Raw genomic sequence first — 55,767 nt, 5'->3', positions numbered from 1 at the left:
CGTGAGGCGACGGAAGCCAGCGCCGATGCCCTGTTCGTGTCCTGCACGGCGCTGCGCGCTGCAATCGCGGTCACGGGCATCGAAAAGGCGATTGGCCGCCCCGTAGTGACCAGCAACCAGGCGACAGCCTGGAATTGTTTGCGGCTTTGTGGAGATGACGCGCAGCGTCCTGAATTCGGCCGTCTGATGACACTGCCACTGCCGCGTGATTGATGATCATGACACGGGTAACCCTTGAGCACATTCGCGCCGCGCGTGAGCGTATTGCAGGCAAGGTCGAGCGTACCCCGACCGTGCTATCCCCGAGTCTTTCCGAACGGCTGGGCGCGCAAATTTACCTCAAGCTCGAACATCGCCAAATCACCGGCAGCTTCAAGCTGCGTGGCGCCTCCAATGCGGTCGCTTCGCTGAGCACTAATGAGAAGGCGCGGGGCGTGGTCGCGGCCTCGACCGGCAATCATGGTCGGGCGCTGGCGCACGCGGCAAAGCTCGAAGGCCTGCGCGCCGTGATCTGCATGTCGCGGCTGGTGCCGGGAAATAAGCTCGACGAAATCCGCCGGCTTGGCGCGGAGGTCCGCATCGTCGGCAACAGCCAGGACGATGCCCAGCAGGAGGTCGAGCGACTGGTCGCGCAGGAAGGGCTGGTGATGCTGCCGCCCTTCGATCATCCTTCCATCATCGCCGGGCAAGGCACGCTTGGGCTGGAGATGATCGAGCAGGTTCCGGATGCTGCTCTCGTTCTGGTCCAGCTCTCCGGCGGCGGGCTCGCCTCCGGCGTTGCCGCAGCCATCAAAGGCGTCAGCCCCGGGACAAAAATCATCGGTGTCTCGATGGCGCGTGGTGCGGCGATGAAGGCCAGTCTCGATGCCGGCCACCCGGTGCTGGTGGAAGAATTGCCAACGCTGGCGGATTCGCTCGGCGGCGGCATCGGCCTCGACAACCGGCTGACCTTCGCCATGTGCCGCGACCTGCTCGACGATGTCATCCTGCTAAGCGAGGACGAGATCGCCGCCGGCATCCGCCACGCCTATGCGCAGGAGCGCGAGATCGTCGAGGGCGCCGGCGCGGTCGGGATCGCCGCGCTGCTCGCCGGCAAGGTCGGGGCGAATGGGCCGGTGGTCGTGCTTCTCTCCGGCCGCAACATCGACATGAATGCGCACCGCAGGATCGTTTGCGAGGCGCCATCGTTGAAGGAGGATGCCATATGAGCCGGATGACGATCCTTACCGAAGCCGAATTGCGCTCGATCGTGACGCTGGATCTCGATGCGGTCGCCTGCGTCGAAAATGCCTTCCTCGCGCTCGCCACTCTGCCGGTGGCGATGCCGCCGATCCTGCGGCTCGACATTCCCGAGCATCGTGGCGAGGTCGACGTGAAGACCGCCTATGTGCCAGGCATTGACGGCTTCGCCATCAAGATCAGCCCCGGCTTCTTCGACAACCCCAAGCTTGGCCTGCCCAGCGTCAACGGCATGATGGTGCTGCTGTCGTCGAAAACCGGTTTGGTCGAAGCGCTGCTGCTCGACAATGGCTATCTCACCGATGTCCGCACGGCTGCCGCCGGCGCGGTCGCGGCCAAACATCTGTCGCGGTCGGACTCCTCAGTGGCAGCGATCTTCGGCGCCGGTGTGCAGGCGGGCTTGCAGCTCGAAGCACTCATGCTGGTGCGGCCGATCGCCGAGGCACGCATCTGGGCGCGTGATGCCGTCAAGGCTGAGACGACTGCTGGCGCATTGCGCGAAAAGCTCGGCATCGCCGTGCGCGTCGAACCCGATCCCGCAAACGCGGTTGCCGGCGCCGATATAATCGTCACCACCACGCCGTCGACCGAGCCGCTGCTCAAGGCGGGGTTTGTTTCCGCGGGCCAGCACGTCACCGCGATGGGCTCCGATGCCGAGCACAAGAACGAGATTGCGCCGGCAATCCTGCGCATGGCCGATCTCTATGTCGCCGACAGCGCCATCCAGACAAGGCGGCTGGGTGAACTGCATCATGCCATTGCGGCGGGTGTAATGGCCGCCGAGGAAGAGGTGACCGAACTCGGCCAGGTCATCGCCGGCGAACGGCATGGCCGGCGCTCGGCCAGCGACATCACCATTGCCGATCTGACCGGCACCGGGGTGCAGGACACGGCGATCGCCACGCTCGCCCGCGACCGCGCGCGGGCGGCAAATTCCGGAACCATTTTCGAAAGCTGATGCTGGCCGCAAGGCCCAACAAACGAGGACCAAGAACAATGCAGCCGAACCTGAAATTCTCGCGAGGCGAATACGCGGATCGCCTGGCCAAGACGCGGAAAGCCATGGAAGCGAAGGGCGTCGATCTCCTGATCGTCAGCGATCCCTCCAACATGGCCTGGCTGACCGGCTATGATGGCTGGTCGTTTTATGTACACCAGGCCGTCATCGTGCCGCCCTCGGGCGAGCCCGTGTGGTACGGCCGCGGCCAGGACGCCAACGGCGCCAAGCGCACCGCCTATCTCGCGCATGACAACATCGTCGGCTATGCCGATCACTATGTGCAGTCGACAGAGCGCCACCCGATGGACTTTCTGTCCAGCGTGCTTGCCGATCGCGGCTGGGGCCAACTCACCATCGGCGTCGAGATGGACAATTACTGGTTTTCGGCCGCCGCCTTCGCATCGCTGCAGAAGCATCTGCCTAACGCCCGCTTCGTCGATGCCACCGCGCTGGTCAACTGGCAGCGCGCGGTCAAGAGCCCGACCGAGATCGACTATATGCGCAAGGCTGCCTGCATCGTCGAAGCGATGCACCAGCGCATCTTCGACAAGATCGAGGTCGGCATGCGCAAATGCGATCTCGTTGCCGAGATCTATGATGCCGGCACGCGCGGCGTCGATGGTATCGGCGGGGACTATCCGGCGATCGTCCCATTGCTGCCGTCGGGCGCCGACGCTTCGGCGCCGCACCTGACCTGGGATGACAAGCCGATGCGGCGCGGCGAGGGCACCTTCTTCGAGATAGCCGGCTGCTACAACAGGTATCACTGTCCGCTGTCGCGCACCGTCTTCCTCGGCAAGCCGACGCAGGAATTCCTCGATGCCGAGAAGGCGACGCTGGAGGGCATGGAAGCGGGCCTGGCCGCAGCGAAACCCGGCAACACCTGCGAGGATATCGCCAATGGCTTCTTCGGCGTGCTGAAGAAATACGGCATCGTCAAGGACAACCGCACCGGCTACCCGATCGGTCTGTCCTATCCGCCGGACTGGGGCGAACGCACGATGAGTCTGCGTCCCGGCGACCGCACCGAGCTCAAGCCCGGCATGACCTTCCATTTCATGACCGGCCTGTGGTTGGAAACGATGGGACTGGAGATCACCGAGTCCATCCTGATCACCGAAACCGGTGTAGAGTGCCTGGCCAACGTGCCGCGCAAACTCGTGGTGAAGGATTGAACCCGATGTCGAGTCTACGCCCATCACCGATCGCGCCGACGGTGGATTTTGACCGTGACGGCGTCCAGCACGGTTTCCTGCGCCTGCCCTACAGTCGAGACGACTCGGCCTGGGGCTCGGTGATGATCCCGATCTGCGTCATCCGCAACGGCAAGGGGCCGGCGGCACTGCTGACCGGCGGCAACCATGGCGATGAGTATGAGGGGCCGCTGGCGCTTTACGACCTCGCCCGCACGCTCGATCCCAAGCATGTCAGCGGCACCGTGATCATCGTGCCGGCGATGAATTATCCGGCCTTCCGCGCCGGCACGCGTACCTCGCCGATCGACAAGGGCAATATGAACCGCAGTTTCCCCGGCCGGCCGGACGGCACGGTGACCGAGAAGATCGCCGACTATTTTCAACGTGAGTTGCTGCCTCGCGCCGACATCGTGTTCGATTTCCATTCCGGCGGCAGGACGCTGGACTTCGTGCCGTTCTGCGCCGCGCATACTTTGCCGGACAAGGCACTGGAGCAGAAAGCCTTCGAGGCGGTTGCGGCATTTTCCGCGCCGTTTTCGATGCGCATGATCGAGATTGATTCAGTCGGCATGTACGACACGGCAGCCGAAGAGATGGGCAAGGTTTTTGTCAGCACCGAACTTGGTGGCGGCGGGACCTCGCGTGCGCAAACCGTACGGATCGCGCGGCGCGGTATTCTCAATGTGCTGCGTCATACCGGCATCGTTGCCGGAGCGGTCGAGAAGAGCCCGACGCAGTGGCTCGACATGCCGTCGGGCGATTGTTTTTCGTTCGCCGAGGAAGACGGCATGATCGAAACCATGGTCGATCTTGGCGAGCCGGTCGAAGAAGGCGCGGTGCTTGCCCGCATCCATTCCACCGGTCGCACCGGCGCAGCCCCCCAGGAAATCCTGGCAAAAATGTCGGGCATGCTGGCGGCGCGGCATTTCCCCGGCCTGGTCAAGGCCGGCGACTGCGCGGCGGTCGTGGCTGTGCACGTCTGAAGCTTGAACCTGCGGCAAGCTTGTCCATCCTTGGCTTGTTTCCGCCCCTCGGCGCGGCGGAAAGAAGCAGGATGGCGAGCGGAGTCGACATTGCCTGAGGATGCCACTATATAGCGGCGGCTTCGACCCGCGCGCCTGAGGGCAGCGACCTCGAAGCGACTGTAAATGTGTTGTGAGTTGCGCCATCTATTGTGACGAAAATCGGCTCGAAAACCGGAAAAAAGCAAATAGAAACAGTGGCGCGACGCTGGGCGTAACCCAGCCTACGGTACCGACCCTCCAGAATCAGAAAATGCTCTTGACCCCTCGATTTCCTATGGCTCTGTGGACGTTGGACGGCATTGGCTTGCCGACTGCCCGCGACTCGGCTGGAATGGGGACATGCATCCTTTGCGGGGTGCCGACGTTTATGATTACCAACCGGCTTTGCCGCAAGGGAACAGCAGTATGAGTGAACATGCGATCGAGTTCTTGCAGGAATGGATCGGTGAGAAGGTCCACTGCCAGCCTTCCGAGGCCCGGATCGAGAAGCAGGCCGAGACACTGGCCAAGGAATGCGCCGCCAAGGCGGCCGAAGTCGGCATACCCCTGGAAGATATCCAGGAGGAAGTCGGCGACATCAAGGAACTCATCGCATCCAGGCTCGAGGAAGCAGCCGAGGCCGACGAGCGCCAGCAGGCGACCAGCAAAGCAGCGGAATGATCAAATAGGGGCGACCCCGTATGAAACACGCGGGCTTGCTTGGCCCGCGTTTTCGTTTCAACGATCAATTTCAGCCAAATTTTTCTTTCAGCCACGCCTTCGGCAGCGCCGGCACGAAATTGCCGTCGCGTCCGCTCATGTCGTCATTGGCGACCAGCGCGTTGAGGATCGCTTCCTCCACGGCCTGGATCACCGCGTCGAAAAACGGATCGATGTCTGTGTCAGGGATGAACTCGGCACTGGCGATGGTGCCTGACGGTACCAGAGCCGCTGCGGGATTAGCGGTCGAGAAGGCGAGAAAAATGTCGCCGGAGCTGTGGTAGCCGAAGCCGCCGGTCATGGAGACGCCGAGCGGCACCCGGCGTGCCAGCCGCTTCATCTGGTGCGGCAGGAACGGCGCATCGGTGGCGATGACGGCTATGATCGAGCCCTTTTCGGCGCGCGGCGCCCCTTCGCGGATCGCCGGTTCGACGAGTTCCAGCCCGGCACGCAGACCACGAATGGTAAAATTGTGTCGCTTGCCGAAATTCGACTGCACGAAGGCGGCCGACGGCGTAGCCATGGCCTTGCCATTCGACGAAGCGCGACGCGGTCCCTGAACCTGCCTTGAAGCCGAAGGTGATCATGCCGGTGCCGCCGCCGACGCTGCCTTCCTCGATCGGTCCGCCGGTCGCACCGTCAAGAGCATGGGCGACGTGCTCAAAAGTCAAATGGTGGCCGTTGATATCGTTGAGGAAGCCGTCATAGGTCTCCGCCGCTACCGGTAGGCCCCAGGCGCTGTCGAGCGCCGTCGGCAGCACGCTTTGCATCCAGCGCAGCGTGCCGTCGCGTGAGACACCGCAGGAATGCGTGTTGGTGATGGTGATCGGGAAGTTGAAAGCGCCGGTTTCCTCGACGATGTGCGAGCCGGTCAGTTCGCCATTGCCGTTCTGGCTGAAGATGCCGGCGAAGACCGGCGTGGCAAGATCGGCGCGCGGCCTGGGCAGGATCGCGGTCACGCCGGTGCGCACCGGTCCCTGGCCGACGACGAGCGCGCCGTCGCCGGAAATCAGCGTCGCGTAACCGACCGCCACTCCGGGCACATCGGTGATCGCGTTGCACGGCCCGGGCGTCCCGTCGAAGACGATGCCAAAACTTCGCGCGCGCGGTTTGCCTGAAGGCGTTGCCAGATGGTTCGGATTGTCGGTCATGGCATCAGAACAGCGATCCCTGATTGCCTGGTACTTTGGCCTTGGCTGCTGGTTTGGCCAGCGCTTTCGGTTTTGCCGTGCCGCTGGTTGCAATCGCATCGGCGATGCCGTCCGCGAACTCAAGCGAAAGCGCCATTCCCGACGCCACCTCAGATGCTTGCTTGATCACCGCTCCGTCGGCGTCCTTCACCAAGGCGAAGCCGCGTGCAAGCACCGCCTTATGCGACAGCGTCGCCATCAGCCTTTCGGCTTGTACGATGCGGCCGCGCAGGCGCTCCAGCCTGAGCCCCACGGCTTGCGTGCCGCGTCTTGTTAAAGCTGTCAGCAAATCCCTCTGCACGCGTTGCCGCCGCGCTGTGGGCTCGATCGTGATGCGGCCTTGCAGCAAAGCCAATTGCTGCCTGTGCCGCTGCAGCGATGCCCTGGCGCATTTCGGCAACTGGTCCGCCGCACGATTTAATTCCGCCCGCCGGGCTCTTGCCAACGCGCGTAGCGCCACTTGTGCCCTTAAAAGATTGCGCTCATTGGAGCGCCGCACCTCGGCAATGCGCTGGGACAGCATCGCCGGTGTCAGCTTTACAGCGAAGAATCGTGCCCGCTTTCGTTCGGTGGAGACCATCAGGCCGCGGCCGAGCCTAGATGTCGCATCATCGAGGCGCCGCCGCGGCAGCGCCAGCAATTGATCGGGCGAGGGGAGAGCACGGGCGGCCGCACGGGCGGCCTGCCGCTTGCGTTCGAAATTGCGCAGGGCCGCCGCCTTGAGCCGCGCGCCGAGGCTGGCAAGCGTGGCTTCAAGGTCCGCCTTCACCGGCACTGCAATCTCGGCCGCACCGGTCGGGGTCGGTGCCCGCACATCCGCGACGAGATCGACTAGCGTCCAGTCCGTCTCGTGGCCGACAGCCGAAATCACCGGAATCGCGGAGGCGGCAACGGCACGGGCGAGCGCCTCGTCGTTAAACCCCCAGAGGTCTTCGAGACTGCCGCCGCCGCGCGCCACGATCAGCAGATCGGGGCGCTGGATGGCACCGTCCCAGGCCAGCGCGTTGAAGCCGTTGACCGCCGCAGTCACTTCCGCGCCAGACGTTTCGCCCTGCACGCGCACCGGCCAGACCAGGATATGCAGCGGAAACCGGTCCTTGATGCGGTGGATGATGTCGCGGATGACGGATCCGGTCGGCGAGGTGACGACGCCGATGACGCGCGGCATGAACGGCAGCAACCACTTGCGGCTGGTGTCGAACAGGCCCTCGGCCTGCAGCCGCCGTTTGCGCTCTTCCAGCAGCGCCATCAGCGCGCCCGCGCCGGCTGGCTCCAGATTGTCGATGACGATCTGGTAATTGGACTTGCCGGGATAGGTGGTGAGCTTGCCGGTGGCGATCACCTCCATCCCCTCTTCGGGGCGGAACTTCAGCCGGCTCATCGTGCCCTTCCACACCACGGCGTCGAGCCGGGCACGGTCGTCCTTCAGCGCGAAATAGGCATGACCGGAGGAATGCGGCCCGCGATAGCCCGAGATTTCGCCGCGCACCCGCACATTGCCGAACACGTCCTCGACCGTGCGCTTCAGCGCGCCGGAAATCTCGCTCACCGTGTATTCGGTGGCGTTGGTGCGTGATTCGGATGATGCGTCGCTCATCGGCCGATTGGGGGACGGTTGGGCGCCCGCGTCAAGGTGGCCGCTCTCGGCCAGGCATTCATAACCCGCATGCCTGACCCGCCTACCAGCCGGGCAGGATCTGGTTCGGCTTGCTTCTCCGCAGCTTCGTGAAGGCGAGCGCTGCGAAATCGAATGTCCCGGTGTCCTCGCTGAGCGGCACGGAAATATTGTCGAGGCTTTCCGAAATATGGCGGGCGAGCGCGTCGACGATCTCGGGTCGCGACGTCTGGCCGCGCATGATGCCGATACGGCAATCGGGCAGGGCGCCGAAGCCGTCGGCCTCACCCAGCACCCGCATGCCTGGCCGCAGCGCGCATTCCGGCAGCACCGAGATCGCCAGGCCGGAAAGCACCGCGGCGGTGATGACAGTGGCCGAGAAGCTGGTGAACAGGATGCGATAATCGCGGTTCTGCTGGTCGAGCACATCGACTGCAGCGCGCCGCCAGATGCAGTTCGGCCGGCCAAAGGCCATCGGCAGCGTTTCCTGTTCATGCGTTGCATGGTTGGCCGAGGTGACCCACAGCAGCGGTTCGCGCCGCACCACCTCCGACTGGCCGCGAACGTCGTTGTGCGTCACCAGCGCCAGGTCGAGATTGCCGCGCTTGATATGCTCGACAAGCCCCGGTGTCGGCTCGCAGATGACAGTCAGTTCGACGCGCGGATTGGAGCGCGTGAACCGCGCCATGATTTCCGGAAGGAAACGGTCGGCATAATCGTCCGGCGTGCCGATGCGGATCGTGCCTTCGAGCCGCCGATCATCAAAAGCGGCGAGCGTCTCGCGGTTGAGATAGAGCAGCCGGCGCGCGTAGGACAGCAGCTTGTCGCCTTCCTCGGTCAGTCTGTTGGTGCGCCCGTCTTTCTCGAACAGCGGCTTGCCGATCCGCTCTTCCAGCCGGCGCATCTGCATCGACACCGCCGACTGCGTCCGGTGCACCTCTTCGGCCGCTCTGGTGAAGCTGCCGGTGTCGGCAATCGAGATGAAGGTCTGCAACTGATCGAGATCGAGAGGCGATTTCATCGATATGATCCATCACTAGTGTTGATGCCTAAGATTAGAAACATTCGTTGGATTAATCAATCGCATCATGTCAAATTCGCATTGTCCACATGAAAGCATGTGAATTGGGACCGGAACCGCCGCTGTTGTCAGCGCCGATTGCTGGCCTTGCTCGTTCGAGTCTGAAGGAGACCGACATGACCACGTTTGATTTCGCCACCGAGACCTCGCGCATCACCTCGCGTCCGGCCGTTGCGACGCGCGTGGCAAACACCATTTCCAACGTCTACCGCGCCTGGAAAAACCGCCGCGCCTTCTATCGCCTGGGAGAGATGTCGGACGCCGAACTCGCCGATATCGGCCTGACGCGCGCCGACCTGCATGTCGCCATCGACGTGCCGTTTGGCCGCGACCCGACGGCGATGTTGCGCGAAATCGCCAGCGATCGCATCGAGACGATCGAGGATTTCGCCCGCAAGGTCGCTTGATCGACAGCTTGTTGTTCAGGTTGCTTTGAACCTCTTAGAGGTTCGGCGCGACTGAAAAGTATGCAGGCCCCACTCCCTGCCGGATCCCCGCCGGCCGCCTGCACTCTGCCCGGTCCTCCCAGGACCGGGCTTTTCTTTTGGCAGTCAGGCGAATGCCAGCTTTCGCGATGGCCTTGGTATCGATCTGCCGAGCTCGTGCGCGGCCTCTATCCAAGATGCTATGGCGTCCTGGACATTCGCGATGGCCTCTTCAGGGGTGTCGCCGTCACTCACGCAGCCTGGCAGATCAGGCACCAAAGCCGAAAACCCCCCTCCGTCCTCTGCAGAAAGTGGCGCAATGACGACGGGATATTCAAGTCTGTCCATCATGTCTCTTTGCCTCGTCGATAAATGCCACGAGCTTTCGAATATATACGGGTTTGATCGGCCGTTTGAAAGGCACGGTCAAAATATCGGTTATTGCCGAATGATAGACCTTGTAGTGTGAGCCGCCTGACCTTGGCGGCACGCATTGGACACCAGCCTCGTCACAAACCGCCTTTACATCGGCTATCGACCAGTCGCCGCGCGGGTTGCGGCGCATCTGCTCCAGTCTCTTACCCACGGATGTCGACTACCGCCGGTCCATGTCGCGCTTGAACTGGTCGAAGATCGTTTCCACGCCCTTCTGGTAGTCGTCACGCTGCTGGGCGCCGGTCTCGAACATCTTGCCGAACAGGTCGTCGAACGGATTCTTCGGCCGACCGCTCGGATTGGTCTGAGGTGCCTGACGTTGCTGTGGGGGCGCTTGAGGCTGTTGCGGCGCCGGCTGGCCGCCCGGGACGCCGAAGCCGCCACCGCCGCCTTGCCGCAACATCTCCTCGAAGATCTTTCCCAACGGATTATCGCCATAGGGGCTCTGCGTCTGCTGTGGCTGCGCCCGGCCTTGCGACTGCGGCTGAGGCGTACCGCCGCCGAACATGTCCTGCAGCACCTTGCCAAGCGGGTTGTCGCCATAGGGATTGGGTGCCGGCTGCGGCTGGCTTTGCGGTTGGGGCGTTCCGCCCCCGAACATGTCCTGCAAGACCTTGCCGAGCGGGTTGTCCATCGGGTTCTGGGGCTGCGGCGTCTGACGTGGCTGCGGCGCCGGGGCCTGCATGCCACCACCTTGCCGCATCATCTGCTCGATGATCTCGCCGAGCGGATTGTTGCCGCCACCGCCAAAGCCGCCGGCGGCTTGCATCTGATTTGTCGTTTGCTTGAACAGCCCGCCCATGACCATCGAGGCGATCGCCGGTAGCATCTGCTGCAGGATCTGCTGGTTGACACCGCTCGCTTGCGCCGCCTGGCTGGCCACCGCGCGCGACAGATCCTTCGAGCCGAACAGGTGCCCGAGAATGCCGTTGCCCTCATCGACGCCCTGCGGCGAGAAGGCCCGGGTTGCGTCCTCGAAATACTTGGCGTGCTGGCCGCTGGCCATCGCCGTCATGAAGGCGCCGAGCCCATAGGGGTCGGCGGTGTTGCGTTGCAGCCCCTGCGAAAAGGCCGGCAGCAATGCGGCAACCGCCGCCTGGGTCTGCTGCATCGAAAGCCCGTATTGCTGGGCAAGGGCCTGCATGCCGTTGCCGTTCTGGGCCTGCGTCAGCATGTCGAACAAGGTAGGCATCGGCGTCTCCTCCGGAAATCCTCGCCGAAGAAGCCTAGTTTGTTTCGACTTCCGATTGAAGCGGCTTTTGCCGATCGATCGGCTGCGTCAAATCCGAGGGCTAATAGGCATATTCCATAAAGACCGGCTCGATCGAGCCGCCCCAGCGCGTGTGATAGGCTGACAGCATCTCCTCGGCGCTGGTTGTGCCGCGGGCGACGACCTCGTCCAAAGTGTTGAGGAAGGAGGTCTCGTCATAGCCGTCGCGGTTCTTCTTGCCGCGGTTCTTCAGCCCCATGCGCGAGATGACCAGCACGTCGCGCGCGATTTCGCGCAGCGTGGCGTTGCGGAAGGGCGCGGAAATGCCTTGTTCCGGCACCGCGTTGCGCATCGCCAGCGTTTCTTCATACGTCCAGCTCGAGGTCAGCGCCTCGGCGGCGTCCAGCGCTGCCTCATCATAGAGCAGCCCCACCCAGAAGGCCGGCAATGCGCAGATGCGCCGCCATGGCCCGCCGTCGGCGCCGCGCATCTCGAGGAAGCGCTTCAGCCGCACGTCCGGAAACAGCGTCGACAGATGGTTTGCCCAGTCGCCCATTGTCGGCAGCCCGTCCGGCACTTCATTGCGCGCGGCCCCGGCCATGAACTGGCGGAAGGTGATGTGCGTCATGTCGTGATAGTGGTCGTCGCGGATGACGAAATACATCGGCACGTCGAGCGCCCATTCGACATAGTCGGCGAAACCGAAATCGGGTGAGAAGCAGAATTCGAGCAGGCCCGAGCGCTGGTTGTCGGTGTCGCGCCAGATGTCGCCGCGCCAGCTTTGCAAGCCGTTCGGCTGACTTTCGGTGAAAGGCGAATTGGCGAACAATGCCGTCGACAGCGGCTGCAGCTTCAGCGACACCTGCATCTTGCGGCGCATGTCTGCCTCGCTCTCGAAGTCGAGATTCACCTGGATCGTGCAGGTGCGGTACATCATGTCGAGGCCCTTGGTGCCGACCTTGGGCATGTAGCGCGTCATGATCTCGTAGCGCGATTTCGGCATTTTCGGCGTCTCGGCCAGCGACCATTTCGGGCTGCCGCCGAGGCCAAGAAAGCGGATGCCCATCGGCTCGGCGATCTCGCGCACCTGCGCCAGATGGGCATTGCCCTCGCGGCAGGTCTGGTGGATCGTCTCCAGCGGCGCGCCGGACAGCTCGAACTGGCCGCCGGGTTCCAGCGAAATCGCACCCTGGCCGGTCGGTTCGACAAGGCCGATGATGCGGCCATCATCGATGATCGGATCCCAGCCGAGTTTTGACTGCATGCCTTCGAGGATGGCGCGGATGCCGCGCTCGCCGCCATAGGGCACAGGCGCGTTGCCGTCGACATAGAAGGGGAATTTCTCGTGCTCGGTGCCGATGCGCCACTTGTCGCGCGGCTTGTTGCCTTCGGCCAGATGCTCGACGAGTTCGTCGACACCTTCGATCGGGCGGAAATCGGTTGTATCGCGCGCCATTTGTAAGCCCTCAGCACATGACCGCGAAAATCTGCTTTCGATTTTCGGAAGGACCATGAACCCAATGAAATGCTACAGCGTCCTTTGTGTGTCCGAAAGGACGCGTGGCGCTATAGGACGATCGGACGATCGCCGGCGCTAAATGGACGAAATGTCAGCAGACGAGCAAGCGAAAAATCCTGAGCCACAGGTGAACAGGAATTGAACGGTGACGACGGTTCTTCCTTCTCCCACAAGGGGGGAGAAGGGAAGGGGGTAGCTCACCAGTCTCCAACCGTCGCCTGCATCACCGCGAGCGCGGCCACCGCGGCCGTGTCGGCGCGCAGGATGCGCGGTCCGAGTGGAATGGCGGTGACGAAGGGCAGGGCGCGCAGCATCTTGCGCTCGTCGTCGGAAAAACCGCCCTCCGGCCCGACCAGCAGGCCATGCTTCTTTTCCTTGACCGCCTGCAGCGCGGGCAGCGGATTGTTGGTCGAGGCATCCTCGTCGCAGAAGATCAGCCGCCGTTCCTTGTCCCAACCGGTCAGCAAACGCTCGAATTTTTCCGCTTCGAGCACTTGAGGCACCGCCAGGATGCCGCATTGTTCGGCGGCTTCGACGACATTGGCGCGCAGGCGATCGATCGAAGGCTTGGCCACTTGCGTGTGCTGGGTGATGACCGGCTGCAGGATGCCGGCGCCCATCTCGACCGCCTTCTGCACGAGATAGTCGAGGCGGCCCTGCTTCAGCGGCGCAAAGCAGTAGATAAGGTCGGGCAGCGGCGGCTGCGGCCGTTGCAGCACGGACACTTTCAGCCGCACCGCCCTTTTTGTCTTCGCCGCAATGGCTGCCGACCATTCGCCGTCGCGGCCGTTGAATACCAGGATTTCGGCACCTTCGCCGAGCCGCAGCACGTGCAGGAGATAATGGCTTTGCTGTTGACCGGCCTCAAATTCGATGTCTGGCCGCAGATCGTCGGGCACGAAGAGACGTTGCATCTTGTAGTTGGCGCGCATTGGCGAGGAATGAGCGAGCCGGCCGCCGGCGTCAAGCCTCTGCCGACGGATGCCACACGGGTCGAAAGCCTTGCCGCAGCACGGCAAGCGTCGTGGCCGGTGTCAGCAGCGAGAGCGTCTTGCCTTCGAGCAGGGCGAAATCGGCGGGTGGGCCATATCCGCCAAAAGACCAACGCAGTACCTTGCCGCCGCGCAAGGCATAAGCGTCGCCGCCATCCGCGATCAGGGCGCCGTCCGGCAGGCCGGCAAGCTCCTCAAAGGCCACCATCGCCAGCCGGCCGCCCGACGCCAGCCGCTCCTTGTGCAGCCGCTTGTCGACTTGCGGGGCGCGCGGCTCGGCAATGCCGAAAGCTTCGCCGAAGCGGCCGACGAAATCCTTGGCCTGTTCGCGCTGGCAAAAGAAACAGGGGCGATGCCCGGCCGCCAGTGCCGTCACCTCGTCGAGGAAGAACAGCTCGGTCCAGCCCGCTCTACCGCCCTCCCGGTTGCGGCCCATCGGCTCGCGCCGCACATTGCGGAATTGGCAGACGCAGATGATCCAGGCCTGAAGCGCCCAGCGCTTCTTCAACAGCGTCTTCGTCTCGGGATCGTGGATGATGCCGCGATTGCCGGTGAACAGCCCGCGCTCGGGTACGGCGTGGATGACACCGAACGGATCAACCCGGTTCTGCAGTGGCATAGTTTTCTCCCGCAATACCCACCTTGGCTGCAATACAGACGGCATGATATCGCTCGTCGCATTCATTTTCATGTCGGCAGGGTTTTGCGATGCGGGTGCTGGTGGTCCAGAACTACGACAATACCGGCCTTGGTCAGGTTGGTGCCGCGCTTGCGGAGGCGGGCGCCGATCTCGATCTGCGTCTCCCCTACAAGGGCGACAGCCTTCCGGACGACGCGACCGGGCATGATGCCATGGTGGTCCTCGGCGGTGGCCAGAATGCGCTGGCCGATGACGAGTACCCCTATTTCCCGGCACTGCTCCAACTGACCCGCGATTTCGCCGACAAGAATCGCGCCGTGCTCGGCATCTGCCTCGGCGGCCAGCTCGTTGCCCGTGCCTTCGGCGGCGAGAACCGCATCGGCGGCGCCAACGAGTTCGGCTGGCGCGGCGTGTCGCTGACGCTGGACGCCAAGGCCGATCCGGTGCTGGGCGCGCTGCCGGAACAATTCCCGATCTTCCAGTGGCATGACGACACCTTCGTGCTGCCGGAGAACGCCGTGCGGCTAGCCGGCAACGATGTCGCCGAGAACCAGGCGTTTCGAGTCGGCCGCGCGGTCTACGGCTTCCAGTTCCATTTCGAGGCCGACCGGCCCATGGTCAAGGACTGGAGCACGTCCTTTGCCCCGATCATCGCCGCGCGCCACCCCGATTGGGCCGGCACGCTCGACGGCGAAATGGCCCGCAACGGGCCCGACGCGGACGCTGCCGGCCTCGCCATCGCCCGTGCCTGGGTGGCGACGATCTGAGCATCCGTCCCTCAGGGCCTCGCCGCGTGACATAATTGGCACGCGGTGGCGAAACCGTTGGGGAAAACCGCTTTCATCCTTGGCTTGTGTCCGCCCGCTATCCTAGAAGGCGCGCGCTCCGCATCTTTTGTGCAACCGCGATGAACCTTTGGTGTGACCGGCGCGACACACCGTCGATACAGAACGTGCCTAGAAGCGCAAAATCGTCGAAATTTTGAAGCGAATTCTCCGTTTCAACGCATTGGTAACCGCCTCGTGCACAGATGCAGAAAGCTCAACAAGAGATGACCTCCGTGAAAGCAGCGCTTCTGTCCTTTGCCATGTTGTCCGCCATAGTGCTTTGCGGTCTGGGTATCTATGCCGCAGACGCGGCCAACAACCACAACGCCGTCGACGGCTACGGCGTGACTGCCTCGCTGCACTAAAGCCGAGCGTCGACGCAGCGCTCAAGCTTCCCCTATTTTCCCAGGTTTCTTGATCGTCATCGTCAGGATGCGTTTGTCCGAGCCGTCGACGACGAGCGCGGTCAGCATGCCTGATTGCCAGGCAAGCGTGTCGACATTGACGCGGTTGGCCATCACTTCCGCCTCCGGTACCGGCGTGTGGCCGTGCACCACGATCTTCGGATAGAGGCCGGTGTGATCGTGGAAGACGTCGCGGATCCAGATCAGATCCTGCGGGTTTTGCCTTTCCAGGGGGATGCCCGGCCGGATGCCGGCATGGCAGAAGAAGAAATCGCCTAGCGTCACTGAAAACGGCAGCGACCGCAGGAAGTCGACGTGGCTTTGCGGCACGGCCTCGACCAGAGCCTGATGTCCTTTGCGCACGGCCGCCTCGGCCTTGCCGAACCACGCGCTGGCGCTATCGCTGATCGCCACGCCGTAGGACTGCGCCGTCTGGATGCCGCCAAACCGGATGAAAAGTCCGTCCGGGTCGGGCCTATTGAGAAAATCGAGAAAGCCGATGTCGTGATTGCCGGCCAGCATCAGATGGCGCGGGTCGCGCTCCCGCGCTTCGATCAGGAAGTCGATGACACCCTTTGAATCCGGACCGCGATCGACATAGTCGCCAAGATGGATGACACGCCAGTCGGCGGGCGCCTGCGTCTCGATCTCGGTCTTGATGCGCTGATGCATGGCAGTCAGCAGGTCGAGCCGGCCATGCACGTCGCCAATCGAATAAACACGCACCCCCTCCGGCCCATGCGCGTCGAGAAAGTGGATACCGGTTTCCGCCAATTTCTCATTGTCTCCGTGATCAGGCTGTCACGGAACTCTAGAGCAGTTCCAGGAAAATTGTGAAACGCTTTTCCCGGAAAAAGCGCATAGCGATTTCACTTGGGAACAGCGACAAAACAAAGAGATAGAGCGTTTCTGCGTTTCGTGAAACGACGCCAGCTCTAACGCCGGAGCTGGTCTTTGCCCATGTCGGTGACCAGACGCTTTCCGCACAGCGCCAGCGTGATGTCCATCTCCTTGCGGATGATTTCCAACGCCTTGGTAACCCCTCCCTTGCCGAGCGCACCCAGGCCGTAAAGAAATGGCCGGCCGATATAGGTGCCCTTGGCCCCGAGACAGAGTGCCTTCAGCACATCCTGGCCGGAGCGGATGCCGCCATCCATATGCACCTCGATCGTGTCGCCGACCGCATCTGCGATCTCTTCCAGCACGCCGATCGATGAGGATGCGCCATCGAGCTGGCGTCCGCCATGGTTGGAAACGATGATCGCGTCGGCACCGGTCTTGGCCGCCATCAGCGCGTCTTCCTTGTCGAGAATGCCTTTGAGGATCAGCTTGCCGCCCCAGCGGTCCTTGATCCAGGCGACGTCCTTCCACGACAGATGCGGATCGAACTGCTCCGCCGTCCACGATGCCAGCGAGGACATGTTGCCGACGCCTTTGGCGTGGCCGACAATGTTGCGGAAGGTCCGCCGCTTGGTGCCGGCCATGGCGGCACACCAGCGCGGCCGGATGGCCATGTCGACGATGTTCGTCAGCGTCAGCTTGGGCGGCGCCGAAAGCCCATTGCGGATGTCCTTGTGGCGCTGGCCGAGAATCTGTAGATCGAGCGTCAGCACCAGCGCCGAGCATTTCGCCGCCTTCGCCCTGTCGATGAGGTTGAGCACGAAATCCTTGTCGCGCAGCACGTAGAGCTGGAACCAGAACGGTTTGGTGGTTACGGAGGCAACATCTTCGATCGAGCAGATGCTCATCGTCGACAGGGTGAACGGCACGCCGAATTCCTCCGCCGCCTGCGCCGCCAGCATCTCGCCATTGGCGTGCTGCATACCGGTCATGCCGGTTGGCGCCAAAGCCACCGGCATCGACACCTTTTCGCCGATCATCGTCGATGCCAGCGAACGGTTGTCCATGTCGACAAGAACGCGTTGGCGGAACTTGATCTTCTGGAAGTCCTCTTCGTTGGCGCGATACGTGCTTTCGGTCCACGAACCGGAATCGGCATAGTCGAAGAACATCTTCGGCACGCGCCGGCGCGCGAGGTCCTTGAGGTCGGCGATGGTCAGGATGTGGCTCATGGGCTTCCCGTTTCGACAGTTAGGAGCGTTTGCGCGCAGGTTCGGTGTCGGTGGCGACGACACGCTGTTTCAGCCGCAGCCTTGAGACGCGCTGCCAGTCGCCGCTGCGCTCGGCCTCCGCCATTGACCGTTCGACATAGGTGATGTGGTCCATCGCCGCTTGCCGGGCAGCGGCCGGGTCGCCGGCCTTCACCGCCGCATGGATCGCCCGGTGCTGCGCAAGCAGCGCCTCGCGCGCGCCAGGCACGCTGAACACCAGGAGCCGGTTCTGGAACACACCTTCCGACAACAGCCGGTAGCAGGATCGCAGCGTGTGCAAAAGGATGATGTTGTGCGCGCATTCGCAGATCGCGTGGTGGAACTCGACGTCGATTTCAGCCTCGTCGTCGAAGTCGCCGGTCCGGTGCGCATCGTCCATGCGTGCCATGATCTTGTCGAGCAGGGCCATGTCGTCTGGAGTGGCGCGCCGCGCCGCGTATTCGGCCGCCACCGCTTCGATCTCACGGCGGTATTCCAGATAGTCGATCACAGCCTTGCGGTGCATCGAGATCAGGTCCGTCACCGGCTTGGTGAACAGCTGGCCGATGACATCGGCGACATGCGTGCCGCCGCCGGGCCGTGTCGTCAAAAGGCCGCGCCCTTCCAATGCCTTCAGTGCATCGCGCAGGATCGGCCGCGACACGTCGAACTGGCGTGCGAGCTCGCGCTCACCCGGCAACCGGTCGCCGGTGCGCAGCACGCCTTCGAGGATGAGGCTCTCGATCTGGTGCACCACCTCGTCGGCGGTGCGCGAATGCTCGATCCTGGAAAAAATGTCGCTCAACTCGATGCCTGGAAGGTGACCCGCTGTCGCGCAGGATAAAGCCTGCGTCGCCAACTGGTCAAATTATTTATCCAATTGGCCGAAGCATGTCGATTTTGCCGCCGGGCACCATGTCATCTTCGGCTAAACTTTGTTGTTTGCGTCACCGGGCTATTGGTTCTAGAGGGACGCGAGTGCAAGAGGGTTCAAAGAAACCCCGGGGGACAAGCCGTGTCAGACGACCCGTCCAATCTCGAGTTCCAGCCGCGCGCCAAAGGCAGCGTCATGGGGTTTCCCGCGCATGAGGGCCGGCCCGGCGCGCTCGGCGAGGTCCATGCCCGGCCGCATCCGCTGATCGAAAAGCCGCGCGTGCTGGTGCAACTCGCCTTCATGACCGAGGGCGGTTCCGGCGTCGACCACGCGGTGCTTTCGGAACTGTCGCGACGCCTCGGCATCGCCGCACCCGACCGGCAGGCCCGTCATCATGCCATGAAGTGGGGCAAGGGTTCGCTGCGCTGGGAGCGGCACACCGAATTCTCGACCTATCTGTGGGAAGGGCCGCTCTCCGAGAGCGGCAGGACGCCGGAAGATTCGCCATTCGGCAACGGGTTTTCGCCGCCGGGAACCGTCATTTCGGGCATTCGGCTCGAAATCCGCAAATGGACGCAGGTCAGCGAAAGGCTGATCGCAGGCTTTGATCCGACCAGCCTGTGCTACTCGCTGGTCGAGCGCGGCAACGCCGCCATCGTCACCGATTTCCGCCAGGATGGCGACGGCATGACCCGCATGCTGGTGCTCGACCGCGGCCTGACCCCGGCGCGCACCGGCGCACTGTCGCAGCGGCTGATCGACATCGAAACCTATCGCACGCTGGCCATGCTCGGCCTGCCGTTGGCTCTGAACCTGTCCGGCCGCGCCCGCCGCATCGAGGACCGGCTGGCGCAGACCACGTTGGAGATGAAGGTCGCTCAAACCCGCGACAGCCAGACCTTGCTGGCCGACCTGACGGAACTTGCCGCCGAACTGGAAGCCGACGCGGCGTCGAGCCTTTACCGCTTTGGTGCCAGCCGCGCCTATGACGGCATCGTCGGCGAGCGGCTGGAAGCGCTGGAGGAAGAGGCCGTACCCGGCTACGACACCTGGGGTGGGTTCCTGCAGCGCCGCGTCGCACCGGCCATGCGTACCTGCCGTTCGGTTGAGGAGCGGCAAGCCAATCTATCGCGAAAACTGACCCGCGCCACGACGCTGCTGCGCACCTGGGTCGATGTCGAGGTCGAGAAGCAGAACCGCGACCTGCTCGCCTCGATGAACAACCGTGCCCGCTTGCAACTGCGCCTGCAGCAGACCGTCGAAGGGCTCTCGGTCGCCGCCGTCTCCTATTACGTGGTCGGCCTCATCGGTTATGTCGCCAAGGGCGCCTCGATCTTCGGCCATGCCTTCGCACCGGAGGTTGTCACAGCTGCTTCGGTGCCTGTCGCCATCCTGCTGGTCTGGTGGGGCGTGCGCCGTGTGCGCCGAATGCACTCCGAGCCCGGCAAGCTGGCGGGGGAGTAGATTTGCTCACCCTCCCCCTTGTGGGGAGGGTCGGCTCATGATCGCAGCGAAGCGAAGATCGTGAGACGGGGTGGGGGTCCTCGTAGAGCGCCGCGCTGACCCCCACCCCGCTCACTTCGTTCGCGACCCTCCCCACAAGGGGGAGGGCAAGACAGCGGCAGATTGCCGCTGCGGAAGCTGTCTCGTCGGTGAGGCTGGACTTCGCACCACCGCAGCATTTGCAACCAGCGCGCTTCACTGGTAAATGATTTTGACCAGTCAAGCGAAACGAGGCTGTTGATGTCCGGCCTGGCCATGCCGAAACCAGACGACGCGACGATGCGCCGGCGCGATGAGATCGTCGCCGACATGCGCATTATCGTGCAGGGCGAGGGCGTCGTCGACGCCGCAAATTCCATGCGCGCTTTCGAGAGCGACGGCCTGACCGCCTATCGACAGCTGCCACTGGTTGTCGTTTTGCCCCAAACGGTGGCGCAGGTTTCCCGCGTGCTGAAATATTGCAACGACCGCAACATCCGCGTCGTGCCGCGCGGCTCCGGCACCTCGCTGTCGGGCGGCGCGCTGCCGCTGGAAGATGCGGTGCTGCTGGTCATGAGCCGTTTCAACCGCGTCCTTGCGATCGATTTTCCCAATCGTGTCGTCATCGCCCAGCCGGGCGTCACCAATCTCGGCATCACCACCGCCGTCGAGCAGGAGGGCTTTTACTACGCCCCCGATCCATCCTCCCAGATCGCCTGCTCGATCGGCGGCAACGTCGCGGAGAATTCCGGCGGCGTGCACTGCCTGAAATACGGCCTCACCGCCAACAATGTGCTCGGCATCGAGATGGTGCTGATGAATGGCGAGGTGGTGCGGCTGGGCGGCAGTCACCTCGATGCGGAAGGCTACGACCTGCTTGGCATCATGACCGGCTCGGAAGGGCTTCTCGGGGTCGTCACCGAGGTCACCGTGCGCATCCTCAAGAAGCCGGAGACGGCGCGCGCTTTGCTGATTGGTTTCCCGACCAGCGAGCAGGGCGGCCAGTGCGTCGCCGACATCATCGGCGCCGGCATCATTCCAGGCGGCATGGAGATGATGGACCGACCGGCGATTCACGCGGCCGAGGATTTCGTCCACGCCGGCTATCCCCTCGATGTCGAGGCGCTGCTGATCGTCGAGCTCGACGGACCGGGCGTCGAGGTCGATCATCTGATCGGTCTCGTCGAGGCCATCGCCTACAAGAACGGCTCGACCACCTGCCGCATCTCGCAATCCGAGCAGGAGCGGCTGAGCTTCTGGGCCGGCCGCAAGGCGGCTTTCCCGGCGGTCGGCCGCATCTCGCCCGATTATTACTGCATGGATGGCACCATCCCGCGCAAGGAACTGCCGCGCGTGCTCGCCGGCATGCGCGAACTGTCGGAGAAATACGGTCTCGGCGTCGCCAATGTCTTTCACGCCGGCGACGGCAATCTGCACCCACTGATCCTCTACGATGCCAATGTGCCGGGTGAGCTCGACAAGGCGGAAGGCTTTGGCGCCGACATATTGCGACTCTGCGTCAAGGTCGGCGGCGTCTTGACCGGCGAACACGGGGTGGGCGTGGAAAAACGCGACCTGATGCCGGAAATGTTCACCCAGGTCGACCTCGACCAGCAGATGCGCGTCAAATGCGCCTTCGATCCCAACCATCTGCTCAACCCCGGCAAGGTCTTCCCGCAGCTCCGCCGCTGCGCCGAACTCGGCCGCATGCACATTTCCGGCGGCAAGCTGCCGTTTCCGGACATTCCGAGGTTTTGAGGGACATGTCGGCGCTTGAACACCCCCCTCTGTCCTGCCGGACATCTCCCCCTCAAGGGGGGAGATCGGCAGCTTCGACATCTCGCCCTACCGCCTCGGTTGGGGATTGGCGAAAGCAAGACCGTCAGCAAATCTCCCCCCTTGAGGGGGAGATGTCCGGTAGGACAGAGGGGGGCGCCAAGGATCGCGGCATCTCGGTATTCACGACTGGCGCGTTCTCCTCATGACCACCTTCACGCCAACCACTTCAGACGAAGTCCTGTCCACCGTCGCCTGGGCGGTGGCGGAAGAGGCGCCGCTCGAAATCCTTGGCCATGGGTCCAAGCGCGGCATCGGCCGTCCGCTGCAAACCGAACACACGCTCGACCTGTCGAAGCTCGCCGGTGTCACGCTTTACGAACCCGCCGAACTGGTGCTGTCGGCCAAGGCAGGCACACCGCTGGCCGACATCGAGAAGTTGCTGGCGGAAAACGGCCAGCAGCTTGCCTTCGAGCCGATGGACTACGGCCCGCTGCTTGGCGACGAAGCTGGCAAAGGAACGATCGGCGGCGTGCTCGCCGCGAACCTTTCCGGTCCGCGCCGGCTGAAGGCGGGCGCGGCACGCGATCATATTCTGGGCATCAATGTAGTGTCGGGCCGTGGCGAGGCCTTCAAGTCGGGCGGTCGCGTCGTCAAGAACGTCACCGGCTATGACATGTCGAAGCTGATGGCCAACAGCTGGGGCACGCTGGCCGTGTTCACCGACGTCACTTTCAAGGTGCTGCCGGCCGCCGAGACCGAAGTCACGCTCGCCATCCGTGGCCTGCTCGACGATGCGGCCGCAGCAGCCATGGCATTGGCGCTCGGTTCGAGTGCTGAAGTGTCGAGTGCCGCCCATCTGCCGGAGCGCATCGCCGCACGCGTCGCCGGCGGCGCGCTCGGCAGCGAGGCCGCCACGCTGCTGCGTGTCGAGGGCTTTGGTCCGTCGGTCGCCTACCGCGTCGCCGCGCTGAAAACGCTGCTCGGCAAGGCCGGGCCGCTGGAGGAGATTTCCGGAGAAATTTCACGGCTGATCTGGCGCGACGTGCGCGATTGCAGGCCCTTCGCCGACAGCAGCGAGAAACCGGTGTGGCGCGTGTCGATGACGCCGGGAGCGGGCCACCAGATGGTGCTGGCCTTGCGCATGCAGGCCGCCGTCAGCGCCTTCTATGACTGGCAGGGCGGCCTGGTGTGGCTGCGCATGGAACAGGGCGATCCGGAAGCCGCATTGCTGCGCGGGCTGTTGCGGAAACATGGCGGCGGCCATGCGACGCTGGTGCGCGCCGCACCTTCCCATCGCGCCGCCTTGCCGGTGTTCGAGCCGCAGCCGCCGGCCTTGGCAGCACTCAGCCTCCGGCTGAAGCAGGAATTCGATCCTAAAAACATCCTCAATCCCGGCCGCATGGCCTAGGATCCAACGCGATGCAGACCAATTTTTCGCTTGCCCAGCTTGCCGATCCGCACGTCGCGGAATCCGAGAAGATCCTGCGCAAATGCGTGCATTGCGGCTTCTGCACCGCGACCTGCCCGACCTATGTGACATTGGGCAACGAGCTCGATTCACCGCGCGGCCGCATCTACCTGATCAAGGACATGCTGGAAAACGGCCGTCCCGCCGACAAGGACATCGTCACCCATATCGACCGCTGCCTGTCCTGCCTTGCCTGCATGACGACATGCCCATCGGGCGTCAACTACATGCATCTGGTCGACCATGCCCGCGCCCATATCCAGGAGACCTACAAGCGGCCGCTGCTCGACCGCCTGACCCGTGCCATGCTGGCCTTCGTGCTGCCCCATCCCGCGCGTTTCCGCGCTGCGCTCAAGCTTGCGAAGCTGGGCAAGCCGCTCATTGGCGTGTTCGAAAAGGTCCCGGCGCTGAAGCCGCTCGGCGCGATGCTCAAGCTCGCCCCGGCCTCGATCCCCACGGCCTCGCCAAGCGCTTCACCAGGCACCCATGCCGGGCAGGGGACCCAAAAGGGCCGCGTCGCCATCCTCACCGGCTGCGCGCAATCGGTGCTCGATCCCGCCATCAACGAGACGACGATTTCGCTGCTGACGCGGCTCGGCGTCGAGGTCGTGGTGCCGCAGGGCGAGGGCTGTTGCGGCGCACTGGTGCATCATATGGGGCGGGAGCAAGCTGCCCTGGCCTCCGCAAGGCAGAATGTCGACGCCTGGACGCGTACGATCGAACAAGGCGGCCTTGATGCCATCGTCATCACCGCGTCCGGCTGCGGCACCACCATCAAGGATTATGGCTTCATGCTGCGGCACGATCCGGCCTATGCCGACAAGGCCGCGCGCGTTTCGGCCCTGGCCAAGGACGTCACCGAGTATCTGGCGGGTCTCGACTTGCCCGAACCGGTGCGCAAACCGGGCACCGTCGTCGCCTATCATTCGGCCTGCTCGATGCAGCACGGCCAGAAGATCACCCGCCAGCCGAAGGAACTGCTGGCCAAGGCCGGCTTCATCGTGCGCGAGCCCCGCGAAGGCCACCTGTGCTGCGGTTCGGCCGGCACCTACAACATCCTGCAGCCCGAGATTTCGGCGAAGCTGCGCGACCGCAAGGTGAAAAACATCGAGGCGACGGGTGCCTCGATCGTCGCCACTGGCAATATCGGCTGCATCACGCAGATCGCTTCCGCCGCGAAGCTGCCGGTCATGCACACGATCAAGCTTCTCGACTGGGCCTATGGTGGGCCAAAGCCGGAAGGCGTGCTGGACGAGAGCTTGATCGCCGCGGAATAGCCCCGCCTGTCCCGGCGTTATCTGCCGCCAGCCTGTCGGCGGTGCCGTAGGTCGCCTCGTACAGCGCGCGCTGGCGGCTGAGCGCCACCATTGTGTTGCGCAGCAAGATGGCGACCGTGATCGGGCCGACGCCGCCCGGCACCGGCGTGATCCACGAGGCAACCTCGCGCACGCTGTCGGTGTCGACATCGCCGACGATGCGGCTGGAGCCGTCGGGTCCGATCTCGGAATTGATGCCGATGTCGATCACGGCAGCGCCCGGCTTGACCATGTCGGCCTTGATCAGCCTTGGCTTGCCGACGGCGACGAACAGCGCGTCGGCGCGCCGCGCATGGGCGGCGACCGATCGCGTCATGTGGTGGCAGACCGTTACCGTCGCGCCCTCGCTCATCAACAGGAAGGCGATCGGTTTGCCGACGATTTCCGAATGGCCGACGATCACGACTTCCAGCCCCTTGAGGTCGAGGCCGGTCTCCTTCAGCAGCTCGACCGAAGCGGCCGCCGTGCAGGGGGCGAGGTCGAGCTGATTGTAGACGATGTTGCCGATCGAGGACGGATGCATGCCTTCGACATCCTTTAGCGGATGCACCGCCGCCTGCAGCGTCCTGATTGGGATATGGGCAGGGACCGGCCGCTGGATGATGATGCCGGTGACGCGCGGATCGGCATTCAGGCCGTGGATCGCCGCTTCCAGCTCTCCGGCGGTGATGGTGGCGGGAAAGCGCCTTTCCTCGAAATCGATGCCGGCCAGTTGCGCCTTGGCGCGCTGGTTGCGCACATAGACCTCCACCGCCGCGGTGTCGCCGACGGTGATCGAGATCAGCTTGGGCGCAAAACCTTCGGCTTTGGCAATCGCCGCGTCCTCGCCGACAGTTGCGATGATGCGCTGGGCAACCGGGCCGCCCTTGAGATAACGGCTATCTTCGGACAGGGGCATGGGTGAACTCTTTTGCTCTGAGTGTTGCCGCCGACATAGCAAAAGAACACCGGCAAGGGCAGCACGAAAGCGAACCGTCATGCCTCTTGCGCGACGTACGGACGAAAGCGTCTTTGTTATGGATCAGACGCCGATCAAAACGGAAAGGGCAGCGCGGTTTCCCGTGCTGCCCTTCCTGACTGGCCGCATCCCCATACGACCCGTCCCCCGTTATCCCTAAACTGGCCCGCAAAAGCAGATTGCATTGCCGGCCAAGTGATTCGCAAGACCTATCATATCACCTCGACCGTGGTTCCGACATTGACCCGTTCATAGAGGTCGACCACGTCCTCGTTGCGCATGCGAATGCAACCCGACGACACCGCGCCGCCGATCGTCCACGGCTGGTTGGTGCCGTGGATACGGTATTCGGTCGTGCCGAGATAGAGCGCGCGGGCGCCGAGTGGGTTCTCCGTGCCTCCGGCCAGATAGGTCGGCAGATAGCGACCCTTGGCGGCTTCGCGCTTGATCATCTGCGCCGGCGGGCGCCAGTCCGGCCATTCGCGCTTGTTGGTGATCTTGTGCGTGCCCGACCATTCGAAGCCCGGCTTGCCGGTGCCGACGCCATAGCGCCGCGCCTTGCCGTCCTTCTCGACCAGGAAAAGGAAATTCTGCGTGGTGTCGATGACGATCGTGCCGGGCTTCTGCGGGCCGTCATAGTCGACCTCCTGTGGCAGGAAGATCGGGTTGATCTGCGGACGCATGGCAACACGTTTCGCGGGCGGCTGCACCGCTGCCGTCTGCACCCGGTCGGGCTGTTGCGCAGCGCGCAGCCGCGGCTGCTGCTGCACGATCTGGCGGTTCTGTCGCACGATGCCGGGCGCATGGCCGAGCTGCAGCACCCAAGGGGCGGAAAGGTCGGGACTCACCATCACCGGAGGCCTGTCGACATAGCGGTCGCCGGCAGTCGAGGGCGTGACGCCGGCGGCAAACACAGCCATGGCGCCGAGCATGGGAAACAGAATTGTCTTCATCGGAACGCACCTTGATCGTCTGATACAAACGGGTGGAAACGTCCTCCCGGTTCGGCGATCATTGGCGTGCGAGCAGCAACCGAAACATGAATCGGAATGCGTAAAATGCGCAAGTGTCAGTAAACCTTTTGGTGTGGTTACCGCCGGGTTCAGGAATCTGGTAAAGCCGCAGTAAATGCAGCGCAGAAGCATATTAACGAACGGATTTTTGCTTATGAACAAGGAAAACACCGGCCTGCTCGCCGGTCCCGACGGTGTCGCGCGCTGCTTCTGGCACGGCAATCTGCCTGATTACCTGCACTACCACGACCATGAGTGGGGACGGCCGGTGGCCGATGACCACAGGCTGTTCGAAAAGATCTGCCTCGAAGGCTTTCAGTCGGGCCTGTCGTGGCTGACCATCCTGCGCAAGCGGGAGAATTTTCGCGAAGCCTTCGCCAATTTCGAATTCGACAAGATCGCCGCCTTCACCGACAAGGATGTCGAGCGCCTGCTCGGCAATGCCGGCATCATCCGCCATCGCGGCAAGATCGTCTCGACCATCAACAACGCTAAGCGCGCCCGCGAAATGGTGGATGAATTCGGCTCGCTGGCCGCCTGGTTCTGGAAGTTCGAACCCGGCAAGGATGAGCGGCCGCAGATCGTCGATCTCGCCCATCTGCGCGCCAACCCGACCACGGCCGTCTCGGTGCGAATTTCAAAGGAGTTGAAGAAGCGCGGCTGGAGCTTTGTCGGCCCGACCACCGTCTACGCCTTCATGCAGGCGATGGGTCTGGTCAACGACCATCTCGAGGGCTGTGTCTGCCGCAAAGAGGTTGAGAAGCAGCGGAAGGCCTTTAAACGGCCGAAATAGGCTCAGGTGCCGTTGGCGCTGGCCAGCACCAGGCCGGCGACGATCGCCACCACCGTGGCCACTGTTGGATAGATCACCAGCAGCCCGGTCATCAACGCGTCGCGCATGGACGGGCTGTTGCCGGTGTCGGCCGGGACTTCGAACGGGCCGGCAGCCTGGCTGACCATTTTCGGAGCGTGGATGTCGGCCGGGCGCAAGCGTGCGGGCAATTCGCCGGCATCGCTGCCGATGGTATGAAATCTTGCTGTGCTGGTCATCGCCGCGAACCCCTCATTTCGGCGCGTTTATCGACCGCGATTGTGTCGGCACGATGCCGCGCCCATGGTGGGATTGTTTCATTCTCGGTGCGTTTCTGTTTCAGGGGCGGCTGAAACGAAGGCGGGCGCTCGCACCCATCTCTCTGAGAGAGTGCAGATGGGTGCGCCTCGGCGGCCTTGCCGCACAAAGCCGGTTCGGCTAGGACACGCGCACTTGAAACAAGTCCGCATTTACCCAACAAAAAAGATCCAGCTCATGGCCGATAAATCGGAAAAGACGAAAGCGCGACTGCCGCGCGGTTTTGCCGACCGCAGCGCAGAGGACATCCGCGCCGTCGAGAAGATGATGGCGACGATCCGCTCGGTCTATGAGCTTTATGGCTTCGAACCGGCCGACCAGCCGCTGATCGAATACACCGATGCGCTTGGAAAATTCCTGCCCGACCAGGACCGGCCCAACGAAGGCGTGTTCTCCTTCCAGGATGACGACGACCAATGGCTGTCGCTGCGCTATGACCTGACCGCGCCGACGGCGCGCTTTGTCGCCGAGAACTATGAGCGCCTGCCGAAACCCTATCGCAGCTATCGCTCCGGCTGGGTGTTCCGCAACGAGAAGCCGGGCCCTGGCCGCTTCCGCCAGTTCATGCAGTTCGACGCCGACACGATCGGCACGCCGGGCGTGGCCGCCGACGCCGAGATGGCGATGATGATGGCAGACGTCATGGAAGCGCTCGGCATCAAGCGCGGCGACTACGTCATCCGCGTCAACAACCGCAAGGTTCTGGACGGCGTTCTGGAGGCGATTGGTCTTGGCGGCGACGAGAATGCCGGCCGCCGGCTGACGGTGCTGCGCGCGATCGACAAGCTGGACAAGCTTGGGCCGGAAGGGGTGAGGCTTCTGCTTGGGCCGGGGCGCTGGGATGGCGGCAAGGAAGGCGAAGGCGACTTCGCCAAGGGCGCCGGGTTGAACAGCGGGCAAGCCGAGGCAGTCCTTCTCGCGACGGCGAGGAATACACAGGCCGGCAAGGATGCCATGGTCAGTTCGAACGCAGTCTACCAGGAAGGTGTGGGCGAACTCGCGACGATTGAAGCCTTGGTCAGGGGGGCCGGATATGGCGAGGACCGTATTGCCATGGACCGTTCCGTCGTGCGCGGCCTCGAATATTACACCGGCCCCGTCTTCGAGGCCGAGTTGCTGGCGGAAATCCCCAATGAGGACGGCCAGATCGTGCGCTTCGGCTCGGTCGGTGGCGGCGGCCGTTATGATGGCCTGGTCTCGCGCTTTCGCGGCGAGCCGGTGCCGGCGACCGGTTTTTCCATCGGCGTCTCCAGGCTGATGACCGCGCTGAAGAACCTCGGCAAGCTCGACACCTCGGACGTGATCGCGCCGGTCGTGGTGCTGGTGATGGACAAGGATATCGACAGTCTCGGCCGTTACCAGAAGATGGTGTCGGAGCTGCGTGCCGCCGGCATCCGCTCCGAAATGTACCTCGGCGGCGCCGGCATGAAAGCACAGCTCAAATATGCCGACCGTCGCGGCTGCCCGGTCGCAATCATCCAGGGTGGCGACGAGCGCGCCAAGGGCGAGTTGCAGATCAAGGACCTGATCGAAGGCGCGCGCATGTCGGCCGAGATCACAGACAACGCCGAATGGCGCGCCGCCCGTCCGGCGCAGGTGACGGTCGCGGAGGGTGAGCTGGTTGCCGAGGTGAAGAAGATTTTGGCGGCGCAGGCTGCCGATCGCGCGAAAGGTGACGCTTGAACACCCCCCTCTGGCCTGCCGGCCATCTCCCCCGCATGGGGGGAGATCGGATGTCACGTGGGCTTTCGCCAATCTCCAGCGTTGAAGGAGAGGCGCTGAGCCTCAAGCTGCCAATCTCCCCCCTTGCGGGGGAGATGGCCGGCAGGCCAGAGGGGGGTGCCTCGCGCCCATCCGATCGATGACCTCCCGCTACCCCGCCATCGCAGCCGACATCACCAACCTCTTCGCCACCCGCGACACGCATGCCGTCGAGGTCGCGGTGCTGCAGCCGGCCGACCCGTTCCTCGACATGGCCGGCGAGGATTTGCGCCGCCGTATCTTTCTGACCGAAAGCGAGACGGGGCAGACATTGTGCCTGCGGCCTGAATTCACCATTCCGGTTTGTCTCGACCACATAAATTCGCAGGCCGGGACGCCGCGGCGCTATTCCTATCTCGGCGAGGTCTTTCGCCAGCGTCGCGAGGGCGGCAACGAGTTCTTCCAGGCCGGTATCGAGGACCTCGGCGACCGTGACACCGCTGAAGCCGATGCCCGCTCGCTGGCGGACGCGCATGCGCTGCTTTCCTTGGTGCTGCCCGGCCAGGCCCTGGCGATCACGCTCGGCGACCAGACCATTTTCGAGGCTGTGCTGGCTTCCCTTGGCCTGCCCCGCGGCTGGCGTATGCGTCTTGCCCGCGCCTTCGGTTCGGCGCCGATGCTTGAGGCGGCACTCGCAGATCTCGCCAATCCGCCGCGCAACGGTCAGCTCTCCGGCCCGGTCGCCGCCCTCGTTCTCGACGGTGATCTGGACGGACTTTCGGCTCACATCGCCGGCGGCATGGAAGAGGCGGGGCTGTCGGCATCCGCCGGCCGCCCGCCATCCGACATTGCACGGCGGCTGATCGAAAAGGCCGAACTGCGCAGCGTGCGGCTGTCGAACGAAGCCTTTGCTGCGCTGAAGGGTTTTCTGGCGATCGACGTGCCGCTCGATGGCGCGGCCGAGGCGCTGGCCTCCTTCGCCAGCGCTGGCGGGCTTTCGCTCGATAGCGCGCTGGAGAAGTTCGCCGCCCGCGCCAGGGCGATCGAGGCGCATGGCCTGCCGGCCGGAAACATCCGTTACGATGCCGCCTTCGGCCGTCCGCTCGATTACTACACCGGCCTGGTTTTCGAAATCGCGGCTGACAATGGCGACCGGCCGTTGGCCGGTGGCGGCCGCTACGACCGGCTGCTGACCTTGCTTGGCGCGAAGACGCCGATCCCCGGCGTCGGCTTTTCCGTCTGGCTCGACCGCATCGAGGCGTTGCGGGAGACGGCGCCATGATCACGCTCGCGATCCCGTCGAAAGGTCGCCTGAAGGAGCAGGCGCTGGAAATACTGGCCAAAGCCGGACTTGCCGTCAGCCTGCCCGGCGACGAACGCAAGTACCACGCCCGCGTCGAGGGCCTGGACAATGTCGAAGTGGTGTTCCTGTCGGCTTCCGAGATATCAGGCGAGATCGGCCAGGGCACGGTCGATCTCGGCATCACCGGCGAAGATCTGGTGCGAGAGAACCTCGCTGACTGGGAGACCCGCGCCGAAATCGTCGCCCGTCTCGGCTTTGGCAGTGCCGATGTCGTGGTTGCCGTGCCGGACATATGGCTCGACGTCGACACCATGGCCGACCTTGACGATGTCGCCGCCGATTTCCGCCAGCGCCACGGCAGGCGATTGCGCATCGCCACCAAATACTGGCGGCTGACCCAGCAATTCTTCTCGCAGAAGCATGGCATCCAAGTCTATCGCATCGTCGAGAGCCTTGGTGCCACCGAAGGCGCGCCGGCCGCGGGGCTGGCCGATGTCATCGTCGACATCACCACCACTGGCTCGACGCTACGCGCCAATCATCTCAAGGTGCTTGGCGATGGCCTCGTCCTGCGATCGCAGGCCTGTCTCGTGGCCTCGAAGAAGACACGGGCGGCGGCGGATGAAGCGATCCTGCGCGACATTGCCGTGAAGGTAGCGGCAGCGGCCGGATAGCGGCGGCCCTTCCCGCCCGCCACATCCTTGGGGCTTCGAACCCCAGCTTGACAAGAACCCTGACGGCGGCCGGTCCGGCAATGTAGATGCCTTTGTGCCGGCAGCGTTTCATTGACTTGTGAGGGCAGTTATGCTACTAATTTGGCCATGGTGCTGAATTGCGCCAGTGACCCGCCGCCCAGGCGGGTTTTTGCGTTTTGATGCTTCGTCAGCAAGCGCGAGTCTCCGAAGCATCGTTGACCGGATCGTTGCCTCGACACGACTTTCGGCGGGATTTTCACCACGCCCTCGGGCTGATAGGTTTGGCCAGTCCCGGGAGGAGAGAGCGATGCCAGTCCATCTCGACGAGCTGAAGAGCGCCACCAGTTTGCGCGGACGCGGAGCGCGCAATGGCGGTGTTTTCGTAGCACCTGTCGACGGCAAGGCGCATGTCTCGGGCGAGCGCAACGTGCCGCTGCTCGACATGACGATCCCGGCGCTGTTTTCCGACACGGTCAGCAAATACGGCACGCTTGATGCGGCCGTTTTCGTCGATCAGGACAAGCGCTTCACCTGGAGCGAACTGTCGGACACGGTCGACGCGCTGGCCGCCGGCTTCCTGGCGCTAGGGCTGGTAAAGGGCGATCGCGTCGGCATATGGTCGCCCAACCGCTGGGAATGGCTGGTGACGCAATTCGCCACTGCCCGCATCGGCCTGATCCTGGTCAACATCAACCCGGCCTACCGGCTGACCGAGCTCGACTACGCGCTGAACAAGGTCGGCTGCAAGGCGCTGGTCACCGCGGCCAAGTTCAAGACCTCCGACTATCTCGGCATGATCGAGACACTGGCGCCGGAGATCGCGAAGGCCACGCCGGGCAAACTCAAGGCGCAAAAACTGCCGGCGCTGAAGATCGTCATCCGCATGGGCGACGAGAACTCGCCCGGCATGTTCAATTTCGGTGATGTGCTGGCCATGGCCGGGCGCGACGAGCATGACAGCCTCGACCGCATCTCGGAGGGGCTGAGACCGGGCGAGGCCATCAACATCCAGTTCACCTCGGGCACGACAGGGGCGCCCAAGGGCGCGACGCTGACCCACAGCAACATCGTCAACAACGGCAATTTCGTCACTTCGGCGATCAAGCTCACCGTCGACGACCGGCTCTGCATCCCGGTGCCGCTCTATCACTGTTTCGGCATGTCGATGGGCACGATGGGCTGCGTGTCGAAGGGCGCCACCATGGTTTTTCCGGGCGAGGGCTTCGATGCCGGCGCCACGCTGAAGGCGGTGGCTCGGGAACGCTGCACCGGGCTCTACGGGGTGCCGACCATGTTCGTCGCACTCCTCGATCATCCGGACTTCCCGTCCTTCGATCTCTCCAGCCTGCGCACCGGCATCATGGCCGGCTCGCCATGCCCGATCGAGGTGATGAAGAAGGTGGTGTCGCTGATGCATATGGAGGAGGTGACCATCGCGTATGGCATGACCGAGACCAGCCCGGTCTCGTTCCAGAGCGGCGTCGACGATCCGCTGGAAAAGCGCGTCTCGACGGTCGGGCGCGTCCATCCCCATGTCGAGGTCAAGGCGGTCGATGCCGATGGCGCCACCGTCGCCGTCGGCGCGCCGGGCGAGCTTTGCACACGTGGGTATTCCGTGATGAAGGGTTACTGGGAAGACGACGAGAAGACCCGCGAGGCGATCGACAGCGACGGCTGGATGCACACCGGCGACCTCGCCACCATCGACGCCGAGGGCTATTGCAACATCGTCGGCCGGGTCAAGGACATGGTCATACGCGGCGGCGAGAACGTCTACCCGCGCGAGGTCGAGGAATTCCTCTACCGCCATCCCAAGGTCAAGGAAGTGCAGGTGTTCGGCATTCCCGACGCCAAATATGGCGAGGAGCTGTGCGCCTGGATCGTGCTCAAGCCCGGCCAGATCGTCAGCGAGCAGGAAATCAAAAACTTCTGCGCCGGCCAGATCGCCCACTACAAGATTCCCCGCTACATCCGCTTCCGCTCCGAATTGCCGATGACGGTGACCGGCAAGCCGCAGAAGTTCCTGATGCGTCAGGCGATGGTCGAGGAACTGGGATTGGTGACGCAGAAGACGGCGTGAGTATAGGCTTTCCGCTAGGTTCGCAGAAACGCACAGGGCCTGAATGAGTGGTTTCGCGCGATCGGTGACTTCTTATGCGATGCCGTTGGCCGCCTTGGTGATGGCTGTCGCAGTCAGAGCCAGCGGGCTGTCGGTAGACGAAGGTTCGCCGAGCGTCAGGATCCTCGTCGGAACGCTTTCGAGTGCGATCATGTTTATCACCATTTTCGTGGTGCTCGACCACGCCGAAGCGGTAGCTCGGCGTATAGGGGAGCCTTACGGTACGTTGGTGCTGACTTTTGCCGTCACGGCAATCGAAGTGTCGATCATCGTTTCCATGATGCTGCATGGAGAGAACAACCCTACGCTTGCACGTGAGTCCGTCTTTTCGACGGTGATGATTACATCTACCGGCGTTGTCGGCACGTGTCTCACGCTTGGCGGCTGGCGCCATCGCAAGCAGGCAATCGTTCGACAAGGGACCAGCGCATATCTGGCGGTTCTGGCCGCGCTGACCGTCATGACGCTTATCCTGCCGACCTACACACGAACTACGGGTCCTGGCACATTTTCAGCAGCTCAACTTGGTTTCGTGAGCGTGCTTTCGGTGCTGCTTTATGCAAGTTTTGTGTTCGCGCAGACTGTGCGGCACCGAGACGACTTTGTCGAAGGGCAGGCGCACGGCGTTTCGCTGCGGACTGCCCCTCACGAAAGCATCTCTGCCAGCACTCTGCTCCTGTTAATCGGGCTGATTGGCATTGTCATGCTCGCCGAGCAAGTCGCCGCAAGTGTTGAAAATACGCTCGTTACCTATAAGGTGACACAGGCTGACAGTATTGTGGGGGCATTGATCGCGGGGCTGGTTTTGATGCCTGAGGCCATTTCGGCGGTTCGCGCTTCCCTCAACAATGAGCTGCAGCGCGGCTTGAATGTCGCGATGGGTTCGGCTTGCGCTACAATTGGTTTGACAATACCGGCGGTCGCAGCCGCCAGCCTGCTGACGGGAAGAGGGTTAACCCTGGGGCTTCCAGCGACTGACACAGTGCTTTTGATTTTAGCGCTCTTCATATGCAACGTGAGCTTTAGTACTGAAAGAACAACATTCTTGACGGGTACGGTTCATATCGTGGTATTTTTTACTTATTTATTTCTTATATTTGTACCGTGAAAGATTTGGTTCGAGCGGGCAACTACTGCACGTATGAGGCGGCCGCTATTGGTGACGCAGAAGACAGCGTGAGGGGGCAGGGGCGACATCCTTCATTGCCTCACGCCTCGTATTTGAGGTGATCGATGAAGGCGCGCAGCTTCGGCAGGATCTGGCGTTTGCCGGGATGGTAGAGGAAAACGCCCGGCGTCGTGGCGGCGACGCCGTCCAGCACCGATTTGAGTTTTCCCTGTTCTATGGGGCCTGCGGCGACGGGACGAGGCGTCTGGGCCAGCCCGATGCCCTGTATCGCCGCACCGAGCAACGTCGGATAGTCGTGCGCGATCAGCGGCCCTGAGACCATCGCCTCGATTGCCTCGTTGCCGTCGACGAACGACCAGGGCGCAAGGGCGCCGTTCGAGCGGCGCAATCGCAGGCAGGCGTGGTGGCGCAAGTCGTCCACACGCTCGGGGCGGCCGTGGCGTTCGAGATAGTCCGGGCTGCCGACGACCACGAACGGGAACGATGGCGTCAGTCGCACGGCGACCATGTCGGGCGCGATGAACTGGCCGAGGCGGATGCCGGCATCGAACCCGCCGGTCGCGAGATCGACCATCTCGTCGCTCGCGGCGATCTCCAGTTCGATCTCGGGATAGGCCCGGCAGAAGGACGCGATCATCGGCTCCAGGATCAGCGGCACGACGGCGCGGGGTACGGAGAGGCGCAGCAACCCGGTCGGCCGTTGGCCAAGGTCGCGTACGGCTTCGCCTGCCGCGACGAGTTCCTCGAAGGCAGGGCCCGCACGGTCCAGGAACCGCTGACCGGCCTCGGTCAAACCGACGCTTCGGGTCGTGCGGACGAACAGCGCCGCACCCATGCGGGCTTCCAGCGTGCGCACCGCCTGGCTCACAGCGGATGGCGTCACCCCGAGATCGGCTGCGGCACGGCGGAAATTGCGGCGCCTGGCGACGGCCAGGAAAGCCTCGATCCCCTCCAGCGCACCGTGTCGGACTGTGTAGTTCTGCTTCATGGGCTGTGATGATTACACCGCCTAGTCGAACTATGAAAGCTGGCCTAGAGGTAACCGGACTGGCTGGGAGCCTGCGTGAACCAGCTGCTGACAGGAGGCCAAATGCCCACCGAAATGCTGTTCCAAATCCATCTCGTTCTCGGCTATGTCGCGTGGCTGCTTTGCTTCGGCGCATACGGGTTGCCGTGGCTGAGCTCAATGGACCGGGTCGCGGCGCAGCGCGCCATCGCCACGCTGCACAGCTTCCGCTTCTTCGGCCTCGTGTTCATCCTGCCGGGCGTCGTAAGCCCCGATCTGCCGGCCGGTTTCGCCGTGTTCGCCGCCTATGGCGATTTCGCGACAGGGGTGCTGGCGATGCTGGCGCTGCTCACGGTGAGGCTACCGCAGCTCTTCTGGCCGCTCGTCGTCGCCTTCAACCTGGTCGGAATGACCGACCTCGTCGTCGATTATTACCACGCGATACAGGTCGGCCTCCCTGCACATGCGGAGCAGCTGGGCGCCACCTACGCGATCCCGATCATCTATGTACCGCTGCTGATGATCACGCACATCGCCGCATTCTATTTTCTGGCGCGCCCTCACCAAAACGCGACTCGAGCCATTGCAGAAGATGCGAATGCTTCCTAACCGTGGCGAACGCCGTGCCTTTCAGCTGTGATGCCGGATGTATCGCGCCTGTCAGGCAAGTCGGGCGCGCGTCAAGTCGGGCTGCTTATGGCCGATTGGTCAGCTCCTGCTCCAGATCGACCAGTTCCTTGCCGCCCGCCATCAGATTGAGCAACTGGTCGCGATCAATCTCGCTTTTTGTGTAAGTGCCAGTGCTTTTGCCGCGCTTCAACAAGGTGAAGCGATCGCCAACCACATAGGCGTGATGAACGTTGTGGGAAATGAAGATGACGCCGATGCCGCGCGCCTTGGACTGCACCACAAGCTTCAGAACCACGGATGCCTGATGGACTCCCAGCGCCGATGTCGGCTCGTCCAGGATCAGAACCTTGGCACCGAAATAGACGGCGCGGGCGATGGCCAGGCACTGACGCTCGCCGCCTGAAAGCGTGCCCACGGGTTGTTCGGGATCGCGCAGCTGGATCCCCATCGCCGACATCTCGTCATACGCCGTGCGGTTCGCGAACTCGCTGTCAAACTGCCGGATCGGTCCGAACTTGCGCATCGGCTCGCGCCCGAGAAAGAAGTTTCGCGCCACGCTCATCAGCGGCACCAGAGCGAGGTCCTGGTAGACGGTGGCAATGCCGCTGTTGCGTGTATCGGCCGGTGAGGCAAACCTTGCGGGCTTGCCCTGCACGCGGATCTCACCTTCGTCAGGTGTATAGACGCCGGACAGCGTCTTGATCAGCGTCGACTTGCCGGCGCCATTGTCGCCAAGCAGACAATGCACCTCGCCAAGACATACATCGAAAGATACGTCCTTCAGCGCAACGACCGAGCCAAAATACTTGCTGACCGATTTCAGTTCGACATAGGGCTCGGCCATCACCGGCTCCTCATGGCGCGGTTGCGCACGTAGCTGTTGAACAGCACCGCGATGACCATCATGGCACCCATGAACAGCTTGAACCAGTCTGTGTCGATGCCGGTGTAGAAGATGCCCATTTGCACCACGCCGAAGATCAACGCCCCGAACATGGCGCCTACGGCCGATCCGTAGCCGCCGGTAAGCAGCGTGCCGCCGATGACGACGGCAATGATGGCCTCGAATTCCTTTTGGGTTCCGCGTAGCGTGTCGGCCGAGCCCGTGACCAGAACCTGGATCGCCGCAAAGAGCGCGGCCGCCATCGCCGTCATGACGAACAGGGTGATCTTGGTGCGTGCAACCGGCACGCCGAGGTTGCGCGCGGCATTGGCTTCACCTCCCGCGGCGAAGATCCAGTTGCCGAAGCGGCTGCGGGTCAGCAACCAGGTACAGGCCAAGGTCAAGACGATCCACCAGACGATGGACACCGGAATGCCGGAGATCGACGGCAGGCCGTCCGCGCGTTTGCCGATCAGGCCGATGTCCGAAAGCCAGGCGATGGGGCCGGAAAGTACCTGTCCCGAGAACAGGCTGTTGAGGGGATCGTTCAGGGCCAGTTCGTGCACGCCTGAAACCTGCGTTCGCCCGGATATGCCGCGCGTGAGGCCGAGCGTCAGGCCGCGCAGCATGAACAGGCTTCCGAGCGTCACGATGAAGGAGGGCAATCCGGTTCTGACCACGGCGAGCCCGTTGAGCGCGCCGATGCAGCCGCAAACAGCAAAGCAGAACAGCAGGGAAAGCCAGATCGGCCAGCCCCAGAACACCGAAGGGATGGCGATCAGGATGCCGGCAAACCCGATCATCGAGCCGACCGACAGGTCGAACTCGCCCGCGATCATCAAAAGAGCCACGGGAGCGGCGAGAATGCCAAGCTGGGCCGAGACTTCGAGGAAATTGATGATGCCCTTGGCGCTGAAAAGCCCGGTATTTCCTGCTGTAATGGCGAAGAACACAAAAACCAGAACGGTTCCGGCCGCCGCGCCAAGTTCCGGCCTGCTCAGAAGGCGGCTCAGGCGGGAGACGGAGCGGACCCGCTCGTCGCGAAGCTCTGCGGTCATGGATGCGCTACCTTCGTCGATGAAGGCGGCCCGGCTGATGCCCGGCCGCGAGCCGTCAACGCTTGCCCAGTTTTGCCAGTTCTATGACCGAGGCGGCGGTATCCTTGGTGACGAAGCCGGGACCCGTCGGATAGTCGGCGATCGGCGCGATCTTGTACTTCTTCCAAAGATCGAACATGGCGACCGGGATATAGCCCATGGCATATTGCTGGGCATCGATACCCCACTCCATCTTGCCGGCAACTACGGCCTGCAGGATCGTGGGAGAAAGGTCGAATGTGCCGGTTTTCACCTTGCCCGCGAGGCCCATTTCATCGAGTGCGGCCAGCGTCGGCTCGGCACCGCTGGCGCCGACTGCAAGAACGAACTGCGTGTCCCCATGAGCGGTCATGTAGGCGGTCACGCGGTTTTTCATTTCGGTCGGGTCGATGACGCCGTTCATCACCGGAACATCGACACCGAGACCTTTGGCAAAACCGGCACAGCGGTCATCGAGGCTCGAATTGCCTACTTCATGGTTGGCGCAGACCGCTTTGTTGATACCGAGTGCCTTGATGCGCTCGCCGGCCATGACGCCCGCCTGGAATTCGTCCTGGCCCATGAACAGCAGGCCGCCAAGGTCATGCGTCAGTTTGGAGCCGCCGGAATCGATGACGATCACCGGAATGCCGGCGGCAATGGCATTCTTGACCGGCGCCGAGAGAGCGGCCGCGTCGGGGATCGAAACAACCATGCCGTCGGGCTTCGAGGCTGCGATGGCGTCGATCATCTGCCCCATCTTGGCCATGTCGAATGTTTCGGGCGCCAGATATTCAGCCTTGACCCCAAGCGTCTTGGCTGCGTCGTCCATGCCGTTCTTCACGACCGACCAATAGGGGTCGCCGCTCTGGCCATGCGTCACAAACACCACGCGCGTTTCGTCGGCGGCCGCAAGGCTCGTGGCCGCCGTCATCATTGTAATGCCGGCCAGCAGGCCGAGCGCAGGCTTTATTAATTTCGCAAGCGAAAACATAATAACCTCCTGTTTGTTTTCCGCCGCCGCAATTACGGTCGGCAGTCCAGTTGCCCCTTCAGTCCAGTCTCATTCATCAGCACTGGTTCCCTGGAGGCCGCATCGCGGCCTCGATCATTTCAAGACTGTAAATCCGGCCTCGCTGGCCATGCGCGACAGATTTTGGAATCCCATTGTCGCATAGATCAGCGGGTTGGCCTTGTTTGGATCCTGCTCGGCCTCGACGACCAGCCAGCCGCTGTAGCCGTTGTCCGCAAGCACCCGCAAAATGGCCGGATAATCGATGAACCCGTCGCCGGGGACCGTGAAGATCCCTTCCATGACCGCGCCCATGAAACTCATGTCCTCGGCGCGGGCACGATCAAGGACGGACTTGCGCGCGTCCTTGCAATGCACATGCACGACGCGTTTGACATGCGCCTTGACCAAAGCCAGCGGGTCGCCGCCTGAAAATATCGAATGGCCGGTGTCGTAGAGAAGGCCGACCGCCTCGCCGGTGTGCCGCATCAGCAAGCCCACCTCGGCATCGGTCTCGACGATGGTCCCCATATGATGATGGAAGGCCATGCGCACACCGAAATCCGCCATCCTCTCGGCCAGCGCGGTCAGTTTTCTGCCATAGGCCGGCCATTCCTCCGGGCCGAGGGCCGGGCGCTGCGAGATCGGCCCCCAAATGGCATTGTGGCGCCCCCGCGACGTGTCGGCATAGACGACGTGGGTCGAGCCCATATCCTTCAGAAGCTGGAGATGCGGCGTGATCGCATCCATTTCCGCACCGACTTCCTTCTCGTCGCAGCAGCCATCATACCAACCGGAAATCACAGCAAGGCCGTGCCGCGCCATGATAGGCCTCAGTTCAGCCGATTGGCGCGGAAACTTTCCGCCTAGCTCGGTGCCGGAATAGCCGGCCTGCTTGGTTTCGCGAAGACAGACCTCGAGCGGAGTGTCGCCACCCAGTTCCGGCACGTCATCGTTGGTCCAGGTGATCGGATTGATGCCTATGCGAACCTTCACGGGCGAACTCCTGATTGCTTGAGCTGGCCAAGGTGGTGCCGCGCGAGGCCGGCCAGCAGCACCATGTCGCGACGCGCGTGTTCGGCCGTGTTGCGCACCGGCGTTCGTTCGACGATCGCCGACCAGAAACCTTTCAGTTCTTCGACGAACGCCTCTTCGTAGCCGCTTCGAATCTCCCGGCTGGAGAGGGTGTGGCCGTCGCTTGCCCGCAGGCTCAGCTGCGTCGGCTGGTGATTGAGATAGGGCGAGGGGAATTCCAGCTCGAGCGCGGCGTCATCGAAGTAAAGCGTGATGCGCTCGCGGTAGTCGGCGAGCCCCGGAACGGCCAGATGCGCCATGCTCCACAGTGCCTGGCCGCCGAGCAGCCGCACGGCGCCGTGGCCGCCTTCGCCCCTCGCGAAAAGCGAGGCGCCGACAATCTCGCCATCCGCGACGCCGAGCGCATCGAGCAGCCCATGCACGGCGTTCACGTCGTGCACGAGCGCCGAACAGTAGGCGCCGACAAAGCCACGAAACGCGTCGGGATCGTCCAATCCGGGCACCGCGCGGTTCACCTGCTCGCGCTGCCTGGCTTCGGTCAAGGCAGCCAACCCCGCCGCGACGTCGTCACCCCGGCATGTCGAATGGTGCCGCACGAACGGCCACGCGTCGGGATCGCTGACCTCGACCGAAATGTAGCGAAGCGTTTGCGCTGTGCCCGGCAGCATTTTCAATGCCGCCTCGTAGCTCGGATCGAAACGCTTCATGTAGCCGACCTGAAGCACCACCCCGGCGCGATCCCTGGCAGAGATCAAGTCGTCGATATCCCCGGGGCTATAGCAAAGCGGCTTTTCGCAGAAGACATGCAGCCCTCTGGCAAGGGCGACGAGAGCCTGTTCCCAGTGCAACGCATCCGGCGAGGCGATGACCACGGCGTCGAGCGGCATGGCGAGAAGCTGGTCTAGATCGGCGAATGTCTCGAGGCCGAACTCGTCGCCGACAAAGTCGCGGACTTTGCGCGAAGGATCATAGACGCCGAGGATCTCGAACTGCCGGTGCAATCTGAGCAGATTGGGAATGTGCTCGACCTGGGCGACACCGCCCGCACCGATCACACCCACCTTTATGCTTTGCATCGGTCAGCCCCATCTGAACCTGATCGCATTCTTCTTGAGCCTAAGGCTGCTTTGGTTCCATTGTTAGAACCAGATCGTTCTGATTTTGTGGAACCACGATGAAGACCAGTTTTCCGATCGACGGCATTGCGCTGGACCGCGAGAGTCCCGCCAATTTGCATCGGCAGCTCTATGTCCAGTTGCGCGACCTGATCGAGCACCGCGTGTTGCCGAGCGGTCACGCGCTGCCCTCGACACGGGTCATGGCGCGGGACCTGCACGTCGGCCGCAACACCGTGATTGCCGCTTGCGACCAACTGGCGCTGGAAGGCTACCTGGCCATACGGCCGCGCAGGCCCTCCGTGGTGATGGATCTGCCGACCAGGTTGGCGGTGCAGGAACACGTCTCGTCAGCGGACGAGAACCCGATATCCTTGCGTGGGCAGACCATGCTCGCCCAACCCTACCATCATGGCCGGCCCGGCATGCTGGCATTTCACCCCGGCATGCCCGACCCGGATAACTTTCCTTTCAACACCTGGTCGAAGCTGCTCAGTCGCCGTGCAAAATTTGCGCATATCGACCTTTTCGGGACCTATCATGTGAAAGGCTATCCTCCGCTTTGCGAAGCCATAGCTCGCTATCTCACGGCCTCGCGCGGCGTGAAGTGCAGCCCGGAGCAGATCGTCGTGACCAATGGTGCCCAGTCGGCGTTCGATCTTCTTGCTCGGCTGCTGATCGATGAAGGCGACACGGTATGGATGGAGGAGCCAGGATACTACGGCGCAGGTTCGGCCTTCGTCTCGGCGGGAGCGAAGCTGGCTCCGCTGCGGGTGAGCAATGCAGGGTGGGATCTTGATCCACCGCCTGTCATTCCGCGCATGATTTTTGTGACGCCCTCCTGCCATCACCCTCTCGGGATAACCATGCCGATGGAACAGCGGCTCAACCTCTTGCACATGGCCGAGACCTGGCGCTCATGGATCATCGAGGACGACTATGACGGCGAGTACCGATTTCAAGGACAACCGATTGCCGCGCTGCAGGGCATCGGCGCGTCAAATCGCGTGGTCTATGTCGGCACCTTCGCGAAGATACTGTTTCCAGCCATGCGCCTGGGCTTTCTGGTGGCGCCCAAGGTCATCGACCCTACGATCGTAGCGGCGATGAGCGTGACCGGCCAGTTTGCCCCATTGCTTACCCAGGCCGCTCTGGCCGACTTCATGAACGAGGGCCACTTCACCCGCCATCTCAGGCGCATGCGGCGTCTCTATGCGGACAGGCGGCAGTTCTTCCTGGAAAGCTCACAGAGACATCTCGGAGAATGGCTGGATTTCCACGCCACCGAGTCCGGGATCCAGGTTGTCGGCATTTTCCGCGAGGGATGTAACGACACCTCGATTGCCGAGGCGGCGCTCCAGCACGGGATCAATTTGTCGGCGTTGTCGATTCAGTACCGTCACGGCACGAAACAGAACGGCCTTGTCATGGGCTTTGCGGCTGCTGATGCGCAGACAACCGAAAAGACCATGCAGAAATTTCGGACCGTGCTGAAAACCTGTTTCTCAAAAAGCATCTGATCCTGGCCAAAATGCCGAGATTGATCACGCCTTTGAGGCCGAGCTGCTGATGAGAATTCGACGCGTCTGTCGCTAACAAAAAGGCGCGGACGATGCCCGCGCCTTTTGTATTCTGGTCTTTGTATTCAACCTTCCGAAGCTCAGTCCTTCTCGAAGACACGCGCCTTGGCGACGACGCCGGCGATGGCGCCGCCGATCAACGGTGCAACGATGAACAGCCAGAGCTGGCCGATCGCGGCAGTGCCGGAAAACAGCGCCGGGCCGATCGAACGGGCCGGGTTGAGCGAGGTGCCGGTCACCGGGATGATGGCGAAATGCAACCCTGCCAGCGTCAAGCCGATGACCAGCCCGGCGAACGCCGTCGAGTGCTTTTCAGCCGTGACGCCGAGGATTACGGTGACGAAGGTGAAGGTGCCGATCACTTCCCACAGGAACGCCGAGCTGACACCCCATTTGGCCACGTCCCAGCCATTGGCGCCGAAGCCGCCAGTGTGTCCGCCAACCTGGCCGAAGACAATGATCCACAACGCCAGCGAGGCGAGGATGGCGCCAATGACCTGCGCGATCCAGTAGGGGATGACGTCCTTGGCCGGCAGCCGGCCGGCAAGGAAGACGCCGAGCGTCACCGCCGGATTGAGATGCGCGCCCGAAATGGGGCCGATCGCATAGGCCGCCGCAATGAGGCCGATGCCGAACGCCAGGCCGATGCCTTCCTGCCCGAGCGGCAGAGCGCCGCCGAAACCACCCGTAACCACCGACGCCGTACCGATGAACACCAATAGAAATGTGCCTAGAACTTCCGCCAGATAAGTTTTCATTGCCCTCTCCTCGTAGCGATCCGCCGGTCCGTCTTTTCTGCGCCGCGAATCATGGCGCCAAGAGTATTCTCAACGGAAAAACTTGGGAAGCAGAGCTATTGCGCCACGTGCCATGCTTGCGGTCGCCGGTCACGAATATTAGAGATCTTTGATCTATTGATCGATCTGCTGCCGCCGGCCTGAGGCATTTACTGGTTGGGTCGCTGGTCTCGGTTTGGGTTGCCGCGTCGTCGCCAGGCGGAAGCGGGGTTCAATCCAGGCGCGAAAGGCTCTAAGAGCAGGCTGAGATCATGTGCTCGATTTGATGGAATGACGAATGCGACTGGGCGGACGGCTGGCTGCGGCCATCGAAGTGCTGGAAGACATCGGCCGGCGCCACCGGCCGGTGGCGGACGCGCTGAAGGACTGGGGCCTGTCGCATCGCTTCGCCGGCGGCGGTGACCGCGCGGCGATCGGCAACATCGTTTATGATGCCTTGCGCCACAAGCGGTCCGCCGGCTGGCTTTTGGGCGAGGACACGCCGCGCGCCATCGGCTTCGGCGCCCTGCTTCTCGAATGGGGCCAGACCGCGCAATCGCTCAACGACGCGCTCGAAGGCGACAAGTTCGCACCGCCGCTGCTCACTGCCGCCGAGCTTCAGGCAATTGCCGAACGCCGGCTTGCCGATGCGCCGGGCGCGATACGGGCCGACATACCGGATTGGTGCGCGCCGCTTTTCGAGCGAGCCTTTGGCCCGACCTGGGTCGACGAGGGAGCGGCGCTTGCGACACGCCCGCCGCTTGACCTCAGGGTCAACACCTTGCAGGCCGATCGCGTCAAGGTGCTGGCCGAACTGTCGGGTACCGGCGCGAAACCCGCGGCAATTGCCCCGCAGGGTATCCGCATTCCGCCGATCGACGGCGACGGCAGGCATCCGAACGTCCAGGCTGAGCCGGCCTTCCAGAAAGGCTGGTTCGAGGTCCAGGACGAAGGCTCGCAGGTGGTGGCCGCCCTTGCCGGGGCCGAAGCCGGCATGCAGGTGCTGGATTTCTGCGCCGGCGCCGGCGGCAAGACGCTGGCGCTCTCGGCTTCGATGGGCAATACAGGCCAGATCTTCGCCCACGACGCCGAAAAGGCGCGGCTGGCGCCGATCTTCGACCGCATCCGTCGTTCGGAAAACCGCAATATCCAGATCGTCACCAAGCCGTCCGAACTCGCGCCGCTCGGCAGCCACATGGACGTCGTGCTGGTGGATGCGCCCTGCACCGGCAGCGGCACATGGCGGCGCCGTCCCGACGCCAAATGGCGGCTGACGCAAAGGCAGCTCGATGCCCGCAAGGGTGAGCAGTCGACGATCCTCGATGCGGCAAAAACCTATGTCAAGTCGGGCGGCCTGCTGGTTTACATCACTTGCTCGGTCTTCGATGAGGAGAATGGGGAGCAGGTCGCGGCCTTCCTCGACCGCAACAGCGGATTTGTCCCGGTCGATCATCGCGCGCTCTGGGACGGCCGTTTTCCCGGCCACGCGGCAGCCGCACGCATCGGTGTCGAAGGGGACATCTCGCTGTCGCCGGCGCTGAGCGGCACCGACGGGTTTTACTTCTGTGCGTTGCGCAGGTCGGCCTGAACCTCAACGGAGATCGCCAATCCCTGCCGGATGTGAAACCCCTGCAGGCGGACGAGGCCGATTGCTGCAGTGCAGCAAAAGCATTTGCCTGCCGCCAGTGCCTCTGCAATAAGCTTATCCGCATAAAGGAAGGCAGCGGCCATGGCAGCAAAGATCGTACCCGCCCCGGACTATGACGACCGCGTCAGGACATCCTTCGCGCGTCAGAAAGCGATGGCCACGATCGGCGCCGAACTGACGCTGGTGACGCCCGGCATCATCGAGATCGAGATGCCCTATTCGGCCGCGCTCACCCAGCAGCACGGCTTTCTCCACGCCGGCGTCATTTCGATCGCGCTAGACTCGGCTTGCGGCTATGCGGCGTTTTCGCTGATGCCGGAAAACTCGGGCGTGCTGACCATCGAATTCAAGGTCAATCTGCTGGCGCCGGGCCGAGGCGAGCGCTTCCTGTTCCGCGGCTCGGTGACCAAACCCGGCCGCACCATCATCGTCGCCGACGGCCAGGCCTATGCCTTTGCCGCCGACGGCGAGGCCAAGCTGATCGCCACCATGACCGGAACGATGATGACGGTGGTCGGGCGCGACGGCATAGAAGGCTGATCCGATGGGCAACGTTGCGCGACTAGGCGGCAAGGACGTCCTCTTCGTCATGGCGGCCCAGGCCGAATACGGCCCGCACCTCAAGCAACTGTTCACGCCACTAATGACGGGGGTGGGCCCGGTCGAGGCCGGCGTCAGGCTAGGCGCCGATCTCTCCTGGCTGAAGTCGCGGAAGGCGCTGCCGGATCTCGTCGTGTCGCTCGGCTCAGCCGGCAGCCGGACGCTGGAGCAGACGGAAATCTACCAGGCGGTCTCGGTCAGCTACCGCGACATCGACGCCTCGCCGCTTGGTTTCGAGAAAGGGGCGACGCCGTTTCTCGATCTGCCGGTGACGGTTCCGCTGCCCCTGCGAATTCCTGGAATCAAGGAAGCGACGCTATCGACCGGGGGTGCGATCGTCACCGGTGCGGCCTATGATGCGATCGCCGCCGACATGGTCGACATGGAAACCTTCGCTTGCCTGCGCGCCTGCCAGTTGTTCGATGTCCCACTGATAGGACTGCGTGGCATTTCCGACGGCGCGGCTGATCTCAGGCACGTCGGCGACTGGACCGAATATTTGCACGTCATCGACGAGAAGCTGGCAGACGCCGTCACGCGCCTCGAACAGGCGATCGAGTCGGGCGCAATCGATCTCAGGGCTGCTGACGCGGCAGGTTCTTAGCGTTGCCGAACAGCACCCCGATCATCCTGAAGCGAACGGCATTGTCGCGGTTGACGTAGGTGATGGATCCCGGTTCATGGTGCAGGGTCCAGCGCCCTGTCACACCCGTGTCCCAGTCCGTGACATAGCCGTCATCGAGCATCCTCCAGCGACCGCTGCGCGCCTCGCCATCATCGAGCAGCATGTGCGCGGCACCTTCGTTCTCAAAATAGACGTAAGCCTCCTTGCCGTTTCGCTCCAGCACATGGGTCATGCCTGGAATGAGGATTGCAAGACTTTCCTTTTGCAGTGCCGTCATATTGTTCTCCTTGAGTGAATTCGGCGATTGCTTCGGCCATGGTCGCCACGTAAGGTCAAGCTACTTGACTATCTAGAGGGTGAATTGAATTTGGTCAAGCATCTTGACGAAAAAACCGAAGCGCCCGATCACATCGGCTGGCGGCTATGGCAGGCAAGCCGTGCCTGGCAGGCCGATTTTGCCACTGCGATGCGGGCCGCCGGTCACGGCTGGTTCACCGAAGCGCGCGCCGGATTGCTTGGACACATCGCCAGGGCAGGCATGCGGCAGTCGGCATTGATCGAACGCTCGGCAATCTCCAAGCAGGCGGTCCAGCAACTGCTCGACGGCCTTGAGGCGGAAGGTATCGTCGAGCGTCTGCCTGATCCGCAAGATGGCCGCGGTAAGCTGGTGCGCTACACCCGCAAGGGACTGGATGCCTTGCGAGACGGCGATCGTATCAAGATGGAGATCGAGCGCCGCTATGTCGGTCGCATTGGCGAGGAGCGGTTCACGGCGCTGATGGGCGCTCTGCGGGCGCTCGCGGCCGGAGAAGCTGCTGCAATGGGTGAAGACGCTGGCGCTGAAGGTGAAGTCGTGGAATCGAAGTGACAGCCAGGCCTCGCAACCCATTGCGCCGACTCATTTCTTTCTCTAAACGCTCGCCATGAAAACAGCCAATCATCCCGACACCGTCCTGATTGTCGATTTCGGCAGCCAGTTTACCCAGCTTATCGCCCGCCGCATCCGCGAGGCCGGCGTGTTTTCCGAGATCGTGCCGTTCCAGTCGGCCGAAGCGGCATTCAAGCGCATCAATCCAAAGGCCGTGATCCTCTCCGGCGGCCCGGCTTCGACCGGCGATATCGGCAGCCCGCGCGCGCCGCAGATCGTCTTCGATGCCGGCGTGCCCGTGCTCGGCATCTGCTATGGCCAGATGGCGATGTGCGTGCAGATGGGCGGCGTCGCCGAAAGCTCCGACCATCGCGAATTCGGCCGCGCCTTTGTCGAGATCGAAAGGGACAGCCCGCTGTTCGAGGGCCTGTGGGCCCCTGGCCAGCGCCACCAGGTGTGGATGAGCCATGGCGACCGTGTCATCTCCTTGCCCAAGGGGTTCGAAGTGTTCGGCAAGTCGGAAGGCTCGCCCTTCGCCATCTTCGGCAACATCGAGCGCAAGATGTACGGCATCATGTTCCACCCCGAGGTGGTGCATACGCCGGACGGTGCCCGGTTGCTCAGGAACTTCGTCCACAACATCGCCGGCATCGAGGGCGACTGGACCATGCGCGCCTACCGCGAGCACGCGGTCGAGGCCATTCGCAAGCAGGTCGGCAAGGGCAAGGTCATCTGCGCACTGTCGGGCGGCGTCGACTCCTCCGTCGCGGCGCTGTTGATCCACGAGGCGGTCGGCGACCAGCTGACCTGCATCCTTGTCGACCACGGCCTGATGCGCAAGGACGAGGCCGCGGGCGTGGTGGCGATGTTCCGCGAGCACTACAATTTGCCGCTCATTCTGGTCAACGCATCGGACCGTTTCATCGGCGCCCTGGAGGGCGAGTCGGACCCCGAGAAGAAGCGCAAGACCATTGGCCGGCTGTTCATCGAGGTGTTCGAGGAGGAGGCCAAGAAACTCGGCGGCGCCGATTTCCTGGCGCAAGGCACGCTCTATCCCGACGTCATCGAAAGCGTCTCCTTCACCGGCGGCCCATCGGTGACGATCAAGTCGCATCACAATGTCGGCGGCCTGCCGGCGCGCATGAACATGCAACTGGTCGAGCCCCTGCGCGAACTGTTCAAGGACGAGGTGAGGGCGCTCGGCAAGGAACTCGGCCTGCCCGAAAGCTTCATTGGCCGCCATCCTTTTCCCGGCCCCGGTCTCGCCATCCGTTGCCCCGGTGGCATCACCCGCGAAAAGCTGGAGATCCTGCGCGAGGCCGACGCCATCTATCTCGACGAGATCCGCAAGGCCGGCCTCTACGACGCCATCTGGCAGGCCTTCGCCGTGTTGCTGCCGGTGCAGACCGTCGGCGTGATGGGCGACGGCCGCACCTACGAATTCGTCTGCGCACTGCGCGCCGTCACCTCCGTCGACGGCATGACTGCGGATTTCTACCACTACGACATGGCCTTCCTCGGCGCCGCCGCCACCCGCATCATCAACGAAGTCCGCGGCATCAACCGCGTCGTGTACGACGTCACCTCAAAGCCGCCGGGGACGATCGAGTGGGAATGATTCAGGCCTACCCAAACGCCGCCGAAAACAGGCCGACGTTCGCCGCAACCTATTGGAAACAAAAATAAATCATTCCAGGACAGTCAGCACCTATCGGTGGGCAGAGATTGGCGGTGGCGGAGTGCTTGACGGGCCTCCGGCATGTTGCCCGCCCTGATTTTTCAAAGTACCGTCACGGCCAACGAGGCTCATGACGGTACTTTTTTTGCTTTAACGCATTGGAAGTAAAAGAGATTTCCTGCCGGAAAGCCTCAAAATTGTACTGACGGTACTTTTTCTGGAGGCAGTAGGAATGTTGACGGATGCCGCCCTTAAGGCACTGAAACCAAAACAGAAAATCTACAAAATCGCGGACCGTGACGGCATGTATGTCAAAGTCATGCCGGGTGGCGCGATGTCGTTTCTGCTGGACTACAGGCTCAATGGGCGCCGAGAGACGGTGCACCTGGGCAGATATGGACGAGACGGAATCTCGCTCGCGCTCGCACGAGAGAAATGCCTGGACGCTAGGAGCCTCATCCGCGAGGGACGATCGCCGGCGATCGAGAAGCAGCGGGCGAAGCGCCGCCTGAAAGAGGCGAAGAGTTTTGGCGAATTCGGCGAGAAGTGGTTCACCGCCGCGCCGATGGCCGACAGCACGCGCGCCATGCGCCGTTCCATCTTCGAGCGAGAGCTTCTTCCGGTCTGGCGCAATCGCCTCCTGACGGAGATCACTCCTGACGATCTAAGAGCCCACTGTGGCAGCATCGTCGAACGTGGTGCTCCGGCGACCGCTATCCACGTGCGAGACATCCTGAAGCAGATTTACGGCTTTGCGATCTTACACGGGGAGAAGGTCGCCAACCCGGCTGATGATGTTGGGCCCGCATCGATTGCTACGTTCTTGCCAAGGGAACGCTCGCTTTCGCCCTCGGAAATTCGCGTGATGCTGAAGCAGCTCGAGCACATCGCGACACTTCCCACGATCCGTTTGGGAATGCGGCTCTACCTCCTCACGATGGTGCGCAAGAGCGAGTTGCAGGATGCGGTGTGGGACGAAGTCGACTTCGAGAATGCGGTCTGGACAATCCCAAAGGAGCGGATGAAGCGCTCCAAGGCGCATAACGTGTACCTGTCGCGCCAAGCCCTCGACATCATGATCGCCCTGAAAACCTGCGCGGGAAATTCCAGATACCTTCTTCCATCGCGGTACGATGCGGATGCGCCGATGTCGCGCGCCACCTTTAACCGGGTTACCTACGCAGTTGTCGAACGGGCGAAGGCGGAGGGTTTGCCCCTGGAGCCGTTTACGGTGCACGACCTGCGGCGGACAGGTTCAACTCTGCTGAACGAACTTGGCTTCAACAGCGACTGGATTGAAAAGTGTCTGGCGCATGAGGACGGCCGTTCATCGCGCGGCGTCTATAACAAGGCCGAATATCAGGTGCAGCGTCGACACATGATGCAGGAATGGTCGGACATCCTGGATGCCTGGGTCAATGGCAAGAAGCATGTGCCGACACTCATCCCACCGTCGATGCCGATCTTGGAACCTGATCCGGCTCTGTGACCGGTCGGGCACGGCGCTGCTTCAGGTCCGGTTTTGGAGCGCGCAGTATTGGCTTTGCGCGGCGGGCAGCGAGCCATGCTTGAACCTCGCTCAGATCCCAGACTACGCATCTCGGGCTTAAAGCGAAGCGTCGCGGAAATTCGCCCCGCTGCTCCATTTCATAGATCGTGCTGTCTGCCAGCGGCACCATCTCGCGCAGCTGCCGCCTTCGGATTGTACGCCTCAGTGTTTCGTCATTCGATTGGGCCATCTCGCACTCCTCTGCAATGAGCCGAAATTGAAGGCGATTGTGTTCGATGAGAAAAGAGCTTCAGCCCCGGCGTCGTGCCATCGGCGGTCTCGACCTGTGAAAGGGACAGGTCCAACGCGTTTCAGAATGCCGGTTTTCACATTTTCGGGGGTTCGAGTCAGGAGAGGGATACCGCCAATACAGTGCTGCCACTGAATTCGTTTGCTAACTCGAGGGCGGTTTGCAGCCTTAAATCGTGTCCCCGCAACCACTTTCGTCATAATACCCTAACCGTCCCGGTCTAACCGGGGCGGTTTTTTTGCGTTCGTGGATTCGGAAACCGCGGGACGCGCCAAAACGTAACCATTCGGCCAGGGCCGCGGTGGCTATGCTTCCGGGCTACGGTTTTCTGCGGTGGGTTTCGGCGGTGCCTGACCCGCAGCCCTGCGCTCGTCTACGATATGGCGAAGGTTGCCGATGCCGTCTTCGGTGAAGACGACGATAGGTTCGCTCAATTCGGATGCGTGATAGTCGTCGTAGGCGCTCAGGCAACCGTCTTCCGACAACATCTCGATCGAGCAATCGCGCAAAAAGTCTTCGTCCTCTTCGAGCATCTCAGCCACATATTTGAGGGTGTAAAGAGCGGTGTTGCGATATCCCATCTAATGGCTTCAAGATCGGGTTTGCATGTGAGCTCAATAATGAAAGGCCCTGATCAGGTGATTAGGCAACTGCTGCGATCGTCAACGAGCTCCAATTCCAGGGAAGCAAATCCTTGAGCCGTGTGATTGGCGTGTCCGATAAAGGAGAGAACATCGGCCTGCCAGGCCTGGGGATTGACGTCGTTGAACTTTGCGGTGGCGATCAGCGTCGCCACGAAGGCGGCCCCCTCGGGCGCTCATGGTGTCGGCCGCGTAAACAGGACGCGAGACAGCTCCTCCGAGCGTCTAAGACCTTCATCCGTCAATACCAAGGATTTTGCCTTGCTGACTGGATCGGCGATCAGTCCCTTCCGGTGAAGCCGATCCGTCACGTCCCAGTCAAAGCCCTTCCAGGCGCACCGCGCACCGCGCATCGCGCAGCGTCAGCCAAAGCAGCGCCAGGACCGCATCGTCGATCTTGTCGGTGTCGATCTCCATCGCTGCAGTTTAACACAGACTGCGCCCGACGCGGGCCAGACCGAATGGATACTGTGGGCTCTCGAACTTCGAATGCAACCGAGGCGAAGGCTGCGCGGTCTACAGGCAGCCCTTTGATTTACTTGCGGAAACGACGACCGCTGCAGTGAAGGAGAAGTCCGGGGAGCCAAGTTATCCACGGGACATCCGGTTTGGCTGGGTTCTTGGAAGCTTTTCGAACCTTCTGCCTTACTCCACCGTTCGAATTGCGAACGCCTATGAAGGAAGTTGGGATGTCTGGATCCTGGATCCGCAGTGGTTCGAACTTGATCGAGCACGCATTCTGGGGTTCGAGTCGGTAGACCGCTACATCGCGAGACCCGCTATCGAAGAGGCGTGCTTTTGTTATCGGCGACACTCCGCTCAATTATAATCTTTGAGAGTGGGAGGGCCCGACTTGACCGTGAGCGCACGGAGCTGGCGCAGATCTACGTCAAGCGGGCTCGAGGCGGGCTTGGGGCATCAACTTGCGACGAGTTGGTGGCCAGGAATGGGGTGGCCGCGCACGCCGATGAATAACTCGGCATTTCCAAGATGACTACGGCCCGGCGGGTCCAGGCGGCGCTGACTTCGGCGGGGACCTTCAGCGTGGCCGCGGCGATGCCGCTGCCCGCCTGCGTCCATCCTGGGACCGGCGATTTCGGTGGCGTCGCTGCATTCCTCGCTCTGCTCTGCGGCATTGGGCTGAGACACTCGCGGCTCCCTCGGTCTAGACCAAACGAGGGATGCAGCTCGCCCTGATGCGTCTTGGTCGATGCACTTGAGGCGCGTCCGGCAAAGTATTGATTCCTCACGAAATACCGTCCAGACGGCCAAAGCCTTTAACCAAGAATCTATTGGTAACGATTCGGATAGTTTACAAATCCTTAATTTTCCACTTTAGTAATGGCGCATATAAAAGTTGCGCGACCGATAGGGGCGGTCGTTCGAGTAACTGGGAGTTTGGGGTTCGTAAGACGAATTGTCGGGATGTGGCGACGGCGCGACCGGGATTGGCGTGCCGCAGAAACTACTTGTCTTATAGTTTCAGGCGCTTGCATTTGTCTTCCGCTTTCCGAATTTTCTTGCTGAGTCGTCGCCGAGGCATCGGCGGATGGGCAGGGGTAAGTGCGCGTAGGTCGGAAAGAGTCGCCACCGGGAGGCCAGAGCAGGAATGCCGCAGGCTTTGTCCGTTTGACTGGTCGCACGTCCGCGCAGGTGACTTCGCAAGGCATGCGCCACCTGGCTGAACTGTTGTTCATCGAACCCCTCGTCTTTGATCCTCTGACGCTGTTGAAGCATTTGAAGCCGGAGGTAGGCGCGATCGAGCTCGGCGTGAAGCGACCGGCCGCGCCCCATATGGCTACGGCAATCCGGCCAGTCGCCGGCGATCGTGTGAAGTCAATTTGTGGTCGACAGGCACCAGAGTTCTGCCGCCGCTGAAAAGGAAGCAAGTCATGGCCTCGACAACAAGCAATGGCACGACGGTCGACAACCTTAATGTGCTTGACACCCTCGCAAGTGATAACGTCGGCGGAACCCAGATTATCGAACTGCAAGATATCGCATACGCCCTGTTCGCCACCACAAACGCGACCCAGCTTCAGACGATTGATGCTGCGTTCTGGGCGAACAATCTGACACTTACATTTCAAGCTGCGGGCACGGGCCTATACTACACACTCCGGGCGACATCCCTCGACAACTTTTCGTTCGTGCAGAGTGACCATTATGGAAACCCGCTTGCTGGTGCCTCTGCTGTCGGCTTCAATGCTAACAGTGCATCCGCTTTTCTGAGCGCCTTCTCCAGCAACCCAAGCTTAGCTGGTTCCGGCCTGTCGAGCACCTCTCTGCTCGCCGCTGTCGATATCAACAGCGACATTGGCAAGAACGTCTTTCAATCGACAGTCAACGGTCAGATCGCCAACGTCTTCAGCTACGCCAGTGCAAATGATTCCTTCAATGGTACTGGGTCGCAGTGGGATGTGATCAACAATTTCAAGGAAGGCGTCGACAAGCTCGATTTCAGAAAGCTCCTCAACGACAGTATGATCGTTGGCTCGCAGGGTGGACAGACCGCCTCCAGCGCCGGTCTTGGGGAATTCTTTTGGAAGGGACAGCAGTCGGCCAACACGACCAACCTCGGGGCTGCTGGCGCTTTTGCGGTCTGGTATACCACAGACGGTAGCGGTGGTTCGTTCGTTTATACAGATACCAACGGTGATGGCATCGCCGATCTCAAAGTAAACGTCTCTGGCGTTTCAACGCTCACGCCAAGCGATTTTCTTGGAGTCGATCCCCCAGCCGCATTCACGGTGAAAATCAACCCGATCGAGCCGAGCCAGTCAAACCCCTGGCTGCTCAACTCCGCCGATGCAGCGGCTGGGGTCACCATCACCGGTACGGTCACGCATTTTACGCCGAGCGCACAGCTCATCGTTAGCCTAAATGGCCATAACTACACGGCCGCGGTTGCCGCGAATGGTACATGGTCCGCCGTCGTTCCGGCAAGCGATCTGGCACACGCCTTGCTGCCGGACGGCACGTATACTCTTGCCGCCACAATAAAGGTTGGCAGCTCAACAGCGGCTTCAGATTCCCATTCGGTGACGGTCGACGAGACGCCGCCCAACGAGACCACCAGTTCGATGATCGGGACCGATACCGGGCTGACCACGACGATCAGCAGCGGCGGCCAGACCAAGGACAACACGCTGGCTCTGTCGGGCACGGTGAGCGACACCAATGGTGTGGCCTCGGTGCATGTGTTTGACGGCAGCACGGACCTGGGTGCTGCCACGATCACGGGCAACACCTGGACGCTCACGACCGCCGCGCTGTCGGACGGAGCGCACAGCTTCACGGCGAAGGCGTTCGACAACGCCGGCAACAGCACGACGACGGCGGCAATCAGCGCGACGGTCGACACCACGGCGCCGAGCGAGACGATCAGTTCGACGATCGGGACCAATACCGGGCTGACCACGACGATCAGCAGCGGCGGCCAGACCAAGGACAACACGCTGGCGCTGTCGGGCACGGTGAGCGACACCAATGGCGTGGCCTCGGTGCACGTGTTTGACGGCAGCACGGACCTGGGTGCTGCCACGATCACGGGCAACACCTGGACGCTGACGACCGCCGCGCTGTCGGACGGAGCGCACAGCTTCACGGCGAAGGCGTTCGACAACGCCGGCAACAGCACGACGACGGCGGCAATCAGCGCGACAGTCGACACCACGGCGCCGAGCGAGACGATCAGTTCGACGATCGGGACCAATACCGGGCTGACCACGACGATCAGCAGCGGCGGCCAGACCAAGGACAACACGCTGGCGCTGTCGGGCACGGTGAGCGACACCAATGGCGTGGCCTCGGTGCACGTGTTTGATGGCAGCACGGACCTGGGTGCTGCCACGATCACGGGCAACACCTGGACGCTGACGACCGCCGCGCTGTCTGATGGAGCGCACAGCTTCACGGCCAAGGCGATGGACAACGCGGGCAACAGCTCGACCAGCAACGCGATCACGGTCACCGTCGACAACACCGCGCCGAGCGCCGGCACGCTGGCCTTTGCCAACCTCACCGACACCGGCACGCCGAACACCCCGGCGGTCACCACCGACGGCACCTTCGATCTCAGCCTGAGCGGCAACGCGGATGCCAACGGCACCGCGGTGACCTATCAAGTTTCGACCGATGGCGGCACCAACTGGACCTCGACGACTGCCACGCAGACCAGCCTGGCCGACGGCGACTATCAGTTCCGCGCCGTCGTCACCGATCCGGCCGGCAACAGCTCGA

At 62.7% G+C, this 55,767-nt stretch carries 53 protein-coding genes and 3 pseudogenes (1 of these 56 only partly in view); 29 read left to right on the top strand and 27 right to left on the bottom strand.

The annotated features are described in order from the left end of the window. From eutA to NKJ90_RS23015, 6 genes are all read left to right on the top strand, one after another. Positions 1–213: the final stretch of an ectoine utilization protein EutA gene (gene eutA / locus NKJ90_RS23040; protein WP_023756845.1), read on the top strand. It extends 567 nt beyond the left edge of the window; the window shows 213 of its 780 coding nt (coding positions 568–780); its start codon lies off the left edge, out of view; its stop codon occupies positions 211–213. A gap of 5 nt (positions 214–218) precedes the next feature. Next, on the top strand, positions 219–1,208 hold the full coding sequence (gene eutB / locus NKJ90_RS23035; protein ID WP_352486821.1) for a hydroxyectoine utilization dehydratase EutB: 990 nt from the start codon (positions 219–221) through the stop codon (positions 1,206–1,208). Then, positions 1,205–2,197 (top strand): ectoine utilization protein EutC, encoded by a 993-nt coding sequence (eutC, locus tag NKJ90_RS23030; protein WP_023756843.1) that lies wholly within the window; start codon positions 1,205–1,207, stop codon positions 2,195–2,197. The genes eutB and eutC overlap by 4 nt, the downstream gene beginning before the upstream one ends. Before the next feature lie 38 nt (positions 2,198–2,235). Beyond that, positions 2,236–3,414 (top strand): ectoine hydrolase DoeA, encoded by a 1,179-nt coding sequence (doeA, locus tag NKJ90_RS23025; protein ID WP_023756842.1) that lies wholly within the window; start codon positions 2,236–2,238, stop codon positions 3,412–3,414. Between the two features lie 5 nt (positions 3,415–3,419). Next, positions 3,420–4,418: a N(2)-acetyl-L-2,4-diaminobutanoate deacetylase DoeB gene (doeB, locus tag NKJ90_RS23020; RefSeq protein ID WP_023756841.1), complete on the top strand. Its 999-nt coding sequence runs from the start codon at positions 3,420–3,422 to the stop codon at positions 4,416–4,418. Positions 4,419–4,865: 447 nt separating this feature from the next. Beyond that, entirely contained in the window at positions 4,866–5,120 is a 255-nt protein-coding gene (locus tag NKJ90_RS23015) for a DUF768 domain-containing protein (RefSeq protein ID WP_023756840.1), read from the top strand. 70 nt (positions 5,121–5,190) lie between these two features. Here NKJ90_RS23015 and NKJ90_RS23010 read toward each other — a convergent pair. The 3 genes and pseudogenes from NKJ90_RS23010 to NKJ90_RS23000 form a co-directional block, all read right to left on the bottom strand. Beyond that, positions 5,191–6,310, bottom strand: a pseudogene (locus tag NKJ90_RS23010) (DmpA family aminopeptidase). A gap of 4 nt (positions 6,311–6,314) precedes the next feature. Further along, on the bottom strand, positions 6,315–7,946 hold the full coding sequence (gene xseA, locus NKJ90_RS23005; protein WP_352486819.1) for an exodeoxyribonuclease VII large subunit: 1,632 nt from the start codon (positions 7,944–7,946) through the stop codon (positions 6,315–6,317). An 82-nt stretch (positions 7,947–8,028) separates the two neighbouring features. Beyond that, complete coding sequence (locus NKJ90_RS23000) at positions 8,029–8,985, bottom strand: LysR substrate-binding domain-containing protein (protein ID WP_023756837.1); 957 nt, start codon at positions 8,983–8,985, stop codon at positions 8,029–8,031. 176 nt (positions 8,986–9,161) lie between these two features. On the opposite strand from NKJ90_RS23000, the gene NKJ90_RS22995 reads away from it, so the two are divergent. Further along, a complete protein-coding gene (locus NKJ90_RS22995; protein WP_023756836.1) occupies positions 9,162–9,452 on the top strand; it encodes a DUF1127 domain-containing protein in 291 nt (96 codons plus the stop codon). A gap of 144 nt (positions 9,453–9,596) precedes the next feature. Here the strand turns inward: NKJ90_RS22995 and NKJ90_RS22990 are convergent, their stop codons facing one another. From NKJ90_RS22990 to NKJ90_RS22970, 5 genes are all read right to left on the bottom strand, one after another. Further along, positions 9,597–9,818, bottom strand: a complete 222-nt coding sequence (locus NKJ90_RS22990) for a type II toxin-antitoxin system HicB family antitoxin (protein ID WP_050589468.1) — start codon at positions 9,816–9,818, stop codon at positions 9,597–9,599. A gap of 247 nt (positions 9,819–10,065) precedes the next feature. After that, positions 10,066–11,097: a DUF937 domain-containing protein gene (locus NKJ90_RS22985; protein ID WP_023756834.1), complete on the bottom strand. Its 1,032-nt coding sequence runs from the start codon at positions 11,095–11,097 to the stop codon at positions 10,066–10,068. Between the two features lie 100 nt (positions 11,098–11,197). Continuing rightward, the gene (locus NKJ90_RS22980) at positions 11,198–12,571 is read right to left on the bottom strand and encodes a glutamate--cysteine ligase (RefSeq protein ID WP_352486817.1); all 1,374 of its coding nucleotides are present in this window, start codon (positions 12,569–12,571) and stop codon (positions 11,198–11,200) included. A 260-nt stretch (positions 12,572–12,831) separates the two neighbouring features. Next, positions 12,832–13,566 carry a 16S rRNA (uracil(1498)-N(3))-methyltransferase gene (locus NKJ90_RS22975; RefSeq protein WP_023756832.1) on the bottom strand — a complete coding sequence of 245 codons (735 nt, stop codon included), beginning with the start codon at positions 13,564–13,566 and terminating at the stop codon, positions 12,832–12,834. A 31-nt stretch (positions 13,567–13,597) separates the two neighbouring features. Beyond that, complete coding sequence (locus tag NKJ90_RS22970; protein WP_023756831.1) at positions 13,598–14,245, bottom strand: hypothetical protein; 648 nt, start codon at positions 14,243–14,245, stop codon at positions 13,598–13,600. A gap of 89 nt (positions 14,246–14,334) precedes the next feature. On the opposite strand from NKJ90_RS22970, the gene NKJ90_RS22965 reads away from it, so the two are divergent. Then, positions 14,335–15,033, top strand: a complete 699-nt coding sequence (locus NKJ90_RS22965) for a type 1 glutamine amidotransferase (RefSeq protein ID WP_023756830.1) — start codon at positions 14,335–14,337, stop codon at positions 15,031–15,033. A 293-nt stretch (positions 15,034–15,326) separates the two neighbouring features. Beyond that, complete coding sequence (locus tag NKJ90_RS22960; RefSeq protein WP_280948931.1) at positions 15,327–15,458, top strand: hypothetical protein; 132 nt, start codon at positions 15,327–15,329, stop codon at positions 15,456–15,458. Between the two features lie 21 nt (positions 15,459–15,479). Here NKJ90_RS22960 and NKJ90_RS22955 read toward each other — a convergent pair whose 3' ends face one another. The 3 genes from NKJ90_RS22955 to NKJ90_RS22945 all read right to left on the bottom strand — a co-directional run bounded on the left by NKJ90_RS22955 (position 15,480) and on the right by NKJ90_RS22945 (position 18,392). Next, positions 15,480–16,271: a metallophosphoesterase gene (locus NKJ90_RS22955; RefSeq protein WP_023756828.1), complete on the bottom strand. Its 792-nt coding sequence runs from the start codon at positions 16,269–16,271 to the stop codon at positions 15,480–15,482. Between the two features lie 161 nt (positions 16,272–16,432). Further along, positions 16,433–17,569, bottom strand: coding sequence for an alpha-hydroxy acid oxidase (locus tag NKJ90_RS22950; RefSeq protein ID WP_023756827.1), 1,137 nt, complete (start codon positions 17,567–17,569; stop codon positions 16,433–16,435). 19 nt (positions 17,570–17,588) lie between these two features. Then, positions 17,589–18,392, bottom strand: a complete 804-nt coding sequence (locus tag NKJ90_RS22945) for a FadR/GntR family transcriptional regulator (protein WP_023756826.1) — start codon at positions 18,390–18,392, stop codon at positions 17,589–17,591. Positions 18,393–18,602: 210 nt separating this feature from the next. Between NKJ90_RS22945 and NKJ90_RS22940 the strand changes: the two genes are divergently transcribed. From NKJ90_RS22940 to glcF, 4 genes are all read left to right on the top strand, one after another. Further along, a complete protein-coding gene (locus tag NKJ90_RS22940; RefSeq protein WP_023756825.1) occupies positions 18,603–19,925 on the top strand; it encodes a DUF3422 family protein in 1,323 nt (440 codons plus the stop codon). Between the two features lie 279 nt (positions 19,926–20,204). After that, positions 20,205–21,701, top strand: coding sequence for an FAD-linked oxidase C-terminal domain-containing protein (locus NKJ90_RS22935; protein ID WP_023756824.1), 1,497 nt, complete (start codon positions 20,205–20,207; stop codon positions 21,699–21,701). Positions 21,702–21,924: 223 nt separating this feature from the next. Then, entirely contained in the window at positions 21,925–23,130 is a 1,206-nt protein-coding gene (locus NKJ90_RS22930; RefSeq protein WP_023756823.1) for an FAD-binding protein, read from the top strand. An 11-nt stretch (positions 23,131–23,141) separates the two neighbouring features. Continuing rightward, entirely contained in the window at positions 23,142–24,467 is a 1,326-nt protein-coding gene (gene glcF, locus NKJ90_RS22925; protein WP_023756822.1) for a glycolate oxidase subunit GlcF, read from the top strand. Here glcF and NKJ90_RS22920 read toward each other — a convergent pair. Continuing rightward, positions 24,391–25,404: a bifunctional 5,10-methylenetetrahydrofolate dehydrogenase/5,10-methenyltetrahydrofolate cyclohydrolase gene (locus NKJ90_RS22920; protein ID WP_023756821.1), complete on the bottom strand. Its 1,014-nt coding sequence runs from the start codon at positions 25,402–25,404 to the stop codon at positions 24,391–24,393. The two genes, glcF and NKJ90_RS22920, sit on opposite strands and share 77 nt — an antisense overlap. A 272-nt stretch (positions 25,405–25,676) precedes the next feature. Next, positions 25,677–26,417 (bottom strand): L,D-transpeptidase, encoded by a 741-nt coding sequence (locus tag NKJ90_RS22915; protein ID WP_023756820.1) that lies wholly within the window; start codon positions 26,415–26,417, stop codon positions 25,677–25,679. Positions 26,418–26,631: 214 nt separating this feature from the next. Here NKJ90_RS22915 and NKJ90_RS22910 point away from each other — a divergent pair, with 214 nt between their 5' ends. Next, a complete protein-coding gene (locus NKJ90_RS22910) occupies positions 26,632–27,270 on the top strand; it encodes a DNA-3-methyladenine glycosylase I (protein WP_023756819.1) in 639 nt (212 codons plus the stop codon). Between the two features lie 2 nt (positions 27,271–27,272). On the opposite strand, the gene NKJ90_RS22905 is transcribed toward NKJ90_RS22910, so the two are convergent. Then, positions 27,273–27,527, bottom strand: a complete 255-nt coding sequence (locus NKJ90_RS22905) for a hypothetical protein (protein WP_023756818.1) — start codon at positions 27,525–27,527, stop codon at positions 27,273–27,275. Positions 27,528–27,783: 256 nt separating this feature from the next. On the opposite strand from NKJ90_RS22905, the gene hisS reads away from it, so the two are divergent. From hisS to NKJ90_RS22880, 5 genes are all read left to right on the top strand, one after another. After that, the gene (gene hisS, locus NKJ90_RS22900) at positions 27,784–29,289 is read left to right on the top strand and encodes a histidine--tRNA ligase (protein WP_023756817.1); all 1,506 of its coding nucleotides are present in this window, start codon (positions 27,784–27,786) and stop codon (positions 29,287–29,289) included. Positions 29,290–29,467: 178 nt separating this feature from the next. Next, on the top strand, positions 29,468–30,589 hold the full coding sequence (locus tag NKJ90_RS22895) for an ATP phosphoribosyltransferase regulatory subunit (protein WP_023756816.1): 1,122 nt from the start codon (positions 29,468–29,470) through the stop codon (positions 30,587–30,589). Then, positions 30,586–31,284, top strand: a complete 699-nt coding sequence (gene hisG / locus NKJ90_RS22890) for an ATP phosphoribosyltransferase (RefSeq protein ID WP_023756815.1) — start codon at positions 30,586–30,588, stop codon at positions 31,282–31,284. Before NKJ90_RS22895 ends, hisG begins: the two co-directional genes overlap by 4 nt. A 328-nt stretch (positions 31,285–31,612) precedes the next feature. Beyond that, positions 31,613–33,385, top strand: coding sequence for an AMP-binding protein (locus tag NKJ90_RS22885; RefSeq protein WP_352486812.1), 1,773 nt, complete (start codon positions 31,613–31,615; stop codon positions 33,383–33,385). Positions 33,386–33,575: 190 nt separating this feature from the next. Further along, positions 33,576–34,532: a calcium:cation antiporter gene (locus NKJ90_RS22880; protein ID WP_245266365.1), complete on the top strand. Its 957-nt coding sequence runs from the start codon at positions 33,576–33,578 to the stop codon at positions 34,530–34,532. Between the two features lie 100 nt (positions 34,533–34,632). Here NKJ90_RS22880 and NKJ90_RS22875 read toward each other — a convergent pair whose 3' ends face one another. Then, entirely contained in the window at positions 34,633–35,541 is a 909-nt protein-coding gene (locus NKJ90_RS22875; protein WP_023756812.1) for a LysR substrate-binding domain-containing protein, read from the bottom strand. 102 nt (positions 35,542–35,643) lie between these two features. Here NKJ90_RS22875 and NKJ90_RS22870 point away from each other — a divergent pair, with 102 nt between their 5' ends. Then, the gene (locus tag NKJ90_RS22870) at positions 35,644–36,168 is read left to right on the top strand and encodes a DUF8737 domain-containing protein (protein ID WP_023756811.1); all 525 of its coding nucleotides are present in this window, start codon (positions 35,644–35,646) and stop codon (positions 36,166–36,168) included. A gap of 85 nt (positions 36,169–36,253) precedes the next feature. Here NKJ90_RS22870 and NKJ90_RS22865 read toward each other — a convergent pair whose 3' ends face one another. The 5 genes from NKJ90_RS22865 to NKJ90_RS22845 form a co-directional block, all read right to left on the bottom strand. Then, positions 36,254–37,033: an ATP-binding cassette domain-containing protein gene (locus tag NKJ90_RS22865; RefSeq protein WP_031259482.1), complete on the bottom strand. Its 780-nt coding sequence runs from the start codon at positions 37,031–37,033 to the stop codon at positions 36,254–36,256. Further along, the gene (locus tag NKJ90_RS22860) at positions 37,033–38,130 is read right to left on the bottom strand and encodes an ABC transporter permease (RefSeq protein WP_023756810.1); all 1,098 of its coding nucleotides are present in this window, start codon (positions 38,128–38,130) and stop codon (positions 37,033–37,035) included. The genes NKJ90_RS22865 and NKJ90_RS22860 overlap by 1 nt, the downstream gene beginning before the upstream one ends. 55 nt (positions 38,131–38,185) lie before the next feature. Continuing rightward, positions 38,186–39,142 (bottom strand): rhizopine catabolism ABC transporter substrate-binding protein, encoded by a 957-nt coding sequence (locus NKJ90_RS22855; protein ID WP_023756809.1) that lies wholly within the window; start codon positions 39,140–39,142, stop codon positions 38,186–38,188. A gap of 114 nt (positions 39,143–39,256) precedes the next feature. Continuing rightward, complete coding sequence (gene iolE / locus NKJ90_RS22850; RefSeq protein WP_023756808.1) at positions 39,257–40,156, bottom strand: myo-inosose-2 dehydratase; 900 nt, start codon at positions 40,154–40,156, stop codon at positions 39,257–39,259. Then, the gene (locus NKJ90_RS22845) at positions 40,153–41,271 is read right to left on the bottom strand and encodes a Gfo/Idh/MocA family protein (protein ID WP_023756807.1); all 1,119 of its coding nucleotides are present in this window, start codon (positions 41,269–41,271) and stop codon (positions 40,153–40,155) included. The genes iolE and NKJ90_RS22845 overlap by 4 nt, the downstream gene beginning before the upstream one ends. 98 nt (positions 41,272–41,369) lie before the next feature. On the opposite strand from NKJ90_RS22845, the gene mocR reads away from it, so the two are divergent. Further along, positions 41,370–42,830, top strand: coding sequence for a rhizopine catabolism transcriptional regulator MocR (gene mocR / locus NKJ90_RS22840; RefSeq protein ID WP_352486810.1), 1,461 nt, complete (start codon positions 41,370–41,372; stop codon positions 42,828–42,830). A 140-nt stretch (positions 42,831–42,970) separates the two neighbouring features. Here mocR and NKJ90_RS22835 read toward each other — a convergent pair whose 3' ends face one another. Then, the gene (locus NKJ90_RS22835; protein ID WP_023756805.1) at positions 42,971–43,648 is read right to left on the bottom strand and encodes an MIP family channel protein; all 678 of its coding nucleotides are present in this window, start codon (positions 43,646–43,648) and stop codon (positions 42,971–42,973) included. A 316-nt stretch (positions 43,649–43,964) separates the two neighbouring features. Here NKJ90_RS22835 and NKJ90_RS22830 point away from each other — a divergent pair, with 316 nt between their 5' ends. Beyond that, entirely contained in the window at positions 43,965–45,254 is a 1,290-nt protein-coding gene (locus NKJ90_RS22830) for an RsmB/NOP family class I SAM-dependent RNA methyltransferase (protein ID WP_023756804.1), read from the top strand. Here the strand turns inward: NKJ90_RS22830 and NKJ90_RS22825 are convergent. Beyond that, positions 45,224–45,397 carry a hypothetical protein gene (locus NKJ90_RS22825; protein WP_023756803.1) on the bottom strand — a complete coding sequence of 58 codons (174 nt, stop codon included), beginning with the start codon at positions 45,395–45,397 and terminating at the stop codon, positions 45,224–45,226. The genes NKJ90_RS22830 and NKJ90_RS22825 overlap by 31 nt on opposite strands. Between NKJ90_RS22825 and NKJ90_RS22820 the strand changes: the two genes are divergently transcribed. Next, positions 45,396–45,854: a PaaI family thioesterase gene (locus NKJ90_RS22820; protein WP_023756802.1), complete on the top strand. Its 459-nt coding sequence runs from the start codon at positions 45,396–45,398 to the stop codon at positions 45,852–45,854. The two genes, NKJ90_RS22825 and NKJ90_RS22820, sit on opposite strands and share 2 nt — an antisense overlap. A gap of 4 nt (positions 45,855–45,858) precedes the next feature. Beyond that, on the top strand, positions 45,859–46,518 hold the full coding sequence (locus NKJ90_RS22815; RefSeq protein ID WP_023756801.1) for a 5'-methylthioadenosine/S-adenosylhomocysteine nucleosidase: 660 nt from the start codon (positions 45,859–45,861) through the stop codon (positions 46,516–46,518). On the opposite strand, the gene NKJ90_RS22810 is transcribed toward NKJ90_RS22815, so the two are convergent. Next, the gene (locus NKJ90_RS22810) at positions 46,490–46,816 is read right to left on the bottom strand and encodes a hypothetical protein (protein WP_023756800.1); all 327 of its coding nucleotides are present in this window, start codon (positions 46,814–46,816) and stop codon (positions 46,490–46,492) included. The genes NKJ90_RS22815 and NKJ90_RS22810 overlap by 29 nt on opposite strands. A gap of 90 nt (positions 46,817–46,906) precedes the next feature. Here NKJ90_RS22810 and NKJ90_RS22805 point away from each other — a divergent pair, with 90 nt between their 5' ends. The 3 genes from NKJ90_RS22805 (at position 46,907) to NKJ90_RS22795 (ending at position 50,574) form a co-directional block, all read left to right on the top strand. Next, positions 46,907–47,407, top strand: a complete 501-nt coding sequence (locus NKJ90_RS22805; RefSeq protein WP_023756799.1) for a MarR family winged helix-turn-helix transcriptional regulator — start codon at positions 46,907–46,909, stop codon at positions 47,405–47,407. A gap of 55 nt (positions 47,408–47,462) precedes the next feature. Then, entirely contained in the window at positions 47,463–49,025 is a 1,563-nt protein-coding gene (gene guaA, locus NKJ90_RS22800; RefSeq protein ID WP_352486808.1) for a glutamine-hydrolyzing GMP synthase, read from the top strand. 292 nt (positions 49,026–49,317) lie between these two features. Next, positions 49,318–50,574, top strand: a complete 1,257-nt coding sequence (locus NKJ90_RS22795; RefSeq protein WP_023756798.1) for a tyrosine-type recombinase/integrase — start codon at positions 49,318–49,320, stop codon at positions 50,572–50,574. Here the strand turns inward: NKJ90_RS22795 and NKJ90_RS22790 are convergent. The 4 genes and pseudogenes from NKJ90_RS22790 to NKJ90_RS22775 all read right to left on the bottom strand — a co-directional run bounded on the left by NKJ90_RS22790 (position 50,528) and on the right by NKJ90_RS22775 (position 51,942). Continuing rightward, on the bottom strand, positions 50,528–50,824 hold the full coding sequence (locus NKJ90_RS22790) for a helix-turn-helix transcriptional regulator (protein ID WP_084025030.1): 297 nt from the start codon (positions 50,822–50,824) through the stop codon (positions 50,528–50,530). The genes NKJ90_RS22795 and NKJ90_RS22790 overlap by 47 nt on opposite strands. A gap of 365 nt (positions 50,825–51,189) precedes the next feature. Beyond that, positions 51,190–51,465 carry a hypothetical protein gene (locus tag NKJ90_RS22785; RefSeq protein ID WP_352486806.1) on the bottom strand — a complete coding sequence of 92 codons (276 nt, stop codon included), beginning with the start codon at positions 51,463–51,465 and terminating at the stop codon, positions 51,190–51,192. 61 nt (positions 51,466–51,526) lie between these two features. Further along, a pseudogene (locus NKJ90_RS22780) lies at positions 51,527–51,689 on the bottom strand (transposase domain-containing protein); the annotation flags it as partial. Between the two features lie 12 nt (positions 51,690–51,701). Continuing rightward, positions 51,702–51,942 (bottom strand): annotated as a pseudogene (locus tag NKJ90_RS22775) (DUF6429 family protein). Between the two features lie 1,251 nt (positions 51,943–53,193). Here NKJ90_RS22775 and NKJ90_RS22770 point away from each other — a divergent pair. After that, positions 53,194–53,403 (top strand): hypothetical protein, encoded by a 210-nt coding sequence (locus NKJ90_RS22770; protein ID WP_156938467.1) that lies wholly within the window; start codon positions 53,194–53,196, stop codon positions 53,401–53,403. Between the two features lie 14 nt (positions 53,404–53,417). Next, a partial coding sequence (locus NKJ90_RS22765) for a beta strand repeat-containing protein (protein ID WP_352486804.1) occupies positions 53,418–55,767 on the top strand: 2,350 nt, incomplete at its 3' end.

It is taken from the genome of Mesorhizobium sp. M0051 (assembly GCF_040323235.1).
Taxonomy (GTDB): domain Bacteria; phylum Pseudomonadota; class Alphaproteobacteria; order Rhizobiales; family Rhizobiaceae; genus Mesorhizobium.
This window is presented reverse-complemented; position numbering and strand designations above follow the sequence as displayed.

What these genes read in the sequence shown, in the direction of transcription:
- eutB (WP_352486821.1), top strand. Translation starts at nt 219, where the DNA reads ATGACACGGGTAACCCTTGAGCACATTCGCGCCGCGCGTGAGCGTATT.
- eutC (WP_023756843.1), top strand. Translation starts at nt 1,205, where the DNA reads ATGAGCCGGATGACGATCCTTACCGAAGCCGAATTGCGCTCGATCGTG.
- doeA (WP_023756842.1), top strand. Translation starts at nt 2,236, where the DNA reads ATGCAGCCGAACCTGAAATTCTCGCGAGGCGAATACGCGGATCGCCTG.
- doeB (WP_023756841.1), top strand. Translation starts at nt 3,420, where the DNA reads ATGTCGAGTCTACGCCCATCACCGATCGCGCCGACGGTGGATTTTGAC.
- NKJ90_RS23015 (WP_023756840.1), top strand. Translation starts at nt 4,866, where the DNA reads ATGAGTGAACATGCGATCGAGTTCTTGCAGGAATGGATCGGTGAGAAG.
- xseA (WP_352486819.1), bottom strand. Translation starts at nt 7,946, where the DNA reads ATGAGCGACGCATCATCCGAATCACGCACCAACGCCACCGAATACACG.
- NKJ90_RS23000 (WP_023756837.1), bottom strand. Translation starts at nt 8,985, where the DNA reads ATGAAATCGCCTCTCGATCTCGATCAGTTGCAGACCTTCATCTCGATT.
- NKJ90_RS22995 (WP_023756836.1), top strand. Translation starts at nt 9,162, where the DNA reads ATGACCACGTTTGATTTCGCCACCGAGACCTCGCGCATCACCTCGCGT.
- NKJ90_RS22990 (WP_050589468.1), bottom strand. Translation starts at nt 9,818, where the DNA reads ATGGACAGACTTGAATATCCCGTCGTCATTGCGCCACTTTCTGCAGAG.
- NKJ90_RS22985 (WP_023756834.1), bottom strand. Translation starts at nt 11,097, where the DNA reads ATGCCTACCTTGTTCGACATGCTGACGCAGGCCCAGAACGGCAACGGC.
- NKJ90_RS22980 (WP_352486817.1), bottom strand. Translation starts at nt 12,571, where the DNA reads ATGGCGCGCGATACAACCGATTTCCGCCCGATCGAAGGTGTCGACGAA.
- NKJ90_RS22975 (WP_023756832.1), bottom strand. Translation starts at nt 13,566, where the DNA reads ATGCGCGCCAACTACAAGATGCAACGTCTCTTCGTGCCCGACGATCTG.
- NKJ90_RS22970 (WP_023756831.1), bottom strand. Translation starts at nt 14,245, where the DNA reads ATGCCACTGCAGAACCGGGTTGATCCGTTCGGTGTCATCCACGCCGTA.
- NKJ90_RS22965 (WP_023756830.1), top strand. Translation starts at nt 14,335, where the DNA reads ATGCGGGTGCTGGTGGTCCAGAACTACGACAATACCGGCCTTGGTCAG.
- NKJ90_RS22950 (WP_023756827.1), bottom strand. Translation starts at nt 17,569, where the DNA reads ATGAGCCACATCCTGACCATCGCCGACCTCAAGGACCTCGCGCGCCGG.
- NKJ90_RS22935 (WP_023756824.1), top strand. Translation starts at nt 20,205, where the DNA reads ATGTCCGGCCTGGCCATGCCGAAACCAGACGACGCGACGATGCGCCGG.
- NKJ90_RS22930 (WP_023756823.1), top strand. Translation starts at nt 21,925, where the DNA reads ATGACCACCTTCACGCCAACCACTTCAGACGAAGTCCTGTCCACCGTC.
- glcF (WP_023756822.1), top strand. Translation starts at nt 23,142, where the DNA reads ATGCAGACCAATTTTTCGCTTGCCCAGCTTGCCGATCCGCACGTCGCG.
- NKJ90_RS22920 (WP_023756821.1), bottom strand. Translation starts at nt 25,404, where the DNA reads ATGCCCCTGTCCGAAGATAGCCGTTATCTCAAGGGCGGCCCGGTTGCC.
- NKJ90_RS22915 (WP_023756820.1), bottom strand. Translation starts at nt 26,417, where the DNA reads ATGAAGACAATTCTGTTTCCCATGCTCGGCGCCATGGCTGTGTTTGCC.
- NKJ90_RS22910 (WP_023756819.1), top strand. Translation starts at nt 26,632, where the DNA reads ATGAACAAGGAAAACACCGGCCTGCTCGCCGGTCCCGACGGTGTCGCG.
- NKJ90_RS22905 (WP_023756818.1), bottom strand. Translation starts at nt 27,527, where the DNA reads ATGACCAGCACAGCAAGATTTCATACCATCGGCAGCGATGCCGGCGAA.
- hisS (WP_023756817.1), top strand. Translation starts at nt 27,784, where the DNA reads ATGGCCGATAAATCGGAAAAGACGAAAGCGCGACTGCCGCGCGGTTTT.
- NKJ90_RS22895 (WP_023756816.1), top strand. Translation starts at nt 29,468, where the DNA reads ATGACCTCCCGCTACCCCGCCATCGCAGCCGACATCACCAACCTCTTC.
- hisG (WP_023756815.1), top strand. Translation starts at nt 30,586, where the DNA reads ATGATCACGCTCGCGATCCCGTCGAAAGGTCGCCTGAAGGAGCAGGCG.
- NKJ90_RS22885 (WP_352486812.1), top strand. Translation starts at nt 31,613, where the DNA reads ATGCCAGTCCATCTCGACGAGCTGAAGAGCGCCACCAGTTTGCGCGGA.
- NKJ90_RS22880 (WP_245266365.1), top strand. Translation starts at nt 33,576, where the DNA reads ATGTTTATCACCATTTTCGTGGTGCTCGACCACGCCGAAGCGGTAGCT.
- NKJ90_RS22875 (WP_023756812.1), bottom strand. Translation starts at nt 35,541, where the DNA reads ATGAAGCAGAACTACACAGTCCGACACGGTGCGCTGGAGGGGATCGAG.
- NKJ90_RS22870 (WP_023756811.1), top strand. Translation starts at nt 35,644, where the DNA reads ATGCCCACCGAAATGCTGTTCCAAATCCATCTCGTTCTCGGCTATGTC.
- NKJ90_RS22865 (WP_031259482.1), bottom strand. Translation starts at nt 37,033, where the DNA reads ATGGCCGAGCCCTATGTCGAACTGAAATCGGTCAGCAAGTATTTTGGC.
- NKJ90_RS22860 (WP_023756810.1), bottom strand. Translation starts at nt 38,130, where the DNA reads ATGACCGCAGAGCTTCGCGACGAGCGGGTCCGCTCCGTCTCCCGCCTG.
- NKJ90_RS22855 (WP_023756809.1), bottom strand. Translation starts at nt 39,142, where the DNA reads ATGTTTTCGCTTGCGAAATTAATAAAGCCTGCGCTCGGCCTGCTGGCC.
- NKJ90_RS22845 (WP_023756807.1), bottom strand. Translation starts at nt 41,271, where the DNA reads ATGCAAAGCATAAAGGTGGGTGTGATCGGTGCGGGCGGTGTCGCCCAG.
- mocR (WP_352486810.1), top strand. Translation starts at nt 41,370, where the DNA reads ATGAAGACCAGTTTTCCGATCGACGGCATTGCGCTGGACCGCGAGAGT.
- NKJ90_RS22835 (WP_023756805.1), bottom strand. Translation starts at nt 43,648, where the DNA reads ATGAAAACTTATCTGGCGGAAGTTCTAGGCACATTTCTATTGGTGTTC.
- NKJ90_RS22830 (WP_023756804.1), top strand. Translation starts at nt 43,965, where the DNA reads ATGCGACTGGGCGGACGGCTGGCTGCGGCCATCGAAGTGCTGGAAGAC.
- NKJ90_RS22820 (WP_023756802.1), top strand. Translation starts at nt 45,396, where the DNA reads ATGGCAGCAAAGATCGTACCCGCCCCGGACTATGACGACCGCGTCAGG.
- NKJ90_RS22825 (WP_023756803.1), bottom strand. Translation starts at nt 45,397, where the DNA reads ATGGCCGCTGCCTTCCTTTATGCGGATAAGCTTATTGCAGAGGCACTG.
- NKJ90_RS22815 (WP_023756801.1), top strand. Translation starts at nt 45,859, where the DNA reads ATGGGCAACGTTGCGCGACTAGGCGGCAAGGACGTCCTCTTCGTCATG.
- NKJ90_RS22810 (WP_023756800.1), bottom strand. Translation starts at nt 46,816, where the DNA reads ATGACGGCACTGCAAAAGGAAAGTCTTGCAATCCTCATTCCAGGCATG.
- guaA (WP_352486808.1), top strand. Translation starts at nt 47,463, where the DNA reads ATGAAAACAGCCAATCATCCCGACACCGTCCTGATTGTCGATTTCGGC.
- NKJ90_RS22795 (WP_023756798.1), top strand. Translation starts at nt 49,318, where the DNA reads ATGTTGACGGATGCCGCCCTTAAGGCACTGAAACCAAAACAGAAAATC.
- NKJ90_RS22790 (WP_084025030.1), bottom strand. Translation starts at nt 50,824, where the DNA reads ATGGCCCAATCGAATGACGAAACACTGAGGCGTACAATCCGAAGGCGG.
- NKJ90_RS22785 (WP_352486806.1), bottom strand. Translation starts at nt 51,465, where the DNA reads ATGGGATATCGCAACACCGCTCTTTACACCCTCAAATATGTGGCTGAG.
- NKJ90_RS22770 (WP_156938467.1), top strand. Translation starts at nt 53,194, where the DNA reads ATGCGCCACCTGGCTGAACTGTTGTTCATCGAACCCCTCGTCTTTGAT.